General features: G+C 67.7%; 56 protein-coding genes and 2 tRNA genes (2 of these 58 running past the window's edge). 25 read left to right on the top strand and 33 right to left on the bottom strand.

Annotated elements, in window-relative coordinates; translation table 11 throughout:
* From E3U26_RS12405 to E3U26_RS12365, 9 genes are all read right to left on the bottom strand, one after another.
* Positions 1-1,459 carry the 5' portion of a phage tail protein gene (locus tag E3U26_RS12405; protein ID WP_499104992.1) on the bottom strand. Its footprint begins 581 nt before the window's first position, so only the first 1,459 of its 2,040 coding nucleotides appear in the window; its start codon is at positions 1,457-1,459; its stop codon lies beyond the left edge, outside the window.
* Complete coding sequence (locus tag E3U26_RS12400) at positions 1,459-2,067, bottom strand: phage connector family protein (protein WP_499104991.1); 609 nt, start codon at positions 2,065-2,067, stop codon at positions 1,459-1,461. Before E3U26_RS12400 ends, E3U26_RS12405 begins: the two co-directional genes overlap by 1 nt.
* 145 nt (positions 2,068-2,212) lie before the next feature.
* Positions 2,213-2,542: a hypothetical protein gene (locus E3U26_RS12395; RefSeq protein ID WP_499104989.1), complete on the bottom strand. Its 330-nt coding sequence runs from the start codon at positions 2,540-2,542 to the stop codon at positions 2,213-2,215.
* The gene (locus E3U26_RS12390) at positions 2,535-2,963 is read right to left on the bottom strand and encodes a Bbp16 family capsid cement protein (RefSeq protein WP_499104988.1); all 429 of its coding nucleotides are present in this window, start codon (positions 2,961-2,963) and stop codon (positions 2,535-2,537) included. Before E3U26_RS12390 ends, E3U26_RS12395 begins: the two co-directional genes overlap by 8 nt.
* A 57-nt stretch (positions 2,964-3,020) precedes the next feature.
* Positions 3,021-4,052 (bottom strand): major capsid protein, encoded by a 1,032-nt coding sequence (locus E3U26_RS12385; RefSeq protein ID WP_499104986.1) that lies wholly within the window; start codon positions 4,050-4,052, stop codon positions 3,021-3,023.
* Between the two features lie 3 nt (positions 4,053-4,055).
* Positions 4,056-4,712 carry a hypothetical protein gene (locus tag E3U26_RS12380; RefSeq protein WP_499104984.1) on the bottom strand — a complete coding sequence of 219 codons (657 nt, stop codon included), beginning with the start codon at positions 4,710-4,712 and terminating at the stop codon, positions 4,056-4,058.
* Entirely contained in the window at positions 4,705-5,034 is a 330-nt protein-coding gene (locus E3U26_RS12375; protein WP_499104982.1) for a Bbp19 family protein, read from the bottom strand. Before E3U26_RS12375 ends, E3U26_RS12380 begins: the two co-directional genes overlap by 8 nt.
* Entirely contained in the window at positions 5,031-6,707 is a 1,677-nt protein-coding gene (locus tag E3U26_RS12370) for a head-tail connector protein (RefSeq protein ID WP_499104981.1), read from the bottom strand. Before E3U26_RS12370 ends, E3U26_RS12375 begins: the two co-directional genes overlap by 4 nt.
* A gap of 6 nt (positions 6,708-6,713) precedes the next feature.
* Positions 6,714-6,887 (bottom strand): hypothetical protein, encoded by a 174-nt coding sequence (locus E3U26_RS12365; protein WP_166435549.1) that lies wholly within the window; start codon positions 6,885-6,887, stop codon positions 6,714-6,716.
* Between the two features lie 135 nt (positions 6,888-7,022).
* On the opposite strand from E3U26_RS12365, the gene E3U26_RS12360 reads away from it, so the two are divergent.
* Positions 7,023-7,991, top strand: coding sequence for an SGNH/GDSL hydrolase family protein (locus E3U26_RS12360; protein WP_499104980.1), 969 nt, complete (start codon positions 7,023-7,025; stop codon positions 7,989-7,991).
* 50 nt (positions 7,992-8,041) lie between these two features.
* Here E3U26_RS12360 and E3U26_RS12355 read toward each other — a convergent pair whose 3' ends face one another.
* On the bottom strand, positions 8,042-8,800 hold the full coding sequence (locus tag E3U26_RS12355; RefSeq protein ID WP_499104979.1) for a hypothetical protein: 759 nt from the start codon (positions 8,798-8,800) through the stop codon (positions 8,042-8,044).
* Between the two features lie 98 nt (positions 8,801-8,898).
* Between E3U26_RS12355 and E3U26_RS12350 the strand changes: the two genes are divergently transcribed.
* From E3U26_RS12350 to E3U26_RS12300, 11 genes are all read left to right on the top strand, one after another.
* Positions 8,899-10,052 (top strand): IS3-like element ISPfe1 family transposase gene (locus tag E3U26_RS12350; RefSeq protein ID WP_114537220.1). Its coding sequence is split into 2 segments (ribosomal slippage): positions 8,899-9,145 and positions 9,145-10,052, totalling 1,155 coding nucleotides; the frame shifts between segments, so codons are not numbered across the junction.
* A complete protein-coding gene (locus tag E3U26_RS12345) occupies positions 10,049-10,693 on the top strand; it encodes a hypothetical protein (RefSeq protein WP_499104978.1) in 645 nt (214 codons plus the stop codon). Before E3U26_RS12350 ends, E3U26_RS12345 begins: the two co-directional genes overlap by 4 nt.
* 96 nt (positions 10,694-10,789) lie before the next feature.
* Positions 10,790-11,038: a DUF2312 domain-containing protein gene (locus tag E3U26_RS12340; RefSeq protein ID WP_499104977.1), complete on the top strand. Its 249-nt coding sequence runs from the start codon at positions 10,790-10,792 to the stop codon at positions 11,036-11,038.
* Between the two features lie 2 nt (positions 11,039-11,040).
* Positions 11,041-11,412, top strand: coding sequence for a hypothetical protein (locus E3U26_RS12335; protein ID WP_499104976.1), 372 nt, complete (start codon positions 11,041-11,043; stop codon positions 11,410-11,412).
* Positions 11,405-11,761, top strand: coding sequence for a hypothetical protein (locus tag E3U26_RS12330; RefSeq protein ID WP_499104975.1), 357 nt, complete (start codon positions 11,405-11,407; stop codon positions 11,759-11,761). The genes E3U26_RS12335 and E3U26_RS12330 overlap by 8 nt, the downstream gene beginning before the upstream one ends.
* On the top strand, positions 11,758-12,045 hold the full coding sequence (locus E3U26_RS12325) for a hypothetical protein (protein ID WP_499104974.1): 288 nt from the start codon (positions 11,758-11,760) through the stop codon (positions 12,043-12,045). The genes E3U26_RS12330 and E3U26_RS12325 overlap by 4 nt, the downstream gene beginning before the upstream one ends.
* Positions 12,045-12,233: a hypothetical protein gene (locus E3U26_RS12320; protein WP_499104973.1), complete on the top strand. Its 189-nt coding sequence runs from the start codon at positions 12,045-12,047 to the stop codon at positions 12,231-12,233. The genes E3U26_RS12325 and E3U26_RS12320 overlap by 1 nt, the downstream gene beginning before the upstream one ends.
* Complete coding sequence (locus E3U26_RS12315; protein WP_499104972.1) at positions 12,233-12,478, top strand: hypothetical protein; 246 nt, start codon at positions 12,233-12,235, stop codon at positions 12,476-12,478. Before E3U26_RS12320 ends, E3U26_RS12315 begins: the two co-directional genes overlap by 1 nt.
* A complete protein-coding gene (locus E3U26_RS12310) occupies positions 12,471-12,776 on the top strand; it encodes a hypothetical protein (RefSeq protein ID WP_499104971.1) in 306 nt (101 codons plus the stop codon). The genes E3U26_RS12315 and E3U26_RS12310 overlap by 8 nt, the downstream gene beginning before the upstream one ends.
* Complete coding sequence (locus E3U26_RS12305; protein WP_499104969.1) at positions 12,777-13,058, top strand: helix-turn-helix domain-containing protein; 282 nt, start codon at positions 12,777-12,779, stop codon at positions 13,056-13,058. It begins immediately after the preceding gene.
* Positions 12,941-13,954 (top strand): tyrosine-type recombinase/integrase, encoded by a 1,014-nt coding sequence (locus E3U26_RS12300; protein ID WP_499105800.1) that lies wholly within the window; start codon positions 12,941-12,943, stop codon positions 13,952-13,954. Before E3U26_RS12305 ends, E3U26_RS12300 begins: the two co-directional genes overlap by 118 nt.
* Positions 13,955-13,994: 40 nt before the next feature.
* Here E3U26_RS12300 and E3U26_RS12295 read toward each other — a convergent pair.
* A tRNA-Arg gene (locus E3U26_RS12295) sits at positions 13,995-14,071 on the bottom strand.
* A gap of 98 nt (positions 14,072-14,169) precedes the next feature.
* Here E3U26_RS12295 and E3U26_RS12290 point away from each other — a divergent pair.
* Positions 14,170-15,189, top strand: a complete 1,020-nt coding sequence (locus E3U26_RS12290) for a LacI family DNA-binding transcriptional regulator (RefSeq protein ID WP_072461531.1) — start codon at positions 14,170-14,172, stop codon at positions 15,187-15,189.
* Positions 15,190-15,361: 172 nt separating this feature from the next.
* Here E3U26_RS12290 and map read toward each other — a convergent pair whose 3' ends face one another.
* The gene (map, locus tag E3U26_RS12285; RefSeq protein WP_036751661.1) at positions 15,362-16,165 is read right to left on the bottom strand and encodes a type I methionyl aminopeptidase; all 804 of its coding nucleotides are present in this window, start codon (positions 16,163-16,165) and stop codon (positions 15,362-15,364) included.
* A gap of 125 nt (positions 16,166-16,290) precedes the next feature.
* Here map and E3U26_RS12280 point away from each other — a divergent pair, with 125 nt between their 5' ends.
* Positions 16,291-17,031, top strand: a complete 741-nt coding sequence (locus E3U26_RS12280) for a competence/damage-inducible protein A (protein ID WP_036751663.1) — start codon at positions 16,291-16,293, stop codon at positions 17,029-17,031.
* Positions 17,028-17,747 carry a GNAT family N-acetyltransferase gene (locus E3U26_RS12275; protein WP_499104968.1) on the top strand — a complete coding sequence of 240 codons (720 nt, stop codon included), beginning with the start codon at positions 17,028-17,030 and terminating at the stop codon, positions 17,745-17,747. Before E3U26_RS12280 ends, E3U26_RS12275 begins: the two co-directional genes overlap by 4 nt.
* Positions 17,748-17,756: 9 nt before the next feature.
* Here the strand turns inward: E3U26_RS12275 and E3U26_RS12270 are convergent, their stop codons facing one another.
* The 5 genes from E3U26_RS12270 to cls all read right to left on the bottom strand — a co-directional run bounded on the left by E3U26_RS12270 (position 17,757) and on the right by cls (position 22,533).
* Positions 17,757-18,143, bottom strand: coding sequence for a hypothetical protein (locus E3U26_RS12270; protein WP_499104966.1), 387 nt, complete (start codon positions 18,141-18,143; stop codon positions 17,757-17,759).
* A 27-nt stretch (positions 18,144-18,170) separates the two neighbouring features.
* A complete protein-coding gene (locus E3U26_RS12265; RefSeq protein WP_499104965.1) occupies positions 18,171-18,956 on the bottom strand; it encodes a DUF6478 family protein in 786 nt (261 codons plus the stop codon).
* Between the two features lie 11 nt (positions 18,957-18,967).
* Positions 18,968-20,701, bottom strand: coding sequence for a dihydroxy-acid dehydratase (gene ilvD, locus E3U26_RS12260; protein ID WP_499104964.1), 1,734 nt, complete (start codon positions 20,699-20,701; stop codon positions 18,968-18,970).
* A gap of 69 nt (positions 20,702-20,770) precedes the next feature.
* Positions 20,771-21,094, bottom strand: coding sequence for a 4a-hydroxytetrahydrobiopterin dehydratase (locus E3U26_RS12255; protein ID WP_114537535.1), 324 nt, complete (start codon positions 21,092-21,094; stop codon positions 20,771-20,773).
* An 11-nt stretch (positions 21,095-21,105) separates the two neighbouring features.
* The gene (cls, locus tag E3U26_RS12250; protein WP_036751673.1) at positions 21,106-22,533 is read right to left on the bottom strand and encodes a cardiolipin synthase; all 1,428 of its coding nucleotides are present in this window, start codon (positions 22,531-22,533) and stop codon (positions 21,106-21,108) included.
* A gap of 87 nt (positions 22,534-22,620) precedes the next feature.
* On the opposite strand from cls, the gene accD reads away from it, so the two are divergent.
* Both accD and E3U26_RS12240 read left to right on the top strand, forming a co-directional pair.
* On the top strand, positions 22,621-23,553 hold the full coding sequence (accD, locus tag E3U26_RS12245) for an acetyl-CoA carboxylase, carboxyltransferase subunit beta (RefSeq protein ID WP_072461536.1): 933 nt from the start codon (positions 22,621-22,623) through the stop codon (positions 23,551-23,553).
* A 16-nt stretch (positions 23,554-23,569) separates the two neighbouring features.
* Positions 23,570-24,838: a bifunctional folylpolyglutamate synthase/dihydrofolate synthase gene (locus E3U26_RS12240; protein ID WP_499104963.1), complete on the top strand. Its 1,269-nt coding sequence runs from the start codon at positions 23,570-23,572 to the stop codon at positions 24,836-24,838.
* A gap of 310 nt (positions 24,839-25,148) precedes the next feature.
* Here E3U26_RS12240 and E3U26_RS12235 read toward each other — a convergent pair whose 3' ends face one another.
* The gene (locus E3U26_RS12235; RefSeq protein WP_499104962.1) at positions 25,149-28,088 is read right to left on the bottom strand and encodes a hypothetical protein; all 2,940 of its coding nucleotides are present in this window, start codon (positions 28,086-28,088) and stop codon (positions 25,149-25,151) included.
* 208 nt (positions 28,089-28,296) lie between these two features.
* Between E3U26_RS12235 and E3U26_RS12230 the strand changes: the two genes are divergently transcribed.
* The gene (locus tag E3U26_RS12230) at positions 28,297-29,160 is read left to right on the top strand and encodes an SIMPL domain-containing protein (protein ID WP_499104961.1); all 864 of its coding nucleotides are present in this window, start codon (positions 28,297-28,299) and stop codon (positions 29,158-29,160) included.
* 41 nt (positions 29,161-29,201) lie between these two features.
* Here E3U26_RS12230 and E3U26_RS12225 read toward each other — a convergent pair whose 3' ends face one another.
* The 4 genes from E3U26_RS12225 to metH form a co-directional block, all read right to left on the bottom strand.
* A complete protein-coding gene (locus tag E3U26_RS12225; RefSeq protein ID WP_499104960.1) occupies positions 29,202-30,488 on the bottom strand; it encodes an O-acetylhomoserine aminocarboxypropyltransferase/cysteine synthase family protein in 1,287 nt (428 codons plus the stop codon).
* Positions 30,489-30,734: 246 nt separating this feature from the next.
* Entirely contained in the window at positions 30,735-31,115 is a 381-nt protein-coding gene (locus tag E3U26_RS12220; protein ID WP_036751685.1) for a hypothetical protein, read from the bottom strand.
* Between the two features lie 406 nt (positions 31,116-31,521).
* Positions 31,522-31,608 (bottom strand) — tRNA-Leu (locus tag E3U26_RS12215).
* A 78-nt stretch (positions 31,609-31,686) separates the two neighbouring features.
* Entirely contained in the window at positions 31,687-35,448 is a 3,762-nt protein-coding gene (metH, locus tag E3U26_RS12210; RefSeq protein WP_499104958.1) for a methionine synthase, read from the bottom strand.
* A gap of 251 nt (positions 35,449-35,699) precedes the next feature.
* Here metH and lipB point away from each other — a divergent pair, with 251 nt between their 5' ends.
* From lipB to E3U26_RS12190, 4 genes are all read left to right on the top strand, one after another.
* The gene (gene lipB, locus E3U26_RS12205; protein ID WP_499104957.1) at positions 35,700-36,356 is read left to right on the top strand and encodes a lipoate-protein ligase B; all 657 of its coding nucleotides are present in this window, start codon (positions 35,700-35,702) and stop codon (positions 36,354-36,356) included.
* Between the two features lie 144 nt (positions 36,357-36,500).
* Positions 36,501-36,965, top strand: a complete 465-nt coding sequence (locus E3U26_RS12200) for a c-type cytochrome (RefSeq protein ID WP_072461543.1) — start codon at positions 36,501-36,503, stop codon at positions 36,963-36,965.
* A 162-nt stretch (positions 36,966-37,127) separates the two neighbouring features.
* A complete protein-coding gene (ctaD, locus tag E3U26_RS12195) occupies positions 37,128-38,804 on the top strand; it encodes a cytochrome c oxidase subunit I (RefSeq protein WP_036751695.1) in 1,677 nt (558 codons plus the stop codon).
* Between the two features lie 16 nt (positions 38,805-38,820).
* Positions 38,821-39,312 (top strand): DUF2244 domain-containing protein, encoded by a 492-nt coding sequence (locus tag E3U26_RS12190; RefSeq protein ID WP_499104956.1) that lies wholly within the window; start codon positions 38,821-38,823, stop codon positions 39,310-39,312.
* An 834-nt stretch (positions 39,313-40,146) separates the two neighbouring features.
* On the opposite strand, the gene E3U26_RS12185 is transcribed toward E3U26_RS12190, so the two are convergent.
* Entirely contained in the window at positions 40,147-41,157 is a 1,011-nt protein-coding gene (locus E3U26_RS12185; protein ID WP_036751699.1) for a 2-hydroxyacid dehydrogenase, read from the bottom strand.
* A 91-nt stretch (positions 41,158-41,248) separates the two neighbouring features.
* Here E3U26_RS12185 and E3U26_RS12180 point away from each other — a divergent pair, with 91 nt between their 5' ends.
* Positions 41,249-41,851, top strand: a complete 603-nt coding sequence (locus E3U26_RS12180) for an SH3 domain-containing protein (RefSeq protein ID WP_243786219.1) — start codon at positions 41,249-41,251, stop codon at positions 41,849-41,851.
* An 18-nt stretch (positions 41,852-41,869) separates the two neighbouring features.
* Here the strand turns inward: E3U26_RS12180 and E3U26_RS12175 are convergent, their stop codons facing one another.
* The 5 genes from E3U26_RS12175 to infC all read right to left on the bottom strand — a co-directional run bounded on the left by E3U26_RS12175 (position 41,870) and on the right by infC (position 46,947).
* On the bottom strand, positions 41,870-42,646 hold the full coding sequence (locus E3U26_RS12175) for a class I SAM-dependent methyltransferase (RefSeq protein ID WP_036751701.1): 777 nt from the start codon (positions 42,644-42,646) through the stop codon (positions 41,870-41,872).
* Positions 42,647-42,900: 254 nt separating this feature from the next.
* Entirely contained in the window at positions 42,901-44,937 is a 2,037-nt protein-coding gene (locus E3U26_RS12170; protein WP_499104955.1) for a M3 family metallopeptidase, read from the bottom strand.
* A gap of 29 nt (positions 44,938-44,966) precedes the next feature.
* Positions 44,967-46,016, bottom strand: coding sequence for a HesA/MoeB/ThiF family protein (locus tag E3U26_RS12165; RefSeq protein ID WP_499104954.1), 1,050 nt, complete (start codon positions 46,014-46,016; stop codon positions 44,967-44,969).
* 4 nt (positions 46,017-46,020) lie between these two features.
* A complete protein-coding gene (gene dut / locus E3U26_RS12160; protein WP_036751707.1) occupies positions 46,021-46,482 on the bottom strand; it encodes a dUTP diphosphatase in 462 nt (153 codons plus the stop codon).
* Between the two features lie 12 nt (positions 46,483-46,494).
* Entirely contained in the window at positions 46,495-46,947 is a 453-nt protein-coding gene (infC, locus tag E3U26_RS12155) for a translation initiation factor IF-3 (RefSeq protein WP_243700221.1), read from the bottom strand.
* A gap of 277 nt (positions 46,948-47,224) precedes the next feature.
* Here infC and E3U26_RS12150 point away from each other — a divergent pair, with 277 nt between their 5' ends.
* Positions 47,225-47,854, top strand: a complete 630-nt coding sequence (locus tag E3U26_RS12150) for a hypothetical protein (RefSeq protein ID WP_499104952.1) — start codon at positions 47,225-47,227, stop codon at positions 47,852-47,854.
* Positions 47,851-48,726, top strand: coding sequence for a glycosyltransferase family 2 protein (locus E3U26_RS12145; RefSeq protein ID WP_499104951.1), 876 nt, complete (start codon positions 47,851-47,853; stop codon positions 48,724-48,726). The genes E3U26_RS12150 and E3U26_RS12145 overlap by 4 nt, the downstream gene beginning before the upstream one ends.
* Before the next feature lie 15 nt (positions 48,727-48,741).
* Here the strand turns inward: E3U26_RS12145 and E3U26_RS12140 are convergent, their stop codons facing one another.
* The 5 genes from E3U26_RS12140 to E3U26_RS12120 all read right to left on the bottom strand — a co-directional run.
* Entirely contained in the window at positions 48,742-50,031 is a 1,290-nt protein-coding gene (locus E3U26_RS12140; protein ID WP_499104950.1) for a PQQ-dependent sugar dehydrogenase, read from the bottom strand.
* 138 nt (positions 50,032-50,169) lie between these two features.
* A complete protein-coding gene (gene pgi / locus E3U26_RS12135) occupies positions 50,170-51,771 on the bottom strand; it encodes a glucose-6-phosphate isomerase (RefSeq protein WP_499104948.1) in 1,602 nt (533 codons plus the stop codon).
* A gap of 1 nt (position 51,772) precedes the next feature.
* The gene (gene pgl / locus E3U26_RS12130; protein ID WP_036751719.1) at positions 51,773-52,447 is read right to left on the bottom strand and encodes a 6-phosphogluconolactonase; all 675 of its coding nucleotides are present in this window, start codon (positions 52,445-52,447) and stop codon (positions 51,773-51,775) included.
* Positions 52,444-53,895 carry a glucose-6-phosphate dehydrogenase gene (gene zwf / locus E3U26_RS12125; RefSeq protein ID WP_072461553.1) on the bottom strand — a complete coding sequence of 484 codons (1,452 nt, stop codon included), beginning with the start codon at positions 53,893-53,895 and terminating at the stop codon, positions 52,444-52,446. Before zwf ends, pgl begins: the two co-directional genes overlap by 4 nt.
* Positions 53,896-53,970: 75 nt before the next feature.
* A protein-coding gene (locus E3U26_RS12120) for a PIN domain-containing protein (RefSeq protein ID WP_499104946.1) crosses the window boundary here: on the bottom strand, positions 53,971-54,506 show its 3' portion. The gene runs 49 nt beyond the window's last position; the window shows 536 of its 585 coding nt (coding positions 50-585); its start codon lies off the right edge, out of view; it ends in the stop codon at positions 53,971-53,973.

Raw genomic sequence — 54,506 nt, 5'->3', positions numbered from 1 at the left:
GGCGGCGCACGATCAGATAGGTGGCGTCGTTGGCCCCCTCGGGAACGCAGGCCACACTCTCGACGGCACCGTCGATGTCCATGTCCGTCCAGCCCCAGACCTGATGTTCGCGCTTGTAGGTCAGCGCCAGCAGCCTGCCGTCGTCCAGAGCAACCCAGATGATGGACCAGGGGTTCTTAGCCATGGCCCAGCTGACGATGCGGCGACCCTTAAGGAAGTGAGAGGCGAAAATGGTCAGGTCATTGCCGGAATAGCCGTCGCTTTCATAGGTGTAGCGCAGATCGCGCACGCCCCGACCAGATCGGTCGATGAAAAGGACCGTGTCGTCGGCCACCAACGGCTTGACCGGCGCGCTGCCGACATAGCCGTGCTGGGTGACGATGGGGTTCAGCGCATCGAATCCACCGTCCGGGCCGGTCACCGAGAACTCGCCGGCACTGGTGAACACCAGCAGCTCACGGAGCTGGAGCATGGCTCGGATGCGGTTCAGTTGCTCTCCGGCCATGTCGAACTCTGCCCGGTCGGAGGAGGTCATGTTCTGCGACCGCGTGAAGTTCAGGTAATCTGCGACGCGCGACATCCAGATCGTCTCGGGCTGATTGTCTGACGCCCCAAATGCGAGCCGTTGCTGATAGATCGAGACGATGGACGGGTATTTTCCAGGCCCGTCGAACAGGGTCACGGGCCGGGGAGGCGTGACGGTGCTGTCAGGCGAGATATTGTCATCCCGAAACTCGGTGTTCTCGGTGAAGCCGATATATCCGGCAACGCCATTTTGCATCCTGTAGACCCGGTATTCGCTCGCACCCGTGACGGCCGTGAAAAAGATGCGGTTCTGCGCTCCTTGCTCCGCCAGGTCTTGGGCGTTTTCAACAATGCCAACGCCAGAGGTGAAACTCTCGACGCCATCGACGATGGCAGTGACCCTATAGCGATAGGTCATACCGCCCGATCCGCCGCTGGTGACAGACGTGATGCTCGGACTCGGCACCGTGGGATTGATCGGCACGGTTGCGATGGTCCAGTCGGTATCGCTGTTGCGCATGATGCGGCGCGGGGCCACCTCTCGGTGCGCGGCAAAGATCACATCCACCGATTGCACCGCATCCAGCGCCTGGGCCTGATCTGCGGTCCAGGGCGTCGCGATGGTGTAATCCACACCGCCGGACTGGAGCCGCGCGCCGTTCTTCACGAACCCCATCTCGTTCTGGCCCATGATCAGGATCGACGCGTCATCCGTCTCTCGCACGAAGGGCAGCAGCCGGTGGCGATATGCGCTGTCCATGACCTCGCAGATGAAGCGCAGGCCGGGGCGATTGCTGATGCCCCCATGGGCGTGGACGAAGCAGTTGCGGCCCTTGCGCAGCGCTGTGTCGTAGCGCGCCAGATCGATTCGGCCCCAGAGCGCCGGACCAAGGACGCCCGAGGCAAATGACGGTTGGATGCGAGCGGCGGGCATCAGAGGCCCCTCACGGTCAGTTGCATGGGATAGAAGGTCTGCTCGGTGGACGGCCGGCTGTTGAAGTCCATCGTCATCGCCTGGTTCAGCAACTCCTCGGCCTCGCGCTTGGCGCCCGTGACCTTGGCGGCGTCACGGGTGATCGGCATCGCTATGGCGGCGGCCAGATGCGCGGCAAGGGCATCGGCGAAGCCAGCGGAAAATATGGTCGGATCGGTCACATCGCGGGTGTATTCGATCACGGCGTCGGGAACATCGGAATAGATCGAATCCGCCGTCGACTCGCGCAGCGTGTCGGGCGATTGTCCCATCTGCATCGCCATGCGCGCCGCGGTGACATCGTTGACCCAGCGTATCGCCGCCATGTGTCCGGGCCGGGAATAGCGATATGACCACGCGCCGGCCCGGTCGTTCAGCGTCTCCTCGACCAGCTTTTCGCGGCGCGAGGCAAAGACCCAGGGCCAGCGTTCCAGCAACGACCGGCGGATGCGGTCATAGTGCAGCTTGCACTGCACCGCCTCGGGTGAGGTTTCCTCGAATGCCGTGATGGTACTGGACCCCAGGTATGTGGTCAGCGCGACATTGCAAATGGCGATGGCAGATTGCATCGGGGGCTCCGGTTATCGCGGGTCGATCCACAGCCCCGCCGCCTGGAGGGCGATCACGGCGGCGGCATAGTTCATGGCGAGGATGATGAGCATGGGAAGGTTCCTCATGGCGGCGCCCAGCCCCATTACAGGACCGGGCGGACGATCAGTCGGCGTTCAGTCTCTCGGTGACGCGCTCGATCATCGTCTCGCGCTTCATCGCGTGGTGGGGCTTCTCGCCCAGCACCGTCTCGTAATGCGCGCGCAACTCGTCGTCGGTCATGGCGTCCATGCCTTTCGCCGTGGGCGCCAGCTCCGGCTCGGGGCCGCCGCCCGTCGCCTCGCGGACCTCGGCCGGGGTCGCCTCGCGCATCCAGCGTTCGGAGAACAGGCCCGCCTCGATGCGAAACGGGCCCTCCTCGGGGGCGTGCCAAAGCCGGTCGGGCGACTGCCCCCGCGACTTGGCCACGACCCACATCTTGCGCTCATCAGCCATTGGTCTGGAGCCCCGCAGCGATGCCAGCCGTGATCTTGCCCGCAGTGGGCGTGCCGACCACGACGTAGTTCAGCCGCATGTAGCGCTGATCCGCGCCGAACGGGATGACCGGCACGGGGAACTTGTAGCCCGCCTTGAGATCGGCGACCGGGATGGCGGGCGAGGACGCGACGACCTTCGAGCTGGCGAAACTGTTGGCCGCCGCGACCTGCACCTGCACCGTGACGCTGGTGCCGTCGGCGAAGTCCTCGACCACCTGGACCAGCAGCGGGATGTCGTAGTTGCCGCCGATGTCGCGGGTCAACTTGACCGGGGACAGCACGGGCTGCGCCGTATCGCCCAGGTCGATGTGATTCGTCGAAACGGCCGTGGCGGTCAGGGCCTGCGCGTCCGAGAACAGGTTCTGTGCGTCGAGATGCATGGCATCCTCCATTCGAGATGATGGTGATGCCCGGCCCCAGGGGAGCCGGGCCTGTTCTTACGGGAAGGTGATCGCAGCTTCGGCGTTGCTGATCGCGTCCAGTCGGCGCACCGGCATGTCGCCCCACATGGTGACGCGCTCGCCGGCGACTTCCTCGACGCGCAGCTGGACGTTCTTCTTGTTCAGGGCCTGCTTGCGCAGGAACTTCGCCACGGTGCGGCCGACATAGATGACGGTCTTGCCCTCGACCAGGTTGCCCTTGCTGTCGATGCCGACGCGGCTCGCCGTGTCGATCATCTCCTCGGCGTCGATCATCAGGTCGAGCAGGTCGGCGCCGGTCGCAGCGTCCTTGGTCAGCGCCGACACGTCGATGTTGCAGATCCGCGCGTTGCCGCGCCAGTCGCCCACCGACAGGCCCATGTCCCATTTCAGGTGGTCGACCAGGGCGCGGAACTTGCCGCTGCCATCCTGCGCATCCCAGAGCTGGGCGCCCATGTCCTTGTGAGACAGGCCGGCCGCCGAGCCTTTGGGATAGAGCAGCGTGGTAGCGCGAGGCCCCCAGGTCACGAACCAGATCGAAGTGTTGTCGGAACCCGTGCCGCCGGCATTGATCAGCTGGCGGCCCGAAGCCACGGCGGGATCGTCGTAACGCACGTCCAGACCCATGAACCCGTCGGGAGTCACGGCGGTCGAGCCATAGATCATGTTGCGGGCCATGAACTGGTTGAAGCCTTCGATATGGCCCGACATCTCGGAGGCACGGAAAGCCGCCTCGTTGCCGTTCAGCCTGGCCAGCGCCTCGTCCACGACCGAGAACTCCTCGACCATGCCGGTGGTGTCCACGACCTTGGCGGTGGTGGTCTTGCCCTGCTTGACGCCCGCGTTATAGCGGCGGAACGCCGGTTCGGGGATGCCCGTGCGGATGACGTGCTGGTGCTTGGTGCCGTCGTTGCACTCGGTGAACACCGCATCCTTGAGGATAGGGTTCGATTTCTCGGCAAGCTCGATGATGTTGGCGATCTTGCCGTCCGGGTCGGTGCGCGACAGAATATCGACAAGGCCCGGATTCTTCACGTTCAGCTCGGCCATGGGTTAGTCCTTTCCGTTGCCGTTGCCATAGAGTGCGTCGGCGAAACTGCGACGCGTCGAAGTGCCTGTCTGTCCGGTGACGACGGCGGTATCCGCCACCATCTGCCCCACCTTCCAGAAGGCGCGCACAACGTCCGGGTGGCTTCCCAGCCCCGTTTCGTCGAGCATCTTGCGGAGTTCGAGCGATCCGACCGCCTCCAGGCCCTTCACGGCCGTGGCGACATTGGCGTCGTATTTCTCGCCTCCGAACTCAGCATCCTTGCGCAGGTCGCCGGCCCAGGCATCCAGCTGGGCATTTCGCTGCTCCAGCATCTGTTTCTGGGCATCTCCCGCGACACGCGCCTGCCGCATCGCCGCTTCGGTCAGTGCCTCGCGCGCCGTGGCGTTCGGATTGGCCTTGAGCCAGGCGTCCATGTCGCCGGCGAAGGCGTCGAAATCGGCCTGGAACGCCTCGGCTCCTTCCGGCGCGGCAAGCGAGAAGGCTTCTTCGCCCGCCTCTGCGTCGCCGGCCTTTTCGGCATCCTTGCCCTCGGCGGCCTCTTGCTCGGCGGCCGCATCCGCAGTCGCGGCGGCATCCGTCACATTGGCGTCGGCCCCTTCGGTGGCGGCCGCCGCGGTGGCTTCGGCGGATTCGGTCGAGGCATTGGCTTCCTCACTCATCAGCTGTTTCCTTCTCGGCTTGCTGTTCTGCGGCGAGCTGGATGCGATCCATCAGCTCGGCGTGTTCGATCTGCATGGCGGCGAAGGTGCGCACGTCATGCGGGAAGATGCGCTCGTTCAGGATCATCAGGCCGACCTCGCGCTGACCGGCGCGCAGGCCGTCCAGGTCGGTCCCGAGGTGCGTCTGCGCGAACAGGTGGCAGCGTTCGAGGATCGACCACATGACCAGACGGCCCTCGCGGGTGCGCAGCACGGCGTCCCACGCCTGCCGGACCTCCAGCGCCCTGCGCTCGGTCATGATTTCCGCGATCCTCTCGGTCATAGCGCCGCCCCCCGTTGCAGGGCGTCGATACCGTTCAGGTTGGCCTCGCTGAGCAGCTTGGCCGCGCCCGCCATCGGCTCGGCCGCCGCCACCGCCTGGGCTTGCGCCGCGGCGCGCGCCTTGGCCTCGCGGACCTCGCGCAGCTCGTCGGGCGACAGCAGGATGCCGGGCGGGCCGCCGACCTGATCCGCGAATTCGCGCATCATCTGCTCGCCGTCGATCATGTCGATCACGTCGGGCTGGATCTGCGCCAGCGTGCCGGCGAAACCGATGGTCCGTTCGATCGCACCGATCCCGATGGCTTTCTGCGCCTGGGCGAGCAGAGAAATGTATTCGACCTTGATGGGCTGACCCACGATGCCCTCGGGCGCCTCGGGCAGAATGTCGGCGTCCTGCATGTAGGCGAAGGTCGCCTCGATCAGCGGTTGCAGCAGCTCATGGTCCAGGCTTTCCAGAACCGGGCCCAGGGCCATCAGCTTTTCCTCGTGCCGCTCGGCAATCTCGCGCGCGGTGATCTGGCTGCGCCCGTCCAGCGCCAGCGCGGTCATCTGGAACAGATCCTTGTAGAACGCGACCTCGACCCGGCGTTGCGTTTCCTGGATGTCGAGCAGCAAGCCCTGTATGTCCGGCCTGACCTCATAGGCCGGCTTGATGCCGCCGGTGGAAAGATCGGTCGTCGCCATGGCCGTGAATCCGCCGGGCACGTTTTTGAAAAACATGGCGCCCTGCGTCGGCCCGCCGATCAGCGGCGGGTTGTGCATCTTCTGGATCGCGATGGCCTTCTGTTCCTGCGACACTTGCAGCGAGCGAGCGTCGCCGAGGGCGACCATGCCGGGAGACGACGCCGACCAAGCCTCGCCCTCGACCTGTTCCCAGCGCGGCGCCAGAAGCGGCTTGACGCGGTGCCCGCCGATCTGGAGGAACTGCCCGCTGGGGGCATCCTTCTCCCAATAGATCGAGGCCCAAGCCCTGCCGCTGGCCTGCATGGCCTTCGGATCGCCGTCGGCGCGCTTGTCGATCATGTGGCAGATGGTGAAGGTCTGGTAGTATTCGCCCGTGTCCCAGGCGCGCCTGACAGGCTGCGACACGGCGTCCAGCCCCCAGGTTTCGACGATGCCGCGCACCGGCATCTTGATTTCTCGGAAAAGCGCGACGACGCGTCCGTTGCCGTCCTCGCCCAGCCGGAATCGCCCGACCTGGAGGTTATGCCCGCGCACCACATCCTCGAAATCCGGCACGATCAGGTTTGCAGCGGTGCCGTAAAGACCGAGGTCGCCATAGGTCGTGTCGAGCATCCGGTAGATGTTCGACCCGCGCATGACCTCATACATCCGGCGCTGGACCTCGTGCAGCCAGTCCTTGACCTCGAACTCGGCTTCGTCGGCGGTCGAGCCGCGCAGGCCCAGCCGGAACCAGGGCCGCGAGGGCGAGGTGACGCCCGACATCAGCCCGGCGCGCAGCGTGCGCAGGGCCATCTGGGCGGTGTTGTCGAGGATGCGCTTGTTGATCGAGGAATCGCTGCGCCGCTCCGTCGCCTCGAACCGCCCGCGCGTCGGCTGGATCGCATCCCGCAACTCGCGGAAATGCGCCCGCCAATAGTCGAACTCCTGGTCCATCGCCCCCAGGCGATAGTCCAGAGTCTTACGCAGTTGCTGGTTGACGACGGCGGGCATGAACTATCAGCCCCCCAAGATCGATTTCTTGCCGTCGGGCGCATAGCTCTGCCCGGCGGTATTGGTCAGGATCGTGCCCTGTCGCCCGGACTTCGACCGCGGCCGCGACGCGGTGTTGAACACCGGCGCCTTGCTGGCCTGGTATTGCGTCGGTTCAGGAACGTCCGGTGCGGTGCACATGATGACCTCTCGATTTCTTCGATGGCATCATGCGAGGCGGGCGGCAGGTGATATATGTTGACCTGCGTCGTAGCGTGACTGAGCTTTTCTTCGTCGAATGCTGTGCTATGTGGGCGATAGGGCGGAGGTCGCGGCATGGCGCTATTCATCGTTGGCGGATCGAACTCGATTTTCAGGGACGGATGGGTGGCGAAGCTCCCCGGCGCACGCAACCTGTCCGTGGGGGCGAACACCACCCTCTGCGGCATCTTCCGCTGCCTGCTGGATGATGGACCAAAGGGTGGCGATACAATCATTTGGGAGTATGGCGTCAACGAAATTGTCCACGGCAGGGCGCTCTACGCTGCGGAAACGATCCTCCGAAATCTAGAGCATTTTCTTCGGTTGGCTCACTGCCGGGATTGGAAAGTCCTACCGCTGATGCTCATACCTAGGGATGAGGAACGCGACGGACTTCCCGCCTATTATCATTCTGCCTTGCAGTTATTTAGGCACTATGGATTGACCGTTGTAGACGCCAATGCCGCTTTCCGTCAGAAGTTGGGGCGTATTCCGGCTGCATTCTACAAGGACCCGGTCCACTATCGCCTTGATCCCGAAGTCACGGGTCGGATCGGCCGCATGGCATTAGATCATCTGGATCTTGCTACCTGCCCGGTTGACGCTTCACCCATACAGGCCGAAGGGACTATTGAGCTTGTTAAGCTTCGCTACTCGTCCATCTTCATGAACTCAATCATGTCGGTTCCCATGATCTCCATGCCGATCCGCTTGCGGATGGACGGAAGGGGCGTAATCCGATCCATCGTGGCCTTATGCAGGCCCGGAATTTCATCTGGCATCCGCGTCCGCCTCCTTCGGAATGGGAAAGCCTTAGCCGATGCAAGAATATCGACCACCTGCCGAGTAGATAAGACTTTGCTCAAAGCGTTGAGCATGGACAGCCTTGGCGACTGGTCATTTCAGACCGGCGACACCCTATCGCTCCGCTATATCAACACAGGCGGCCTGATGTATGCGGAACAGGGGCTTAGAAAGCGGGTTCAGGACGCCATCATCCCTGATCTTGACACCCTTGCGGGAGTGCTTGTCGAGCGTCGCTAAATCCCTTGTCTAGCCTTGCGCCGCGCAAGCATGCCGCCTCCTGTCAGGGGTTATACCGTGTTTCCGGCGAAGTCGGTCCAGGCCGTGCCGTTCCAGACGATCATCAGGCCGAGGGTCGCGTCGAAATATACCTCGGCCACAGTTGGGCTGATCGGTCGCTCCGCTGTGGTTCCGCTCTTGATGATCAGCGCCTCCGCTTTCACCCGCCCCAGAGCCGTGTCGAACATATATTTCCCGCTCTGCCCCGAGCGGCGCTCAGAGCCATAGGACAGGAGCATATCGGACCGGCCATTCGCGCCGAGACGCACAGGCACCTGCTGGGCGGTCGGAAATGCGGTGGAGGTGGAAGACATCCCCCAATAGAGGGCAACGTTCGCACTTTCAGGAGGGAGTATCGGGTCCAGATAAGCCAGGGCGCTGCGGTTGTTCTCGGGATAGACCGTGTGCTTTCCCCTCAAGTCTCCGACCATAGTTCCACCGACGCCGATAATTGCCCCGTATCGCGGCGAGCGAGTAGCCTGTGACAAGAACCCGTCGAACGTCACGCCATTGACGAACCCGAGAACTGCGGCGCAGGCCGTGCCTCCGAAGTTGTTATGCGCAACGGCAGATCCATGCAGCTTGGCGTTGTTGAAGCGGACGGTCGATGCGTTCCCTAAGATCAGCGGAATGCTGGAATTGAAATGGTTGCCGGTGCTTTCGAGGCGGAGATTGCTGAAGCCGACATTGTCGGTGCGCGCCGCTCCGCTGGTTTCAGGGTATTTGTCGATAAGCATCAGCGGAGAGAACGCCAGCAGCGCGTCCGTCACATCCGTTTCGGGGGCATGAGCTACCTCAATTGACCTGCCCCCCGGAAGTTCCCTCGCTGTGATGTAGAGTCTGCCCAACCTGAGAAGGAGCAGACGACATGAGGAAAAGCCGGTTCACCGAGGCGCAGATTATCGGGATGATCAAGGAGCAGGAGGCGGGTTTGCCGACTTCCGAGCTTTGCCGGAAGCACGGGTTGAGCCCCGCGACGTTCTACAAGCTCAAGGCGAAGTATGGCGGGATGGACCTGTCGGACGCCAAGCGGCTGAAGCAGCTCGAGGACGAGAACGCGAAGCTGAAGCGCCTTCTGGCCGATGCCATGCTGGACAACGTGGTTCTGAAGGATCTCTTGGGAAAGCCCTGACGACACCGGTGCAACGGCGGGACGCGGTGCTGCGGGCGATGAAGGATCATCCGATCTCTCAGCGTCGGGCCTGTGTCCTGATCGGTGTCGATCCGAAGACGGTGCGGCGTGACAGGCCACCCGACAACCCGGAAATCCGTGAGGAGATGCACAAGATTGCCGAGAAGCGCCGGCGGTTCGGCTACCGGCGCGTGGGCATCCTGCTGGAGCGCAAGGGCATGATCATGAACGAGAAGAAGCTCTATCGCATCTACCGGGAAGAGGGCCTGTCGGTGCGCCGCAGGCGTGGCCGCAAGAGGGCACGAGGTAGCCGGACGCCAATACCAGCGCCGTTGAGGCCAAACCAGCGGTGGTCGTTAGACTTCCTGTCCGACACGTTCGGGGCCTGCCGCAAGTTCCGCATTCTGGCTGTGAACGACGATTGCTGCCGCGAGAACCTGGCGTTGATCGCTGACACGAGCATCTCTGGGGCTCGGGTGGCACGGGAACTGGATGCGCTGGTCAGGATTTACGGCAAGCCCGCTTGCATCGTCAGCGACAACGGAACCGAGTTCACCAGCAAGGCCATCCTGAAATGGGCCAACGCGAACGGCGTCGAATGGCACTACATCGACCCGGGCAAGCCGCAGCAGAATGGCTACATCGAAAGCTTCAACGGCAGCCTGCGCGACGAATGCCTGAACGAGGAAATCTTCGACAGCCTGGCTGATGCCCGCCGCAAACTGGCCCTCTGGCGCTACGACTACAACAACGTCAGGCCCCATTCCTCGCTGGGCAACAAGACCCCGTCCGACGCGCGCCGAGCGCTTGAGCAATCTGAGGGCTCCGCGCCCGGCGCGCTTGCCACACCCGAAACCAACCAATATCAACCCCAAGGACTCTCGTTATGAACGAGGGACGACCGGGGGGCAGGTCAGATCGCATCGTGCGCGCCAAGACGAACATCATCATCTGCACCCGAGCCAAGCCGGTCATGCAGAGCGGATTCGGCAGCAAGACCAAGAATGCCCGCAAGACCAAGACCCGCCGCGAGGACGTGCCGTGGGACCCGGCCAGCGACGGCGATCTGATGTTCGAGATGACGACGATGGTCATTCTCGACCCGTCGGCGCCCGGCTGCCCGGTCCACCAGATCAAGGTCGCGGACCAGTTCAAGACGCTGCTGGACCCGCGGCGCCCCATGGGCGTGGATACCGGGCGGTCCATGGCCGAGTGGGCCAAGGGCCAGGGCGACGCGCAGCGGCAGAAAGAGATCCTCGATCACGCCCGCGAGAAGGCGCGCGAAGGAACGGCCCGCTTTACGGACTGGTGGCGCTCAGAAGAAGGCATTGCCGCCCGGTCGGTAGCGCGAACGATCATCGACGAGTTGAAGGCGCTGGCCGAGACTGCGGATCGCGATGCCACCGCCTCCGAGGACGATCCGTTCGGCGGCGCTGTCCATGGCGACGATGACGGTCTGACCGCTGACCAGCGCGCCGAGATGGAGGCCGCAGAGGCCGCGTTCCGCGCAGCGCAATCCGAAACCGCCTGAACCCTGCCGCCGCGTCTCTGATCGCCGGGCGCGGTCCACTCCCCGGCTGGCCTGTTCGCCATCGCCAGCCGGGGCTTTTCCAGAGAGGAAACCGACATGACCGATGACACCCCATACACCATCGCAGCCGGAGAGCTTCGCCAGTTCATCGAGCAATACGAGCAGCTTGAGGCGGAAAAGAAGGACGTGGCCGAGCAGCAGAAAGAGCTGATGGCCGAGGCGAAGGGGCGCGGCTACGACACCGCCGCCATGCGCAAGATCATCGCCCTTCGCAAGCGCGACAAGGACGATATCGCGGAAGAAGAGGCGATCCTTGAAATGTACAAATCTGCGCTGGGGATGTGACCATGACCCATGACAGAACCGTAGGGGCGGCCATCGACACGGCAGAACTGGAACGGCTTGACGGCATCCTGCGCGACCCGCTTTCCGGGTTGACCTGGGACAACCGCATCATGGCGGCTGACGCGATCCGCGAAGTCCTCGCCCACCGCAAGGCAGAGGCGTGGCGGCCTATAGAGACGGCGCCCCATGAAATGCTGGTGGTCCTCGGCTGGTATGAGGGCGACGTTTGGAAGCAGGAAATCGCCCTTGCGTCTGCTGGAAACCGCTACCCGAACGGATATAGCGACCGCTGGCAGCATGGCCGGGCATCCCACTGGCGCCCCTTGCCCGCGCCTCCCACCACCCCCGAAGCCGAAGGAGGCTGCGATGATTGACGCACCCGACCGTATCTGGGCTATGCCGGACAAGCGGCTCATGTGGACCGAGGAAGATAAAGGGCATGAGTCCGCTACGCCCTACATCCGCGCCGACCTCTGCGCCTCGGGCCAGCAGGTGCGGGCGCTGAACCGCGCTGTTGGTGAAGACCGCAAGGCCTGGTGGACGCTGCCGGTTGGCGATCCCGCGACCGTTTCGGGATGGAAGGCCCGCGCCGAGGAAGCAGAAGCCGCCCTTGAAGCCCGTGACCGCGAGAAGGTGCGGGAGGGGATGCAAAGGGCGGTCGACCTATATCCGCAAGGCATCGCTGCCATACTCGCCGCCATGGAGAAGGAGGGCGGGGAATGACCCATCACGACAAAGCGCGGGAACTGGTGACGAAGCTGCGCGGCATCTGTGTCAGCGCCATCCGAGCGAATTATGCGGTCCTCGGAGCGTCCCCGCTGATCACCGCCAACGAGGCCATTCATGAAGCCGCCGACATCATCACCGCGCAGGCCGAGGAAAACCGGAGGCTGCGGGATGCGCTGCGCGGCATGGTCGGCCTTTATGAAAGCGACGGGGGAACGCGCAGCCTGCCGGAAGTTGTCGCCGCTCGCTCCGCCCTGTCCAGCACGGGGGAGAAGGGGTGATGTGGGGCGCCATGACAATCAGGATGGTCGAGGCCGGGACAGAGATTGAGAACCCGGACGGATCGCGACACATCGTCACCGACAACAACGCAGTCTCCAATGGGCGCACGCTATATATCACGGAGCGGCTTTTCGATGAAATAAAGGCGCGTTCCGCCCGCCGCACCGATCAAGGGGAGAAGGGGTGATGGCGCATCCAGACGACTACCAATACTATCTGAACTGCGGCTGCGAGGACGTGTCTCATTGCCTCGGCTTCCAGTCTATGCCTGATGGCTACGCCCTGATGCTGGACGCCGATCAGATGTATTTCTTCTGGATGGAAAAGGCGACGGGTCGAGAAAGCTCCATCCACCACGACAGATGGGCGGTTCGCAGAGGCGCAATTTCAGACGCCGCCCGCCGCGCCGGACAGGGAGGCGGGGATGAGTGACCTTCCTGCGGTCCCGATGACCGATGATGTTGTAGACCGGATCGCCGCAGAAATCGGCATCCAAGTGGCCTATCACATTGAGACGATGTATCCGGCTGCGGCAAAGGCCGTCGCTTGGAACAGTTGCAAGCGGTCCATTCAGGGCGTGGTTCGCAATGCCGTGGCGAGCGCGGGCAGGGCTGCCGAAGAAGGCCGGGCAGATCAATGGATCAAGGATAGCAGAGCGCACCGTCGCCGCCTGAATGAACTGCGGCGGATAGGTGATGCTGTTGCCCGCACAGAACAGAGGGAGGCGTAGATGGGGAGGCCATACACCCCCGACATGCTGGCCGAGCGCTGGGGCGTCTCGGGTGAGACGGTGCGCCATCTGATCCGAACGGGCAAGTTGCCGGCTTTCCGCGTCGGTCGCATGCTGCGGATCACGCATGATACTGTGGAGGCTTACGAATGCGGGATTATCGGATCGGCCGTCTCAAAGGACGATTCGTCGTCATCTGGAACGACGATGATGGAGGCAGACGGCGTTATCGCCTTGAGGCACACACGGCAAAGGAAGCCGAGCGTGAAGCGCGTGACCTGATTCTAAAAGCCAATGCGCCCAAGGCCGGGGTGCTGGTTTCGGAGATATGGGAAGCCTACACCCGCGAGGTTGAGGGCCGGCGGCAAGCCGCGAAGATGCGGCAGGTCGGCAAGAACGTCCTGCCAGACTTCGGCCACCTGTCGGCCAGCCAGATCACCGCCGAGGACTGCCGCAGTTTCATCGCCAAGCGCCGCCGGGCAGGCCGCAAGGATGGCACGATCAGGACCGACCTTGGTTGCCTGCGCACCAGCCTGTCATGGGCAGCGAAAAGCCGCCTGATCGAGGCCGCCCCGCGCATCGAATTGCCGCACACCCCGCAGCCTCGGGACCGCTACCTGACGCGCGATGAGGTTGAGAGGCTATTGGCCGCAGCGTCCGCGCCGCACATTCGTCTGGCGATTCTGCTGATGGTCACCACCGCCGGCCGGATCGGCGCGCTTCTGGATCTGACATGGGATCGGGTGGACCTCGCGCGCCGGGTGATCAAGCTGGCGCCGAACGACCTGGGGCCACGGAAGGGCCGGGCCACGGTGCCGATCAACGATAGCCTGATGGCGGCCCTGCAAACCGCGAAGCTATCGGGCGTCTCGGACTATGTCATTGAATGGGGCGGGCGAAAGGTCGGATCGATCAAGACCGGATTCAACGCCGCCGTGGCGCGGGCCGGGATCGCCCATTGCACCCGCCACGACCTGCGCAGGACTGCGGGCCGGTTCATGGCCGAGGCGGGGGTTCCTATCGAGGAAATCGCGGAATACCTGGGGCACTCGAACCCGAACATCACGCGGGCAACCTATGCCCGATTCAGCCCCCAGCACCTGCGGAAAGCGGCTGGCGCCCTTGAGATTCGACCTGTCGTTTCGGTTCGACAAACCAAAGGGCATACCCCTAATTGAAATGGAACCGTCAGTATGGCTGTGATATTATTTGATAAAATGGTGACCCCGACAGGATTTGAACCTGTAACCTGCCCCTTAGGAGGGGGCTGCTCTATCCAGTTGAGCCACGGGGCCGCCTGGGGCCTCTTTTGCCCTCTGGCCGCGAAAATGGCAAGCTTGCCGCGGCCGGGCGGAAAAGATAACGGTAACATGATTGCGTCCCGGTAGTTGCGATGAACACGAAAAGACCCCGCCGCCCACTGACCCTGCGCGATGTGTCCGAAGCATCAGGCGTGTCCGAGATGACCGTCAGCCGCGTGCTGCGCAACCGGGGCGACGTCTCGGCCGCCACGCGCGAGAAGGTGCTGACCGCCGCCCGTACCCTGGGCTATGTCCCCAACAAGATCGCAGGCGGGCTCGCCAGCCAGCGCGTGAACCTGGTCGCGGTGGTCATCCCGTCGCTGTCGAACATGGTGTTTCCCGACGTGCTGGGCGGGATCTCGGCCGAACTGGACGATACCGGCCTGCAGCCGGTGGTGGGCGTGACGAATTACAGCCCCTCGCGCGAGGATGCGGTACTTTACGACATGCTGAGCTGGCGGCCCTCGGGGGTGATCCTGGCCGGGCTGGAACACAGCCGGGCGGCGCGGGCCATGCTGGACAACGCCGGCCTGCCGGTGGTCGAGATCATGGATGTGGACGGCACGCCGATCGACACCGCCGTCGGCATCTCGCACCGCCGGGCCGGGGCCGAGATGGCCGACGAGATCCTGGCCGCCGGCTATCGCCGCATCGGCTTCATCGGCACGCACATGCCCGAGGACCATCGCGCCCGCAAGCGGCTCGCCGGCTTCGAGGAACGGCTGGGCGAGCGCGGCGTGCAGTTGGCGGCGCGGGAATATTACCAGGGCGGCTCGTCGCTGCTGAAGGGACGCGAGATGACCGAGCGCATCCTGACGCGCGAGCCGGAGCTGGACTTCCTGTATTTCTCCAACGACATGATCGGGGCCGGCGGGCTCTTGTGGTGCATGGAGAATGGCTACGACATTCCCGGCAGGCTGGGGCTTGCGGGCTTCAACGGCGTCGAGCTGCTGGACGGGCTGCCGATGCGGCTGACCACCACCGACGCGCGGCGCATCGACATCGGCCGGCGCGCGGCCCGCATCGTCGCCGGCAAGGAGCCGCGGCCCGAGAACGGCATCATCGCGCTGGCCCCGACCATCTTGCCGGGAGAGACCATCCGCAAGCATTGACGCCGCGCCGGCGGGCGGCGCTGCAGGAGTATTTGGCAGACGGTGAAACGGGCGCAGGCCTGGCCCTTGCGCACCGGCCTGCGTTTTTCTCCGTTTCACAAATACCCATGCGGCAGCGACGGTTGCGCGGTCGCATGGGTATTTTCGGAACGAAGAAGCCGGATCCGGGAAGTCAGCCCAGCTCGGGGAAGAACAGGCCCTTTGGCGAAGGCGTGAAGATCTCGCAGCCATCCGCGGTCACGCCGATCGAATGCTCGAACTGGGCCGAGAGCGACTTGTCGCGCGTCACCGCCGTCCAGTCGTCGGCAAGGATCTTGGTTTCGGGCCGGCCGAGGTTCACCATGGGCTCGATGGTGAAGAACATGCCTTCCTCCAGCACCGGGCCCTTGCCGGGACGGCCGAAATGCAGCACGTTCGGCGGCGCGTGAAAGCTGCGGCCAAGGCCGTGGCCGCAGAAGTCGCGCACCACCGACATGCGGTTCGATTCCACATAGGACTGGATCGCCCAGCCGATGTCGCCGAAGGTGGCGCCGGGACGGACGGCCTCGATGCCGCACATCAGCGCGTCATGCGTGACCTGGATCAGCCGGCGCGCCTTGACGCTGGGCCTGCCCGCCACATACATGCGCGAGCTGTCGCCATACCAGCCGTCCACGATCACCGTCACGTCGATGTTCAGGATGTCGCCCTCGGCCAGGATCTTGTCGCCGGGGATGCCGTGGCAGACGACGTGGTTCACGCTGATGCAGCTGGCGTGCTGGTAGCCGCGATAGCCGATGGTGGCGCTGGTGGCGCCCAGTTCCTCGACCCGGCCCCGGATGAAATCGTCCAGGCCGCCGGTGGTGGCGCCGGGCTGCACCAAGGGACCGACCTCGTCCAGGATCTGCGCCGCGATCAGCCCGGCCGCCCGCATGCCCTGGAAGTCCTGCGGGTCGTGGATGCGGATTCCCTCGCGGGTCTGGCGTGCGTCGTTCATGGCGTCCCCTTGGCGTCGTCCTGCTGGTCCGTCCCACAGATAGTCCCATGCCGCCACTTGTTCCAGCCCCTCGGGCGGACCTATACATTTGCGCAAGGAGCCAGATCGCCAGGAGGAGCGCGCCGATGCAATCCGACAATCCCACCGCCGCCATCCTCGTCATCGGGGACGAGATCCTTTCGGGCCGCACGCGCGAGGGCAATGCCCATTACCTGTCGCAGGTCCTCAATAGCATCGGCGTCGACCTGCGCGAAGTGCGCATCGTCGGCGACGACCACGACCAGATCACCGCCGCGATCAGGGCGCTGGATTGCTCGCTGGGCGGCGCCTGGGACATGCTGTTCACCTCGGGCGGCATCGGGCCGACGCATGACGACATCACCGCCGATGCCGTCGCCGCCGCCTTCGGCGTGGGCATCGAGATCAACGAGGAGGCGCGGCGCGTCATGGTCGAGCGCTGGCAGGCGCGCGGCGTCGAAGTGACCGGCAACCGCCTGCGCATGGCCCGCATCCCGCTGGGCGCGGCGCTGATCCCCAACGCGCATTCCGCCGCGCCGGGTTTCCATATCGGCAACACCTATGTCATGGCCGGCGTGCCCGAGGTGTTCCGCGCCATGGTCGAGGCGGTGGTGCCGGGCCTGCCGACCGGACGCCCCTCGGTCAGCGAGGCGCTGGAGGTGCTGCGCCCGGAATCCGACGTGGCCGACGAGCTGCGCGCCGTGGCCGATGCCTTCCCGGACCTGTCGCTCGGCTCCTATCCCTTCCAGAGCGGGCAGCGCTACGGCACCAGCCTGGTGATCCGCGGGCTGGACGACAAGCGCGTCACCGACGCCATGACCCTGCTGCGCGAAAGGCTGGCCCTGTGATCGGCGATCCCGACATCGCCCGCGCCTTCGAGACCACCTGGCCCGCCGCCGAATATGCGCCGGCCGGCGGTTTCCTGGTCGGCCGCGGCCGGGGCGGCGGCGGCCGCGTCAGCTCGGCCCGCGCCGCCCGGCCCGACTGGACCGAGGCCGACATCGCCCGCGCCGAAGCCATCCAGCGCGGCTGCAACGAGCGGCCGATGTTCCGCGTCGCCGATGACGATGCCGCGTTGGCGCAGGCGCTGGCGGCGCAGGGCTTTCGCCATGGCACGCCCACCGCGATCCTGGCCGCCGATTGCGCCCGGCTGACCGCCCTGCCCGTCCCGCCGCTGGCCACCTTCGAGATCTGGCCGCCGCTGGCCATGCAGCGCGACATCTGGAACGACGGCAATGTCTCGGCCGCCCGCCAGGCGGTGATGGAGCGCGTGGCCCTGCCCAAGACCGCGCTGCTGGGGCGGATGCAGGATCGCGCGGCCGGCGCGGCCTTCGTAGCGCTGGACGGGCCGGTCGCCATGATCCACGCCATCGAGGTGGTGCCCGCCCTGCGCCGGCAGGGCGTGGCGGGCTGGCTGATCCGCATGGCGGCGACCTGGGCCGAGGCGCAGGGCGCAACCCGGCTGGCGCTGGCGGTCGGCCGCGCCAATACCGGCGCCCGCGCGGCCTATGACCGGCTGGGCTTTGCGGAACTCGGCGGCTACGGCTATTGGAGCAAGGACTGAAGCCGGCGCTCAGGCCGGCGCGGCCGCCAGGCGGCGCAATTCCTTCTTGAGCAGCTCCAGCTCGCCGCGCATCAGGCTCAGCTCGGCATGCAGGTCGCCGTCCAGGATCTCGCCCGCGACCAGGGTCAGGCTGGCCAGGCGGCGGGCGCCGGGCCGGGGCGGCTCGCCCTCGGCGCCCCCGTCCTCGACCAGAAGGAAGCTTTGCGCGCCCTCCGACAGCCGCTCGGCCGGGATGGCGGCGGCGACGCGCCAGCGGCCGGGTGCTTCGACGGTCAGCCGGGCCTCGGCCACGCGGCTGCCCATATGCACCAGCACCAGCCGGCCCGGCTGGGCGTCGCGGTGGATCACCCCCTGCCAGATCCCGCTTTTCAGCCCCAGGGATTCAAATTCACTCATTAAAACATTCCTTGGTCAGAACCAGGGTCAGAACTGCGCCCGCAGATGGCGCGAGAAGAACAGCTCGCGGATCTCGACCGCATTCATGCGGGGCGCCTCGAAAATCAGGTCCAGCCAGATCTTTTCCAGCCGCTTCTCGTTCATCGGGGTATAGGCAAGGTCGAACTCGGTCACCTGCCGGCTGTAATGGCCCGGCTCGAAGCGGCGCAGTTGCAGCGTGGCCTGGTCGGTGTTCGGGCCATGGCAGATGTTCAGCCGGGCATAGACCTCCAGCGCGCGCTCGGCGATGATGCCGGTCTCCAGCCGCAGGACATGGCTGCGGGTCAGGCCCTGCAACGCGCTTTCGGGCAGGTCGATGGACAGCGACAGGAAGCTGCCGGCAAAGCCGAACACCTCGAGCCGCATGCCAAAGGGCGACAGGTCGGTCGCGCCGCCATTGGGCAGTTGCTCCAGGATCAGCGCGCGTTCGGAGCAGTCGTGCCAGACCGCCGCCCCCTCGCCCAGCCGGTCGCCGGTCTCGGGCCCGGCCAGCCCGCGCGGCGTGACCTGCCCAGCCATGAAGCCGGGGCGCCAGCGCCAGTCGGTGCCGCCGGGCAGGTGCAGCGCATCCAGCGCCGCACGCGAACGCGCCGCGCGGCGGTCGGCGCCGATCAGGAAGCGGTCGAGGCTGCCGCGCAGCGCGCGCGCCTCCTCGCGCAGGTGGCGCAGGCGGGCGGAGGGCAGCGTCTCGACGCCTCCGGCCAGCGCCGTCCATTGCCGTGCAGCCCGCTCTCGGGTCTTGCGTTCAAGCCATTTACCAGGGCGTATTGCCATGCGTCCGCCTGTCACTGATCCATGTAGACGTGGGTTTCGGCGGCCGCACCCGGATGGGTCACGGCGCCGTAGCGAGCCTTGCCGACCAGCTGGGCGTATTTCCACAGCGCGCCCGAGGCATAATCCGTCTTGCGCGGCCCGGCCCATGCGGCGCGGCGCTGCGCCAGTTCCTCGTCGCTCAGCGCCACGGAAATCTCGCCCCCGATCGCGTCGATGGTGATCATGTCGCCGTCGCGCAGCAGCGCAATGGGGCCGCCATGCGCCGCTTCGGGGCCGACATGGCCGACGCAGAAGCCGCGCGTCGCGCCGGAAAACCGCCCGTCGGTGATCAGCGCCACCTTCTTGCCCATGCCCTGCCCCGACAGCGCCGCGGTGGTCGCCAGCATCTCGCGCATGCCGGGGCCGCCGGCCGGGCCTTCGTTGCGGATGACGATCACGCAGCCCTCGGCATAGTCGCGGCGGGTGACGGCATCGAAGGCCTCTTCCTCGGATTCGAAGACGCGGGCGGGGCCGGTAAAGACCTGATGCTCGGGCGCCATGCCCGCGACCTTCACGATGGCGCCGTCGGGTGCCAGGTTGCCGCGCAGCCCGACCACGCCGCCGGTCCGCGACAGCGGCGCCGTCACCGGATGGATGACCTTGCCGTCGATCTCGCGCGCGACAAGGTCCAGTTCCTCGCCCATGCTGCGCCCCGAGGCGGTCAGGCAATCCTCGTGGATCAGCCCGGCACGGCGCAGCTCGCGCATGACCACCGGCACGCCGCCGGCCTCGAACAGATCCTTTGCGACGTAATCGCCGCCAGGGCGCAGGTTCACGAAATAGGGCGTGTCGCGAAAGATGTCGCAGACGTCGAACAGGTCGAAGGGGATGCCCGCCTCATGCGCGATGGCGGGCAGGTGCAGCCCGGCATTGGTCGAGCCGCCGGTGCAGGCCACCACCCGCGCCGCGTTTTCCAGCGACTTGCGCGTCACCACGTCGCGGGCGCGAATGTTCTTCTCGATCAGCGCCATCACCGCCTCGCCCGAGGCGAGCCCGTATTGATCGCGCGATTCGTAGGGCGCCGGCGCGCCCGAACTGTTCATCAGCGCCAGCCCGATGGCCTCGCTGACGCAAGCCATGGTGTTGGCGGTATATTGCCCGCCGCAGGCCCCGGCCGAGGGACAGGCCACGCGCTCCAGGATCTCCAGCTCGGCATCGGTCATCTTGCCGGCGGCGTGCTGGCCCACGGCCTCGAACACGTCCTGGACCACCACGTCGCGCCCGTCCAGCTTGCCCGGCAGGATCGAACCGCCATAGATGAAGACGCTGGGCACGTTCAGCCGCACCATGGCCATCATCATGCCCGGCAGCGACTTGTCGCAGCCCGCCAGCCCGACCAGCGCGTCATAGCAATGCCCGCGCATGGTCAGTTCGACCGTGTCGGCGATGGCATCGCGCGAGGCAAGGCTCGAGCGCATCCCCTCGTGCCCCATGGCGATGCCGTCGGTGACGGTGATGGTGGTGAACTCGCGCGGGCAGCCGCCGCCCTTCTTGACGCCCTGCTTGACCGACTGGGCCTGGCGGGCCAGCGCGATATTGCAGGGTGCGGCCTCGTTCCAGCAGGTCGCCACCCCCACCCAGGGGGAATGGATCTCTTCGTCCGAGATGCCCATGGCATAGAAATAGCTGCGATGCGGCGCGCGGGCCGGCCCCTCGGTGACATGGCGACTGGGCAGGGTCGACTTGTCGAAACGGCTGTTCTTCATGGCTGCATCCTCCGGCTGGATTCTGGATAGGCCCAGCCCGCCCGCGGAGCAAGGGGCTGCCGCCTGCCCTCAGCCCAGGGCCGCGTCCAGCCGGGCGGCCATGATCAGGTCGTTCATGGTCACGCCCCCGGCCGAATGGGTGGCATAGGTGACGCGGGCATGGCCCCAGCCAAAGGCGATGTCGGGATGGTGCCCGGCGGCCTCGGCCTGCCAGGCGGCCAGGTTGGCCAGCTGCGCCGCCTGCCTGAAGTTCTTGAAGCGCCATTCGCGCTGGATCGACTTGCCGTCCTCGGCCATGCGCCACTCGGGCAGGTCGGCCAGCGCCTTGCGCAATTCCTCCGGCGACAGCGCGGCGGCGCCGTCCACGATCTTGTCCTTGCTGCGGTCCGTCATCGCGTCCTCCGTCACAGGATCGGCGCCGCCAGCGCCAGAAGATTGTTGCGCAGCCGGCGCCGGACCGACCAGCCGCGGATGTCCTCCAGCGCGATCGGCCGGGCGCGGTCGATATAGCCCTGCTGGCGTTCGTCCAGCCGCTCGGTGATGTCGCCGCCCAGGAACAGCATGTTCATCTCGTAGTTCAGCTCGAAGCTGCGGCGGTCCATGTTGGCGCTGCCCAGCATGGCCATGCGCCCGTCGGCGGTGATGATCTTGGAATGCAAGAGCCCGCCCTGGAACAGCATCAGCCTGACCCCGGCCGAAACCAGCCCGTAATAGAACCCTTCGGACGTGGCCTGCACCACCAGCGAATCGTTGCGCTCGGGCAGGATCACGGTCACGTCCACGCCCCGCCGCGCCGCCGTGCGGATCGCCGAATCGAGCGAGGCGTCGGGCACGTAATAGGGCGTCGTGATCACCAGCCGCTCGCGGGCGGCATGGATCATCGTCACCATGCAGTCCGACAGCGAGCCCTGGCGCTCGTCCGGCCCGGTGGCGACGACCTGCGCCACCTCGCCCGGCGCGGTGACGGGGCGGGTCATGCGCAGCATCTCGCCCAGGTCCTCGCCGGTATAGCTCATCCAGTCCTGCAGGAAGACCGCCTGCATCTGCCGCACCACCGGCCCCTCGATGGCTAGGAAGACGTCGATCCAGGGCGCATAGCGCGGCTTGATGGCAAAGGCCCGGTCCGAGCAGTTGCGGCTGCCGGTAAAGCCCAGAACATGGTCGATCACCACGATCTTGCGGTGGTTGCGCAAGTCCATGCGCTGGAACAGCCCGCCGATCACCGGGATGCTCAGCGGCAGCGCCTCGACGCATTCGACCCCCGCCGCCTTCATCCGCGACCAGGATTCGGACCGGCCGAAGGCGCGCGAGCCGAAGGCGTCGATGATCGCCCGCACCTTGACGCCGCGCCCGGCGGCGCGGATCGCCGCCTCGGCCACCGACCGCCCCGAAGGATCGTCGAGCCAGATATAGAACAGCATGTGGACATGCTCGGTCGCGCCGTCGATCGCCTCGACCAGCGCGGCGATGGCGCTGTCGTCCTCGGGCAGCAGCGCGGCGCGGTTGCCGGCCACCGCGGCAAAGCCGGTGGTGGCGCGATTCGCCTTGATGACCGGCTCGGCGAAATCGGGCAGCACCTTCAGCTCTTCGGGGCTGGACTGCCACAGGCCGGACAGGCGCGAGCGGACATTGGCCATGGTCTCGACCTCGGCGCCGCGCATGCGGATCTCGCCGAACAGCACATAGGCCAGGATGCCGACCAGCGGCACCAGCTCGATCACCAGGATCCAGGACAGGCGGACCGTCGGCTCAAGCCGCGGACGCAGCAGCACGCGCACCGAAACGGCCAGCGCGGCTGCGTAATGCATGAACACAAGGGCTTCGGTCCACATGCCGCCATGAAAGCCCGGACAGCGCGGAATTGCAATTCGGCACCGCTTTGCATATCTGAGCCCAGAACGCAGCGCAGGGGGCCGCCGATGAACTGGATCACCAATTATGTCCGTCCGCGCATCAATTCGCTGTTCTCGCGCCGCGAGGTGCCCGAGAACCTGTGGACCAAATGCCCGGAATGCGGGACCATGCTGTTCCACCGCGAATTGTCGGACAACCTGAACGTCTGCACGAATTGCGACCATCACCTGGCGATCAGCCCGCGCGGCCGCTTTGCCGCGCTGTTCGACGGCGGCGTCTTCGTCGAGGTCAAGGTGCCCGAGCCGGTCGCCGACCCGCTGGGCTTCCGCGACCAGAAGAAATACCCCGACCGCATGAAGGCCGCGCAGAAGTCCACCGGCGAGAAAGAGGCGATGCTGGTCGCCGAGGGCGAGATCGGCCGCACCCCCATCGTCGCCGCCGCGCAGGACTTTTCCTTCATGGGCGGCTCGATGGGCATGTATGTCGGCAATGCCATCATCGCCGCGGCCGAACGCGCGGTAAAGCTCAAGCGGCCCCTGGTGCTGTTCTCGGCCGCCGGCGGCGCGCGCATGCAGGAAGGCATCCTGTCGCTGATGCAGATGCCCCGCACCACCGTCGCCGTCGAGATGCTGAAAGAGGCGCGGCTGCCCTATATCGTCGTGCTGACCCATCCGACCACCGGCGGCGTGACCGCCAGCTATGCCATGCTGGGCGACATCCAGATCTCGGAACCGAACGCGCTGATCTGCTTTGCCGGCCCGCGCGTGATCGAGCAGACCATCCGCGAAAAGCTGCCCGAGGGCTTTCAGCGCGCCGAATACCTGCTGGAACACGGCATGCTGGACCGGGTGACGCATCGCAAGAAGCTGCGCGAAGAGCTGATCTCGATCCTGCGCATGCTGGGCGGCCTGCCCGCGCCGGTGGTGGGCGACCTGCCCGCGCCCGGCACCATCGCCGCACCGCGGCCCGAAAACGCCGCCGACAACGCCTCCGCCTAGGCCGGACGACATCGCGATGACCTCCTCCGACGCCATTCTCGCGCGGCTCATGCAGCTGCATCCCAAGGTCATCGACCTGTCGCTGGACCGGATGCACCGCATCCTTGCCGCCCTGGGCAACCCGGAGCGCAGCATCCCGCCCGCGATCCACATCGCCGGGACCAACGGCAAGGGCTCGACCCAGGCGATGATCCGCGCCGGGCTGGAATCGGCCGGCAAGCGCGTCCATGCCTATACCTCGCCGCATCTGGCGCAGTTCCACGAACGCATCCGGCTGGCCGGGGAGCTGATCTCGGAGGCCGACCTGGCCGCGGCGCTCGAGGAATGCGAGGCCGCGAACGCCGGCGCGCCGATCACCTTCTTCGAGATCACCACCGCGGCGGCCTTCCTGGCCTTCTCGCGCACGCCGGCGGATTACACGCTGCTGGAAGTGGGCCTGGGCGGCCGGCTGGACGCGACCAACGTGATCGAGGCGCCGGCCCTGACCGTCATCACCCCCATCAGCATCGACCATACGCAATACCTGGGCGAGACGCTGGCCGAGATCGCCGGCGAAAAGGCCGGGATCATGAAGCGCCGCGTGCCCTGCATCGTCGCCCCGCAGGAGGCCGTCGCCCGCGAGGTGATCGAGCAGAAGGCCGAGCGGCTGTTCGCGCCGCTGCGCATCGGCCGGCAGGACTGGGACAGCCGGCGCGAAGGCGACAGCCTGGTCTACCAGGACGAACACGGGCTGATGGACCTGCCCCTGCCCGTCCTGCCCGGCCCGCATCAGATCGTGAACGCCGGCACCGCCATCGCCGCGCTGCGCGAACTGGGATTCGGCCGCATCGAGGCTCGCGCCGCCGTGACCGAGGCCGAATGGCCCGCGCGCATGCAGCGCCTGGGCCATGGCCCGCTGGTCGAGGCGGCGGGGGCCTGCGAGCTTTGGCTCGACGGCGGCCACAACCCGGCCGGGGGCGAGGCGGTGGCGGCGACGCTGGCCGCCCTGCCGCGCCGGCCGACGCATCTGGTCTGCGGCATGCTGAACACCAAGGACGTGGCGGGCTACATGCGGCCGCTGGCCGGGGTGGCGTACAGCCTGACCGCCGTGGCCATCCCCGGCGAGCCGAACACCCTGCCGGCCGAGGACACCGCCGCAGCCGCAACCTCGGTGGGGCTTGCGGCCAGCACCGCCCCGGATGCGCTGGCGGCGGTCGGCCGCATCGCCGCGGATCACCCCGGCGCGCGCATCCTGATCTGCGGCTCGCTTTATCTCGCCGGGCAGGTGCTGCGCCGGAACGGCTAGACCGGCAGGCGATTCGCGCCGGCCCCGGCACGGATTGGCCGCGTCCGGCACCGCCTCGGCGGGAATGCCCGGCCGCGTTGCCGGTGATGATTGCGATAGGCGCGGGGCGAACGGGCCCCATGTCGGATACGACTCCAGCAGAGGCTGGGCATTCCGGCAACCGCCATCGGGGCGACCCGCGCAGGATGCAACCCCAGGTCACGAAGGCTTCCCACAGGCAGATGCGCCGGCCTCTCGCAGGGCGGCGGGCCCGCGGGGGGGATCGTCCCGCCGCTCGGGCAATGGCCAGGCGACCGGCAGGAAACCTTGGTCAGCGCCCGTCCAGCATCCGCAATTCATGGGTGCGGCCCGCCTTGACATAGGTCAGCCGTCCGTCACCGATGGAATTGATCGTGCCGCCGTCGATGCGGTCGCCCAGCCGGACCGTCACCACCTTGCCGCTGCGCAGCCGGATCAGCGCGCGGCTGGCCTTGCCGGCGCCGATGATGCCGATGACCGTGGTGCGGCCCATGTCGATGCCGCGGGCCTGGGTCGCGGCCTTGGCCACCGAGGCCGAAGTCGCGCCCTTGGGCAGGGCGTTGGCGGCGATCTCGGGCTCGTTGTCGATCTCGGGCGGCTTGTAGTCCTGGCGTTGGGCGCGGGCGGCCCGTTCCTCGGCTGCGGCCTGGGCGCGGGCGCGGGCCTCGGCCTGGGCGCGGGCCTCGGCCTCGGCCTTGGCGTCGGCGGCGGCGCGGGCGCGGATGCGCGCCTCGGCCTGGGCCTGCAATTGCTCGTCAAGCTTGCGGCGGGCGGCCAGTTCGGCCTCGCTGGGTCCGGGCGCCGCCGCGGGCGCAGCGGCCGGGGCCTCGGCCGTCGGTGCCGCATCGGGGGCCGCGCGCTCGCCGCGCCGGGGCGGCAGGGGCGAGGAAGCCAGCGCCGAAAGCCGCACCCCGCCCGGCGTGGCGGGCGAAGCCGCGACCGCGGCCGAGATGGCGGCCTCGACCGCCCCGTCCGAAACCCCGCCGCCGGCCGAGGCGACGGCCGACGCGCCAGGACGGGCGCGGGGACGGGCCGAGCCACGCAAAAGCCCGCCCGAATCCTGGGCGGGCGCGGCGGCGCTTTCGACATGGTCGGGCTTGTCTGGTGGCGGCGTGGTCGCCGATCTCACCGCGGCGTCGATGGCCGATGGGCTGGCGGCATCGCTGGCCGAACCGGGCTTGCGCTGCGGCCGCGCCTGCGCCAGCCGCTCGCCGCGGGGCGGGGATTGCTGCACGACCAGCCCATCGCGGCCGATATCGCGGATAAGGTCGCGCAGATGCCCCTGTTCGGCCGGGGTCAGGTCGTCGGCAGACAGGCCCGCGCCCGGAACCTCGGGGGTCGAGCCCTCGGGGCGCGACGGCGGCCGGGCCGAGCCGCGCAGCATCGCATTGCCGGTCGCGGCGACGGGCTGGACGGCGGGCTCCTGCACCGGGGCCGGTGTCGGCGTCGACGTCGGGGCGGCGGCGGGCGGCGCGGCGCGGCTGCGTCCGGGCGGCCGCGCGCTGCCAACGGGCTGGGCACGGGACTGGCTGGCCTCATAGGGCAGCGGGTTCGAGGGCACGCGAGGCGCGGTATCGGCCCGCGGCGCCGAGGTCTGCGGCGTGCTGCGGCGCGGCGCAAGCTGCGGCCGGGCCGAACTGGTCAGACCGACGGCGACCGGCGCGGGCCGGGGCTGCGCGGCAGCGGGGGCCGAGGTCGCGGCAGGCAGCGTGGCGGCTTGGGCGGCGCTGGCCGTGGCGTCGTCCGGCGCGGGTGCGGCGGGCTCCGGCGCCGCTGCTGGCGCGGCGTTCTGCGCCGCGGGCGGCACCACGGCCGCTGCGACCGCCGCAGCGGCGACCATGACCCGGCGCCGTTCCTCCTCGGTCAGGGCCGAAGGCGGCGCGGCTGCAGGCTCGGCCGCCGCGCGCTGCTCCGGCGCCGGGGCCGGCGCGGGCTGGGACGCTGGCTCAGGCGCAGCCTCTGCCGGGGCGGGCTCGGTCGCGGCCGACGGAGAAGCGGTCGGTGCGGGCGTGGGTTCCAGTGCGGGTTCGGCTTCGGCCGGGGCGGCGGCCGCCGGCACCTGCTCGGCCGGGGCGGCTGCGGCAAGCTGCGCCTCCTGCCGGTCCGGCACCAGGAAGGCCCAGATCAGGATCAGCCCGACGACCAGCGCGCCCAGCATGGCGATCAGCCCGGCAAGCCCGCCCCGTTCGCCGGGACGGCGGGGCTGGGCCGGGGCGGCGCCCGCCGGTCGGGGGGCACGACGGGCATCGGCCGCGCGTTCATGCACGGCGCGGGCCCGCGGGTTCAGCGCGGCGCCGGCCTGCGGCACGGCTTCGGGCCGCGAGCCGGGTCCGGCCTCCGGCGCAGCCGCGTCAGGCTGGTCCGGCTCTGCCGCTTCGAGCGTCTCCGAAGCATCGCTTTCCGCTGGGGCGGCCTCCTCAGGGGTCGAGGCCGGGTCAGCCCTCTCAGCTTCCTCAGATTTTTCGATGTTATTTCTGATAAATACCGCAGCTTCCTCGGAAAACCCGACCCTCTCGCCCGGCTCCGCCTGCGGGGCCGGATCTTCGCCGGCCTCCCCGTCAGCCACCGGCTCGGGCGCATTTTCCGCCGCATCCTCCGGGGCCTCGGAACCGTCGCCGTCGAGATCCAGCGCGTCCTGGGTTTCGGCCGGCTCTTCCTCGATCAGCAGCGCCGAGGCCGTCACGCCGGCCTGCGCCGGATCGACCTGCGGGCGGCTGCGCGGCGCCGCCTCCAGCACGAAGACCGGCTCGCCCGGATAAAGTCCCGCGGCCGGCACGGCGCAGTATCCCCGCCCATCGAACCCGTATTGCCGGGCGAAATCGCGGGCCTCGCGCAGGGTCTGGCGGGCCACGGCGGCGACGCGGACGCTGTCGCCCTCGCCCTGCCAGTCGAAGGCCAGATCCTCGATCGCATAGGGGGTCAGCCCGTCCAGCGCGCGGCCCACCGCATGGTCGCGATCCGCGCCCGGCGCGACCGTCAGCGTCGTGTAGAGGATCTGGTCGTCGGGAATGATCAGCACGACGGGCAGCACCGCCTCGTCCCCGGTCGCCATGGCGCGCAGCCGCGCCAGCGCGTCGTGAAAGTCGGGCGAGGCGAAATCGACCGAGCCCAGATGCCGCCAAGCCCCCGGCGCGACGCCGTCCTGCCCCAGCGGGCCCCGCTCGCGACGTTCCAGATGCACGGCATCCTCGCTGAAGGAGAGTGCGTATTCGGTGACGGAATCAAGCGACATCGACAGGCTTTGCTTTCGGTTCCGGGCGCCCTGGGCTGTCCCGGACGCATCTTCGTGATTGATGGTTCTGAACTAGCCCAGAACGCGATCCGTGAAAAGCCGAACACCGGATTGTGACGCATCCCGGAACGCATTTGCGGCGTTATGGGGGCTCGTGAAGACAACCGCGCAAGGGCAAAGCACCCGATGCGCCAAGGAGTAAGACCCGATGCCCCGATTCCGACCCCTGCTGGCCGCCACGACGCTGATCGTTCTGGGCGCCGGCCCGCTGCTGGCCCAGACCGCCCCGGCCGACGCGCCGCCGCCGCCCGCGCAGATGGGACATCACATGATGAAACATGCAGCCCCCTTCGCCAAGCTGACCGTGACCGGCACCGGCCAGGCCACGATCCAGCCCGACATGGCCACGATCACCCTGGGCGTCAGCACCCGCGCCGCCACCGCGGCCGAGGCGATGACGCAGAACGCCGAGCAGCAGGCCAAGGTCATCGAGACGCTGAAGGCCGAGGGGATCGAGGCGCGCGACATCCAGACCTCGGGGCTGAACCTGTCGCCGGTCATGGATTACTCGGACCAGGGCCAGCCGCCGAAGCTGACCGGCTATGGCGCGCAGAACAGCGTGACCGTGCGGGTGCGCGACATCGCCGGGCTGGGCGCGGTGCTGGACAAGCTGGTCGCCTCGGGCGCCAACGAGATCAGCGGCATCGCGTTTTCGCGCGAGGACATGGCCGAGGCCGAGGACCAGGCCCGCACCGAGGCCGTGGCCGAGGCGCGCCGCCGCGCCGAGGTGATGGCCGAGGCGGCGGGGATGCGGCTTGGCCGGCTGATCTCGCTTTCCGAGGCCCCGGCGGGCGGCGGGCCGCGCCCGATGATGGCCATGCGCGCCCAGGCGGCCGGCTCGGCCGATACGCCCATCGAGGCGGGCGAGCTGGCCGTCAGCGCCGATGTCACCGCGGTCTTCGCCATGCGCCCGGCCGATGCCCCGCAAGGCGGCGAGCCGCCCGAAGGTGAAATCACACCCGAGGGCGAAATCGCACCCGAGGAGCCCCCGGTCGAGGCTCCGGCGAACTGATCCCCCGACGGGCGGCGCAACGATGCGCCGCCCTTTCCGGTTCAGGCCGTGGCAGCCGCCAGCGCCTGGTCCAGGTCGGCGATGATGTCGGCCGCGTCCTCGATCCCGATCGAGAGCCGCACCACGTCCGGCCCGGCGCCGGCCGCGATCTTCTGCTCGTCGGTCAGCTGGCTGTGCGTGGTCGAGGCGGAATGGATCACCAGCGAGCGGGCATCGCCCAGGTTCGCCACATGGCTGAAGAGCTTGAGGTTATCCACCAGCTTCACCGCCGCGTCGTAGCCCCCCTTGATCGCAAAGGTGAACAGCGCCCCCGCCCCCTTGGGATAGACCCGCCGCGCCGTCTCGTTCCAGGGCGACGAGGCAAGGCCGGCATAGGTGACCGAGGTCACGCGCGGATCGTTTTCCAGCCATTCCGCGACCTCGAGCGCGTTCTCGACATGGCGGGCCATGCGCAGGCCCAGGGTCTCGATCCCCATCAGCGTGTAATGCGCGGCCTGCGGGTTCATGGTCATGCCCAGGTCGCGCAGCCCGATGGCGATGCCGTGGAAGGTATAGGCCAGCGCGCCGAAGGTTTCGTGGAACTTCAGCCCGTGATAGGCGGGCTCGGGCTGGGACAGGCTGGGGAACTTGTCCGAGGCCGACCAGTCGAACCGGCCCGAATCGACGATGGCCCCGCCCGTCACCGTGCCGTTGCCGGTCATGTATTTGGTCAGGCTGTGGACCACCAGCGTCGCGCCCAGTTCGATGGGCTTGCACAGCCAGGGCGTGGCCAGGGTGTTGTCGACGATCAGCGGCAGGCCGGCCTGCTCCGCGACCTTCGCCACCGCCGGGATGTCGGTGACATAGCCGCCCGGATTGCTGATCGATTCGCAGAAGATGGCGCGGGTGTCGTCGTCGATGGCGGCGCGCAGCGCGTCCAGGTCGTCCAGGTCCACGAATTTGCACGACCAGCCGAAACGCTTGATGGTCTGGCTGAACTGGGTGATGGTGCCGCCGTAAAGCCGGGTCGAGGCGATCAGGTTCCGGCCCGGCCCCATCAGCGGGAACAGCGCCATGATCTGCGCCGCATGCCCCGAGGAACAGCAGACCGTGCCGGCCCCGCCCTCCAGCTCGGCCACCCGCGCCTGCAGCGCGGCCACGGTGGGGTTGGTCAGGCGGGAATAGATATAGCCGACCTCTTGCAGGCCAAAGAGCCGCGCGGCATGGGCGGCGTCCTGAAAGACATAGGCCGTGGTCTGATAGATCGGCACCTGCCGCGCCCCGGTCGCCGGGTCGGGCGCGCTGCCTGCATGGATGGCGGTGGTGTCGAAACCCCAATTCTCGGACATGGAAACTCTCCCCTTCTTCGGGCAGAGACTAGGCGCAAGCGGGCGGCGAAGGGAACAGCAAACCCGCCGCGAAACGCCGGAAAAGCCGGCCGTCCCGCTGGGCAGGCCCCTGGGGCGCGTGATTTCCCCCGCCGTTTCGCGAAAGGACCGGCTGCGACGACAAGCCCGCCCTTGCGGGTCCGCGCACGGCGCATGAAAAAGCCCGCCGATGTCCGGCGGGCCTCGCGCATCGGCCGGGCCGAGGGCTCAGCGGCATTCAAGCTGCACGTTGACCGGGTTCGGCACCAGTTCCAGCATCGCCCCCGAGGAGGCGTCGACGCCCGCGCCGATGATCCCGCCGACCAGCACGTTGCCGGCCATCGCCGCGCCGCCGCCGCCGGCCACGCGGTTGGTCACGCGGACCTGCTGCGGCTTGCAGCGGTCCTTCGTCACCGCGACGTTCAGTTCCGACTTGCGCGGAACCTTGAAGCTGCAGGGGGTATTCTCGCAGGTCTGCCCGTCGCTGAGCCTGACCTGGGCCCCGCCGGGGGTCGAATTGACGACAAGCACGTCCTTCGTCCCGCGGGTGATGGTGGCGCAGCCTGCCAGAGAAAAGGCTGCGCAAAGCGCAAAAACACGTCCGATCATGGGAAACCTCTCAACAAAGTGAGAAGGCTTTATTGTCTATTTTGTCTGACTACAAGGTATTCCTTGGTAGCCGAGCGTTTCGACAGTATTTCATGGCGACCCTGCCCCCACCCGGCTTTTCAAGGCAAGACTTTTCAAGGCAGGAGAGGGAATCCGGCCGATGGAAATGCCCGAAGGGCGCAGGAATATCCCAGGACATGAGGCGCTTTCCGACAGACAGAAAGCGGCATTATTGTCGATTTTGTGTGAGTGCAAATCTCGATAGATGGCTGGCCTTTCACCCCGGCTGGCGCCGCTTGGCGGATCAGGGCGGCCTTGAGCCAAGGCCAGGCGGTGACGCGCCAGCCGCAACCATGAATCGCCAAGATGCCGCGACGGTTTCTTCCAGATTTTCAGGGGATGAAAATGGTGCGGTCGAGAAGACTCGAACTTCCACTCCGGTTAAGGAACAGCGACCTCAACGCTGCGCGTCTACCAATTCCGCCACGACCGCACTTTCGTAGGCTCGCGTCTCATAGACGCTTGCGCGGCGGATGAAAAGGGCATTTTTTCGCCCGCCGCGCGTTTCTTTTCACTCGGCCGCGACCGCCGCCTGCGGGGTGTAGTTCAGGATCGGCGCCAGCCAACGCTCGACCTCGGGCACCGCCATCCCCTTGCGGTCGGCATAGTCCAGGACCTGGTCATGCTCGACCTTGGCGACGCCGAAGTAATAGGCCTCGGGATGGCCGATATAGAGGCCCGAGACCGAGGCGCCGGGCCACATCGCCATCGACTCGGTCAGCTCGACCCCGGTCGCCGCAGTCGCGTCCAGCAGCCTGAACAGCGTGACCTTTTCCGTGTGGTCGGGCTGGGCGGGATAGCCTGGCGCCGGGCGGATGCCCTTGTAGGGCTCGGCGATCAGCTCCTCGGGGGCGAAGCTTTCGTCGGAATAGCCCCAGTATTGCCGGCGCACCCGCTCGTGCATCATCTCGGCCAGCGCCTCGGCGAAACGGTCGGCCAAGGCCTGCACCAGGATGGCCGAGAAATCGTCATGCGCGGCCTTGAAGCGCTCGGCGATCTGCTGCTCTTCGCCGCCCGCCGTCACCACGAAGCCGCCGACATAGTCGCGATGCCCCTCGGGGGCGACGAAATCGGCCAGCGCCACGTTCGGGCGGCCGTCGCGCTTGCTGACCTGCTGGCGCAGCGTGTGCAGCGTCGCCAGTTCCGCCGCCCGGTCCTCGCCGGTGAAAAGCCGGATGTCGTCGCCAACCCGGTTCGCCGGCCAGAAGCCGACGACCGCCCGCGGCCGGAACCATTGCTCGTCGATGATCCGCTTCAGCATGGCCTGCGCATCGGCGAAAAGCTGGCGCGCCACCTCGCCCTGCTTTGCGTCCTCCAGGATGCGCGGATAGACGCCCTTCAGCTCCCAGGTCTGGAAGAACGGGGTCCAGTCGATATAGCGCGCGATCTCGGCAAGGTCGAAATCCTCGATCACGCGCGGGCCCAGGAACTCGGGCGCCTTGGCCTCGAACCCCGACCAGTCGACCCGCAGCGCATTGTCGCGGGCCGAGGCCAGCGGCAGGCGCTTCTTTTCCGCCTCGGCGCGGGCGTGCTTGTTGGCCACGTCCATGTATTCGGCACGGATAGTCTCGACATAGGCGTTCTTCTGGCCCGAGAGCAGGCTGCCCACCACCCCCACCGCGCGGCTGGCATCGGTGACATAGACCGCCTGCCCCTTCGCATAGCGCGGATGGATCTTGACCGCCGTATGCACGCGGCTCGTGGTCGCCCCGCCGATCAGCAGCGGAATGTCGAAACCCTCGCGCTCCATCTCGCTCGCGACATGCACCATCTCGTCCAGGGACGGGGTGATGAGGCCGGACAGGCCGATGATGTCCACCTTCTCGGCCTTGGCGGTTTCCAGGATCTTGGTCGCGGGCACCATCACGCCCAGGTCGATGATCTCGTAATTGTTGCAGGCCAGCACGACGCCGACGATGTTCTTGCCGATGTCGTGGACATCGCCCTTGACCGTCGCCATCAGCACCTTGCCGGCGCTGGAGGAACCGCCCGCGCCGCCCGCCGCGGCCTTCTCGGCCTCCATATAGGGCAGCAGATGCGCCACCGCCTGCTTCATCACCCGGGCCGATTTCACCACCTGCGGCAGGAACATCTTGCCGGCGCCGAACAGGTCGCCGACGACGTTCATCCCGGCCATCAGCGGGCCTTCGATCACATGCAGCGGGCGTTCGGCATTCAGTCGCGCCTGCTCGGTGTCCTCGTCGATATATTCGGTGATGCCGTTGACCAGGGCGTGCTCCAGCCGCTTCTCGACCGGCCATGTGCGCCAGGTCAGATCCTTTTCGCGCGCCTTGGCCCCGCCTTCGCCGCGGAAGCGCTCGGCGATCTCCAGCATGTTCTCGGTCGCCGTGCCGCCGGCCTTGGGCTTGCGGTTCAGCACCACGTCCTCGCAGGCCTCGCGCAGGCCCTCGTCGATCTGGTCATAGACCGCAAGCTGGCCCGCGTTGACGATGCCCATGTCCATGCCCGCCTGGATGGCGTGATACAGGAACACGGCATGCATCGCCTCGCGCACCGGCTCGTTGCCGCGGAAGCTGAAGGAAAGGTTCGAGACCCCGCCCGAGACATGCACATGCGGCAGGGCCTGGGTGATGCGCCGGGTCGCGCCGATGAAATCGACGCCGTAATTGTCATGCTCCTCGATCCCGGTCGCCACGGCAAAGATGTTCGGGTCGAAGATGATGTCCTGGGGCGGAAAGCCGACCTTGTTGACCAACAGGTCATAGGCGCGCGAGCAGATCTCGACCTTGCGGTTCTCGGTATCGGCCTGGCCGGTCTCGTCGAAGGCCATCACCACCACGGCCGCGCCATAGCGGCGGCAAAGCCGGGCCTGGGTCAGGAAGCTCTCCTCGCCCTCTTTCAGCGAGATCGAGTTCACGATCGCCTTGCCCTGGACGCATTTCAGCCCGGCCTCGATCACCTCCCATTTGGAGCTGTCGATCATCACCGGCACGCGGGCGATGTCGGGCTCGGCGGCGATCAGGTTCAGGTAGTCGATCATCGCCTGCTTCGAATCGATCAGCCCCTCGTCCATGTTGACGTCGATGATCTGGGCGCCGTTTTCCACCTGGTCGCGGGCCACGTCCAGCGCGGCGGCATAGTCGCCATTGGTGATGAGCTTGCGGAACCGGGCCGAGCCGGTGACGTTCGTCCGCTCGCCCACGTTCATGAAGGGGATGTCGTCGGTCTTGACGAAGGGCTCCAGCCCCGACAGGCGCAGGCGCGGCTCGATCTCGGGGATCTCGCGCGGCGGCAGCTCGGCCACGGCGCGGGCGATGGCGGCGATATGCTCGGGGGTCGAGCCGCAGCAGCCGCCCACCACGTTCACCAGCCCCTCGCGGGCGAACTCGGCGACCTGCGCCGCCATCTCCTCGGGCGATTCGTCATACTGGCCCATCTCGTTGGGCAGGCCGGCGTTGGGATAGGCGCAGATCAGCGTGTCGGCGACGGCGGAAAGCTCGGCCAGGTGCGGGCGCATGGCGGCGGCGCCAAGCGCGCAGTTCAGGCCCACGGTGATCGGCGCGGCATGGGACATGGAATGCCAGAAGGCGGTCGGCGTCTGGCCCGACAGCGTGCGGCCGGAAAGGTCGGTGATGGTGCCCGAGATCATCACCGGCAGGCGCTGGCCCTTTTCCTCGAACACCTCCTCGCAGGCGAAGATCGCGGCCTTGGCGTTCAGCGTGTCGAAGATGGTCTCGATCAGGATCAGGTCGGCGCCGCCGTCGATCAGCCCGCGGATCTGCTCGGCATAGGCGATGCGCAGCTCGTCGAAGGTGACGGCGCGGTAGCCGGGATTGTTCACGTCCGGGCTGATCGAGGCGGTGCGGTTGGTCGGCCCCAGCGCGCCGGCGACCCAGCGCACCCGCCCGTCCTCGGCCGTGGCGCGGTCGAGCGCCTGCCGCGCGATGCGGGCGCCGTGCAGGTTCAGGTCATAGACCGCCGCCTGCATGCCATAGTCGGCCTGCGCGATGGTGGTCGAGGAAAAGGTGTTGGTCTCGACGATATCCGCGCCCGCCTTGGCATAGCGATAGTGGATCTCCTCGATCGCCTTGGGCTGGGTCAGGTTCAGCAGGTCGTTGTTGCCCTGCTGCGGATGCTCGCCCGGCGCCGGCGGATGGCAGCCGCAGGCGCAGCCCGTGCCATGGCCGGCGAAATCCGCCTCCTTCAGGCCAAGCTGCTGGATCTGCGTCCCCATCGCGCCGTCGAGGATCAGGATGCGTTCGCGCGCAGCCGCGCGCAGGGCGTCGAAGACGGGGGAAAGGGGCAAGGTCATGGTCCAGGGTCCGCGCGTTTCATCAAATGTGCTGTATAGCCGCAGACAGGCATTTAGTGAAATTCAACATCCGCACAATGATCTTGCATCGGATTCATGATCCGGCCCCGCGGATTCGTCATCTGCCCCGCTTCTTCGTTGCGGAAATACCCTCGGGGGCGTGGGGGCAGACAGCCCCCACCGCGAACCGATCCGCCGGAACCGCCCCCGCCCCCTTGCGACGGCCCGCGGCCGGGAATATCTCACCGCCCATGACCGAATGGATCACCGCCCCCGGCCTTACCGATTATCTTGAAGCCGTCGCCTTCATGGAGGCGCGCGCCGCCGCCGTCGCCGAGGGCCGGGCGGACGAGCTGGTCTGGCTGGTCGAGCACCCGCCGCTCTACACCGCCGGCACCTCGGCGCGCGCGGCCGACCTGCTCGAGGCGCGCTTTCCGGTGCATGCCGTCGGCCGCGGCGGGCAATACACCTATCACGGGCCGGGCCAGCGCGTGGTCTATGTCATGCTGGACCTGAACCGCCGCGGCCGCGACGTGCGCGCCTTCGTCAAGGCCCTGGAATCCTGGGTCATCGACGCGCTGGCCGAGTTCAACCTCAAGGGCGAGATCCGCGACGGCCGCGTCGGCGTCTGGATCGCGCGCCCCGACAAGGCGTCGCTGCCTGACGGCTCGATGCGCGAGGACAAGATCGCCGCCATCGGCGTCAAGCTGCGCCGCTGGGTCAGCTTCCACGGCATTTCGATCAACGTCGAGCCGGACCTGGGCCATTACGCCGGCATCGTGCCCTGCGGCATCCAGGGCCATGGCGTGACCAGCCTGGTGGACATGGGCCTGCCCGTCGGCATGGGCGACCTGGACCTGGCGCTGCGCCGCAGCTTCGCGCGCAATTTCCCCCCGCTCGGCGGCTGATTTTCGCCCTGCGACATATTCACCCTTCACCGTCCTGCGACCTTTTTCCGGTGTTCGGACGGCTTGACGCATGATAGCCCTGTCAAGGCGGGAGGCGGAGAGGTCCGCTCCCCCGGAAAAAGCGATTACCCAAGAGGAAACGCGATGAAGATCAGCATCTATGCCACTCTCGCCGCCCTGTCCCTCGCCCTGCCCGCCGTGGCCCAGGAAGGCGACGCCGCCAAAGGCGAGAAGGAATTCAACAAGTGCAAGGCCTGCCACATGGTCCAGGCACCGGACGGCACCGACATCGTCAAGGGCGGCAAGACCGGGCCGAACCTCTACGGCGTCGTCGGCCGCAAGATCGCCTCGGTCGAAGGCTTCAAATACGGCGACGGCATCCTTGAAGTGGCGGAAAAGAACCCCGACATGGTCTGGTCCGAGGCCGACCTGATCGAATACGTCACCGATCCCAAGCCCTGGCTGGTCGAGAAGACCGGCGATTCGGCCGCCAAGACCAAGATGACCTTCAAGCTCGGCAAGAACCAGGCCGACGTGGTCGCCTTCCTGGCCCAGCACTCGCCCGATGCGGGTGCCGAGACGGCCCCTGCCGAAGGCGCCGCGAACTGACCAGCGACCCCCGGAACGGCGCGCCCCTGCCTGCGGCAAAACCGCGCAGGGGCGCGACTTTTAGTCCCTTCTTCGCATTGCGAGGGGTAGGAATGTGGGCTAGAAACTTAGCGAGTCCGCTGGCCCTTGGGCCGGCCAGCCGCATGTCTAGGGAGTCCACGCATGGCAGACGCAGCCGTTCACGGCCACGGTGACCATCATGACACCCGCGGGTTCTTCACCCGCTGGTTCATGTCAACAAACCACAAGGATATCGGTATCCTTTACCTGTTCACGGCCGGCATCGTCGGTCTGATCTCGGTCTGCTTCACCGTCTATATGCGGATGGAATTGCAGCATCCCGGCGTGCAATACATGTGCGTCGAGGGCGCGCGCCTCATCGCCGACGCCTCGGCGGAATGCACGCCGAACGGGCATCTTTGGAACGTCATGATCACCTATCACGGGGTGCTGATGATGTTCTTCGTGGTCATCCCGGCCCTGTTTGGCGGTTTCGGCAACTATTTCATGCCGCTGCATCTCGGCGCCCCGGACATGGCCTTCCCGCGGCTGAACAACCTCAGCTACTGGATGTATGTCTGCGGCGTGGCCCTGGGCGTGGCCTCGCTGCTGGCGCCGGGCGGCAACGACCAGATGGGCTCGGGCGTGGGCTGGGTGCTCTATCCGCCGCTCTCGACCACCGAGGCCGGCTATTCCATGGACCTGGCGATCTTTGCCGTCCATGTCTCGGGCGCCAGCTCGATCCTGGGCGCGATCAACATCATCACCACCTTCCTCAACATGCGCGCGCCGGGGATGACGCTGTTCAAGGTGCCGCTGTTCGCCTGGTCGGTCTTCATCACCGCCTGGCTGATCCTGCTGTCGCTGCCGGTGCTGGCGGGCGCCATCACCATGCTGCTGATGGACCGCAACTTCGGCACCCAGTTCTTCGACCCGGCCGGCGGCGGCGACCCGGTGCTCTACCAGCATATCCTGTGGTTCTTCGGCCACCCCGAGGTCTATATCATCATCCTGCCCGGCTTCGGCATCATCAGCCACGTCATCTCGACCTTCGCGCGCAAGCCGATCTTCGGCTACCTGCCGATGGTGCTGGCCATGGCGGCCATCGGCATCCTGGGCTTCGTGGTCTGGGCGCATCACATGTATACCGCCGGCATGTCCTTGACCCAGCAGGCCTATTTCATGCTGGCCACCATGACCATCGCGGTGCCGACAGGCATCAAGGTGTTCTCGTGGATCGCCACCATGTGGGGCGGCTCGATCGAGTTCAAGACGCCGATGCTCTGGGCCTTCGGCTTCCTGTTCCTGTTCACCGTCGGCGGCGTGACCGGCGTGGTGCTGAGCCAGGCGCCGCTGGACCGGGTCTATCACGACACCTATTACGTCGTCGCCCACTTCCACTATGTGATGTCGCTGGGCGCGGTCTTCGCGATCTTCGCCGGGGTCTATTACTGGATCGGCAAGATGTCGGGCCGGCAATACCCGGAATGGGCCGGCAAGCTGCATTTCTGGATGATGTTCATCGGCTCGAACCTGATCTTCTTCCCGCAGCACTTCCTGGGCCGCCAGGGCATGCCGCGCCGCTACATCGACTATCCGGTCGAGTTCGCCTACTGGAACAACATCTCCTCGATCGGCGCCTATATCAGCTTCGCGTCCTTCCTGTTCTTCATCGGCATCGTGTTCTACACGCTCTTCGCCGGCAAGCGCGTGAACGTGCCGAACTACTGGAACGAGCATGCCGACACGCTGGAATGGACCCTGCCCTCGCCGCCGCCGGAGCATACCTTCGAGACCCTGCCCAAGCGCGAGGACTGGGATCGCGCCCAGGCGCATTGATCCCGCGCATTGAACGATGCCCTACGCATGGCATGACGCGGCCCCGGAGCAATCCGGGGCCGTCTGCTTTCGGCTCGAGATCTGGCCGCACCGCTCGCTGTCCCGGCGGGGCTTCGTCTGGGTCATCTCGCTGACCGCCGCGGGACTGGCGCTGCCCCTGCTGGCAGTGGTCGGATCGAAGGTGCTTTGGGGGCTCCTGCCCTTTGCCGCCCTGGCGGTCTGGGGGCTATGGCAGGGCATCGCGCGCAGCTATGGCGCGGCGCATGAGGTGATGCTGGTCGGACGCGACCGCCTGATCCTGACCCGCAGCGATCCCGGACGGCCGGACCGCATCTGGCAGACCAACCCCTATTGGGTGCGCACCGCCCTGCGCCAGAACGGCCCGGTCGAGGATTACCTGGTGCTGACCGACGGCCAGCGCGAGGTCGAGTTGGGCGCCTTCCTTTCGCCCGAGGAGCGGGTGGCGCTGCGGGACGATCTGGAGCGGCGGCTGGCCGGGCTGCGCTAGATGGGCCGGCCTGGCCGTCGCAGGCCATGGCTGCAGAACAGGTCAGCCGTCGACGCGAATCGCCTTGTTTTCCGGGCCATAGGAGCGGTCCCCGATCACGACCGCCTTCCACAGCGCGCGGCATGCGCAGCTTCAGCCTCGTGCCCGGCTGGGCCAGGTCCGGGCGAACATAGCCCAGGCCGAGGGACTTGCCAAAGGCCCGCGACCCGCCGCCCGACCCTTTCGCCGGCCGCATAAGGCGCCTGGCGCCCCAGCGTTAGGCGTCAGGCGGCCGCTCAGCCGGATCACCTCTTTGCGGCGGATAGCCCCTGCAGGCATCGCCTGCTCAGTTGAACGCCTTCTCCAGATCGACGAAGCGGTCCAGCCCGGAGCGGCACCGCATCGCGGCCGAGGCGCGATAGCCCCTTTCCTCCCGCGGCCAGTTCTGCACCCGCCGACCCCCTCCAGCCCATGCCTTTCGCGACCCGCCGCTCCCGGAGACGGCCGCCGAACGCGACCAGATCCCAGTTCGCCCATACAGGCGACGCAGATGGCGCGGACAGGGCACATGCCCGGCCCGGTATTGCGCATCGGCCGTCAACACGTCGCGCTCGACCGGCAGCGTCACCCCGCGCGGGCCAGGTGCAGCGCGATGCTGCAGCCCACGGCACCGCCTCCGATCCCAAGGGCCAGCACGGGGGTTTTCACGGCGAGCCCCTGCCCCGCTTCCCCGCCGATCAAATGCCGGAACGACGCGCGGCACTGCCGTTCCCCCCGACACGATCCTGGCAAAGAAACGACATGAGACATCCGGGCCGTCAGGCCAAAACGCCCCGGAAAACCGGGGCGCCAGGGTCACAGCATCGAGGGCACCACCAGGTCCGGTGGCCGGTGGCCATCGGCGAAGGTCTTGATATTGATGATGACTTTTTCGCCCATCTCAACCCGCCCCTCGATCGTGGCCGAGCCCATATGCGGCAGCAGCACGACATTGGGCAATTCGCGCAGGCGGGGGTTGATCTCGTGCCCATGCTCGAAGACGTCAAGGCCGGCGCCGGCGATCTCGCCCGCGCGCAGCATCCGGGTCAAGGCATTCTCGTCGATCACCTCGCCGCGCGAGGTGTTGATGATCACGGCCGAAGGCTTCATCAGCTTCAGCCGCCGCGCGTTCAGCAGGTGGAAGGTCGAGGGGGTATGCGGCGCGTTCACCGAGACGATGTCCATGCGCGCCAGCATCTGGTCCAGGCTTTCCCAATAGGTCGCCTGCAACTCGGCCTCGATCTCGGGGCGCAGGCGGCGGCGGTTGTGGTAATGCACCTGCATGCCGAAGACATTCGCCCGCCGCGCCACCGCCTGGCCGATGCGGCCCATGCCCAGGATGCCAAGGCGCCGCCCGCCCAGCCGCCCGCCCAGATGCGCGGTCGGCGACCAGCCGTGCCAGCGGCCGGCCTGCATCTCGGCCATGCCCTCGGGCAGGCGGCGGGTGACGCCCAGGATCAGCGCCATGACCACGTCCGCGGTGTCCTCGGTCACCACGCCCGGCGTGTTGCTGACCAGGATGCCGCGCTGGCGGGCGGAATGCACGTCGACATGGTCCACGCCCGCGCCGTAATTGGCGATCAGCTTCAGCTTGTCGCCGGCCTGGGCCAGCATGGCCGCGTCGATCTGATCGGTGATCGTCGGCACCAGCACGTCCGAGACGCGCATGGCGGCCACCAGTTCCTCGCGACTCATCCGGTGGTCGTCGGCATTCAGCGAAACGTCGAAAAGCTCGGACATCCGGGTCTCGACCGCCTCGGGCAGCCGCCGGGTCACGGTAACTTTAAGGCGCGAGCGGGTCGGATCGGTCGCATGAACGGCGGGCATGGTCGCTCCTCTCTTCCAAAGCCGGGCGGCTTTTGGCAAAGTGCCCGCGATGCGGGGCAGGCACAAGACCCCGAAAAAGCAGGACGGGCAGATGAAGCAAGGACAGGTCTGGCTTGGCGCCGCGATACTGGCGACGGTGGCGTGCTTGGGATCGGCGGCGCTGGCGCAAACCACCGATCCGGGCGAAACGCTGGACGCTAAGCAGATCCCCGGCCTGTCCGCCGATGCGACGATCAGCCGCCACCAGGACGGCCGGCGTGACCCGAATCGCGGCTCTGTCACCAACCTGCCGCTGCCGCGCTATGTCAGCCTGAAGGGGGGCGAGGGCAACGCCCGGCGCGGCCCCAGCCTGTCGCATCGCATCGACTGGGTGTTCCGCCATGCCGGCATGCCCCTGCGCGTGGTGGCCGAGTTCGGCCATTGGCGCCGGGTCGAGGACCAGGACGGCGCCGGCGGCTGGGTGCATTATTCGCTGCTGTCGGGCGTGCGCACCGCCATCGTGACCAAGGACATGCTGGACCTGCTCGCCCGCCCCGAGCCGCGCGCCGAGGTGGTGGCGCGGGCCGAGGCCGGCGCCATCGTCCGGCTGCACGAATGCAGCATCGACTGGTGCCGGGTCTCGGGCGGCGGGGAAAAGGGCTGGGTGCCCAAGACGACGATCTGGGGCGTCGACCCGGACGAGATCCGCGACTGAGACCCGCGCGCCGGCGGGTCAGCCGGCCTTGCGGATCACCACATGGCCCAGCGAGACGCGCATCCAGGCAAAGCGCGAGGCGCGCGGCGTGCCGGCACCGAAATCGGGATGGGTCATGTCCTCGGCCCCGCATTCGTCGATCAGTTCCTTGACGAAGCCGACCATGCCGCGGTCATGGCCGTGAAACCGCCGCCGCACCAGGTTCCAGCGCATCCAGCCGGTCAGCTTGCCCAGCGGGGAAACCGCCTGCGCCAGCCCCGAACGATGCAGCCTGTCGAGCAGCCTTTCACGGGGAGAAAGCCGGGGCGGCCGGGGGTGATAGGATTTGCCGTCGGGATATTGCCGCCAGTATCCGGTGCCCCAATCCTCGATAAAGTAATATCCGCCCGGCTTGAGATGGTTTTCGAAAAGATGCCAGAAACTGATGCGGGACAATTGCCCCACATGCGAGGCATCGTCGATGATGACGTCGAAACCCCGCGGCGCCCGTTCCGCCGCCATCCGGTCCAGAACCGCCCTGTCCTGCTGTTCGCCGACATAGCAGCGCACCCGGCCGCTTTCGAAACGTGCCTCGCAGGGCTTGATGTCCAGCCCGGTGATCTTGGCATTCGGCAGCCAGGATTCCCAGTGTCTTAGCGAATCGCCGCGCGCTATTCCCAATTCCAGCAATCGCAGCGGCTGCATGCGAAGAGGGCCGATATATTTCTCGTAATTGACGAAATAATGTCGAAGCCCCATCTTGTCGATCGGCACTTCATCGACGCTTTTCATCGAGGCCGCATTGGAAACCCGCATGCCTTCCTCCCGGACAGATCACCGCCTACTTTCTAAAAACTGCCTGGAAAGGATAGGCCGGGGCTGCCGGGCCATCAAGGAATTGGCACCCCGCCTGCCGGAATAGACGGGTTGATATCAACCTGGCAGCGACCGACCCTCAGTTCATATTTCCTGTGGTTGTGCAATCCGCCATGGAAGCCGCCGAACCGCGACGAAGCGGCGGATTCGCGCAAGCCCTTGCCCGGCGAATCGCGCCTTTGCGAAAGCGGCGGTCAGCGGGCCTCGGGCAGAAGCCCACGCCCCTTCAGCAGCGCCTCGACGCCGGGGGTCCGGCCGCGGAACTTCAGCCACAGTTCGTCGGCCGGCAGGGAATCGCCCTTGGAGAGGATCCATTCCTCCAGCCGCCGCGCGGTTTCCGCGTCGAAGGGATCGCCCTTTTCCAGGAAGGCCGCGAAAGCGTCGGCATCCATCACCTCTGACCACATGTAGCTGTAATAGCCCGAGGAATAGCCGTCGCCGGAAAACACATGCGCGAAATGCGGCGTGGCATGGCGCATGGGGATCGCGGCGGGCGCGCCCAGTTCCGCCAGCACCTCGGCCTGCCGCGCCATCGGATCGGCGGGCGGCGCGCCGCGGTGAAAGGCCAGGTCCACCAGCGCGCTTTCCAGGTATTCGGTGGTGGCAAAGCCCTGGTCGGCATTGCCGGCCGCCAGCATGCGGTCGCGCAGCGCGGCGGGCAGCGGCGCCCCGGTCTCGGCATGGCGGGCGTGGCGGTCCAGCACCTCGGGCCGTTCCAGCCAATGCTCGAAAAGCTGGCTCGGCAATTCGACGAAATCCCGCGCCACCGAGGTGCCCGAGATCGAGGGCCAGGACACGTCCGACAGGATGTGATGCAGCGCATGGCCGAATTCGTGGAACAGCGTATGCGCATCGTCCCAGGACAGATAGGCCGGCGCGCCCGCGGCCTCGGGCGGGGTAAAGTTGCAGACATTGGTGACGATCGGCCGCTGTCCCTCGCCGATCTTGTGCTGCTGTTGCAGCGACGAACACCAGGCCCCCGACCGCTTGCCGGGCCGGGCGAAGTAATCGCCGACGAAGACCGCCATGCGCCGGCCGTCCCGCGTCACCTCCCAGGCACGGGCATCGGGCGACCAGAGCGGCGCGTCGAATGCCCGCATCTCGATGCCGAACAGGCGCTGCGCGGTGTCGAAGACCGCGCCCAGCATCGCCTCCAGTGTCAGGTAGGGCTTGACCTCGGCCTCGTCGAGATCGTGTTCGGCCTTGCGCCGGCGCTCGGCATAGAAGCGCCAGTCCCAGGGCTCCAGCGCGCCGTTCACGCCGTCCTCGCGCAGCATGGTGGTCAGGCGCTTGGCATCGGCCTCGGCCCGCGTCTTGGCGGCCGCCCAGACCTGGGTCAGCAGCGCCTCGACATTCTCGGCGCTGCGGGCCATCTCGGGCTCCAGCTTGTAGCTGGCGAAATCCTCGTAGCCCAGAAGCCGGGCGCGCTCGTGCCGCAATTGCAGGATCTCGGCGGCGATGGGGCGGTTGTCGGTCGCAGCCCCGCCGGCCCCTGCGCCCGAGCCGCGCGCGCCCCAGGCCCGCCAGGCCGCCTCGCGCAGGGCGCGATCTTCGGCATATTCCAGGAAGGGCACGATCAGCGAGCGGTTCAGCGTCACCACCTGCCCCGGCATCCCGCGTTCGCGCGCCGCCGCCCGCATGGCGCGGACCAGCCAGTCGGGCAGGCCGGCCAGCTGGTCGTCGGCCACGCCCATGGCAAAGTCGCGCTCATCCGCCAGCACGTTCTGGGCGAAATCGGTCGACAGCACCGCCAGCCGCTCGCGGATTGCCGCCATGCGCTCGCGCGCCGCGCCGGTCAGGCCGGCGCCCGCCCGGCGCAGCCCGCGCAGGGTCAGCTCGGTCAGGCGGCGGTCCTCGGGGGCAAGCTCGACGGCGTCCTGCATCACCGCCTCGACCCGGTCGAACAGCCTCGGGTCCATGCTGACCTTGCTGCCATGCGCGGCCAGGCGCGGGGCGATGCGGCGCTGCAGATCCTCGCGCACGGGGTTGGAATCGACGCCGGCCAGGGTGAAGAAGATGGCACAGAGCCGGTTCAGCGGCTCCTCGGCCGTCTCGAGCGCGGCGACGGTGTTGGCAAAGCTCGGCGGCGCGGGATTGGCGGCGATGGTCTCGACCGCCTCCTCGGCCATGTTCAGGCAGGCGTCGAAGGCCGGGTCGAAATCCTCGTCGCGGATCAGGTCGAAACGCGGCAGGCCCAGCGGGCCGGTCCAATGCGTCAGTTCGGGGTTCATGCGAGCCTCCTTTTCCGGCCGGGAGTGTTTCAGCCTGCGCGGAAATGTCCAGAGCCGCAGGCGGGGCAATCGGCGCGTCGCGCGATTTTCATCAGCCGGTTTTCGCCATAAAGCCCGTCGAAGATCAGCATCCGGCCGCGCAGGGGCTCGCCGGCCCGCGCGATCAGCTTGATCGCCTCCAGCGCCATCAGGCTGCCGACGACGCCGGGCAGTGGGCCGACGACGCCCGCCTCGGCGCAGGCGGGCGCAAGGCCGGCGGCCGGGGCATCGGGAAAGATGCAGGCCATGCAGGGCGCGCCGTGGCGCGGATCCCAGATCGTCACCTGCCCTTCCCATTGCGCGATGGCGCCGGCGACCAAGGGCACGCCGGCGGCGATGCAGGCCGCGTTCACCGCGCTGCGGGCGGCGAAGCTGTCGGTGCCGTCCAGCACCAGGTCATGTTCGGCAACCAGCGCGGCATCCTCGGCCCCGATGCGGCGGTTCAGCGCCGTGACCTCGACATGCGGGTTCAGCGCCAGCATGGCATCGCGCGCGGCCTCGGCCTTGGGGCGGCCGTCGTCGGCGCTGCGAAAGATCACCTGGCGCTGCAGGTTCGACAGCCCGACCCGGTCGTCGTCGGCAACGGTGATCCGGCCCACGCCGGCGGCGGCAAGGTAAAGGCAGACCGGCGCGCCCAGCCCGCCTGCGCCCACGACCAGCACGCGGGCGCGCCGCAGCGCCGCCTGCCCCGGCCCGCCCAGCTCGCGCAGCACGATATGGCGGGCATAACGATCCAGTTCCGGGTCCGAAAGCGGGCCGGCCGGCTCGGGCACGGGCGGGTCAGGCAAGGGGATGGCGCGGCGATGCAGCTGCCGCAGCAGTAGGCGATAGCCCAGCCCCAGCGCCACCACGCCGCCGGCCAGCCCCCAGACCCGAGGATCGCCGCCGACCAGTCGCGCCAGGGCGCTGCCGGGCCCCAGCACCAGCGCGGCGATGGCGGCCAGCCACAGGGCCGCGACCCCCGCCCAGCCGCGCCATTCCGGCCAGCCAAGCAGGCGCGCCGCGACCAGCACGGCAAGCATGAGAAGAAGGATCAGCACGGGCTCAGCCCCGCCCGGTCGAGCCGAAGCCGCCTTCGCCGCGCGCGGTCTGCTCCAGCGCCTCGGCCATGACATAGGCGGCGCGGGTCACGGGGGCGATCACCGCCTGGGCGATGCGCTCGCCATGCTGGATCGCATAGGGCTGCGGGCCCAGGTTGATCATGATGACCCCCAGCGGCCCGCGATAGTCGCTGTCGATGGTGCCGGGCGTGTTGGGCAGCGTCACCCCATGCTTCAGCGCCAGGCTGGAGCGGGGGCGGATCTGCATCTCGTAGCCCTCGGGGATCTGCACGCGCAGCCCGGTAGGCACCAGGCGGATCTGGCCGGGTTCAAGCAGCAGCTCGGCCCCGCCCAGATCGGCCCGCAGGTCGGCGCCGGCCGAGCCCTGGGTCTGGTATTCGGGCAGGGGCAGCGCCGGGTCAGCGCCCGGTTCGCGCAGAACCAGAATCGTCACCTCGGCCGCCATCCCCAAAGCCCCTTATTTCGGCGAGATCATCATGACCATCTGGCGCCCTTCCAGCTTGGGCATGGATTCGACCTTGCCCGCCTCGCCGACATCGGCGGCGACGCGGTTCAGAAGCTCGACCCCAAGCTGCTGGTGCGCCATCTCGCGGCCGCGGAAGCGCAGGGTGATCTTGACCTTGTCGCCCTCGGCCAGGAACTTCATGACCGAGCGCATCTTGACGTCGTAATCATGGGTATCGGTTCCAGGACGGAACTTGATCTCCTTGATTTCGATGATCTTTTGCTTCTTGCGGGCCTCGGCCTCGCGCTTTTGCTGTTCATACTTGAACTTGCCCAGGTCCATGATCTTGCAGACCGGGGGCGTGGCATTCGGTGAGATCTCGACAAGATCCAGCCCGGCTTCCTGTGCAAGCTCCAGACCGCGGGCGGGTGTCACGACGCCGACATTCTCGCCTTCGGGACCGATCAGGCGGATTTCGGCGACTCGGATGCGCTCGTTGACGCGGGGGCCGGTGTCACGGGTGGGCGGAGCGTTATGCGGTCTGCGGGCTATGGCTGTCTTCCTTGTGTTGCCAGGGGTTCCGGGCGGTTAAATAGTCCTGCGCAGGCAGATTTTCAACCGGATTCGATGGCTCGGCCCCAGGTTCCGCCGCCGTTTTGCACGGTTTTGCGGGGCCGCTTCCCCCCCTTGGCGCGGCATGGCATAGAAGGGGCGACCCGCCGCAGCCCTGACGGAGAGACCGATGAAGAAATTCCTGGCCGTGATCGTGATTCTTGCCCTTGCGCTTGGCGGATTGTGGCTGTGGAGCGGCGGCGATCCGATGGGCCGGCTGGCCGGCGACGCGCCGCCCCCGCCGGCGCAGGCACCGGCCGAGCCCCCGCCCCCGGCGCAGCAGGGCGCCAATGCCGCAGCCGACGCCGCGGCCGATGCGGCGGCCATCGCGGCGGATGCGGCGGCCGAAGCCTCGGCCTCGGCCGGGCAGGCGGCGGTCGGCGCGGCGGGCGCTGCCGCCGACCAGGCCGAGGCGGCGGCCGAGGCCGCCATCGCCGCCGCCGACCGCGCCGCGGATGCCGCGGCCCAGGCCAACGCCACCCCCGAACAGGCCGAGGCCGCCGCCATCGCCGCAAGCACCGCCGCCCGCGAGGCGGCCAGCCCCACGCGCGAAGCCGGCGCCGCGGCCGGCGAGGCGGTCGGGATCGATGCCGCCCTGACCCCGCAGGGCTTCGATGCCGCCAAGGTGCGCGCCATGATCGACGGCTCGTCCCTTGCGCCCGAACGCAAGGCCGAGCTTCTGGCCCTGCTGGATCGCGCGGCTCTGGACCCGGCGGCGCTGGCGCAGGCGCTGGAACAGATCAAGGCCGCCCTACCATGAGCTTTCCCAGCCTGGGGGATTTCCTGAAGGCACCGGGCGGCCGGCTGGACAAGGGGCCGGTCGCGGTTTTGCTGATCGAGGACGAGGCGGCGGTGCAAAGGACGCTGGCGCACCACCTTGCAGCCGGTTTCCGGCTGATCCTGGCGCTGTCGCCCGAGCCGCTGCCCGCCCATGTCCTGCCCGGCGAGGGCGCGGACCGGATCCTCAACCTGCGCCACGATTCCCGCCGCGGCCGGGCCCAGGTCGAGGCGGTCAATGCGGTGATCGAGGCCGCGCCCGCCGATACCTGGCTCTACTACGGCTATAATGCCGAGTTCCTGTTCTATCCCTTCTCGGAAAGCCGCAGCGTGGGCGAGATGCTGGCCTTTCACGCCGAGGAACGCCGGCGGGCGATGCTGACCTATGTCATCGACCTCTATGCCCCGGACCTGGAGCGTTTCCCCGATGCGGTCAGCCTGGACGAGGCGATGTTCGACCGCACCGGCTATTACGCACTTGGCCGCGTGGACCGCGACGGCCGCCACAAGGACCGGCAGCTGGATTTCCACGGCGGGCTGCGCTGGCGATTCGAGGAACACCTGCCCCAGGATCGCCGCCGCATCGACCGCATCGCGCTGTTTCGCAGCCAGCCGGGGCTGCGGCTGCTGCCCGACCTGCGCTTCAACGTCGAGGAATACAACACCTATGCCTGCCCCTGGCACAACAACCTGACCGCCGCCGTCGCCTCGTTCCGGGTGGCCAAGGCGCTGGCCAAGAACCCCGGCTCGCGCGGGCATATCCGCAGCTTCCGCTGGCGCAACTCGCATCCCTTCCGCTGGAACGCCCAGCAACTGATGGACCTGGGGCTGATGGAGCCGGGCCAGTGGTTCTGACGCAAGCGGGCCGGTTCAGGCCGCGCTGACCCGCCAGATCACGTCGCCCACGTCATCGGCCATCAGAAGCGACTTGCCGTCCGGGCCGATGGCAACGCCGACCGGGCGACCATGGGAATATTTCTCGTCCTCGGAAAGAAAGCCAGACAGGATGTCGCGCGGCGGCCCGGCGGGCCGGCCGTCCCGGAAGGGCACGAAGATCAGCTTGTAGCCCGACAGCGTCGAGCGGTTCCAGGAGCCGTGCTGGCCGATCGCCATGCCGTCGGGGAATCCGGGCAGCGTGCCCTCGGGCATCCAGCACAGGCCAAGCGAGGCGGTGTGGCCGCCCAGAGCGTAATCGGGGGTGATGGCGCGGGCGACCTCGGCCGCGTCCTGGGGCACGCGGTCGTCCACCACCTGTCCCCAATAGGACCAGGGCCAGCCGTAGAAGCCGCCCTCCTGCACCGAGGTCAGGTAGTCCGGCGGCGTCTCGTCGCCCAAGCCATCGCGTTCGTTCACCACGGTCCAGAGCGCGCCGGTCGCGGGCTCCCACGCGAGGCCGACCGGGTTGCGCAGGCCCGAGGCGAAGATGCGGGCCTGGCCGGTCTCCAGTTCCAGTTCCCAGATCGCGGCGCGGCCTTCCTCGGCCTCCATGCCCTCGTCGGCGATATTGGTCAGCGAGCCGACGCCGCAATAAAGCCGCTTGCGGTCGGGCGAGACGATCAGGCTGCGCGTCCAATGCCCGCCCGGCTTGAAATCGACCAGCCGGCGGCCCGGCCCGTCCAGCCGCGTGGCACCGGGCGCATAGGGAAAGGCGACGATGCCGTCGGTATTGCCGACATAGAAGGTGTCGCCGACCAGGGCCATGCCGAAGGGCTGGCGCTGGCCTGCCAGGAAAACCTCGCGCGTCTCGGCGACGCCATCGCCATCGCCGTCGCGCAGCAGCGTGATGCGGTTGGCGCTGGTGCCCAGCGCGCGGGCGCGGCGCATGGTGGCCTGGGCGGCGCGGTCGAGCAGGGATTGCGGCGGGCTGGCCTCTTGCAGGGCCTCGGCCACAAGCACGTCGCCATTGGGCAGCACCTCGATCCAGCGCGGATGTTGCAGGTCGCGGGCGAAGGCATCGACGCGCAGGCCCGGCGCGGCCTTGGGCCGCAGGCCCGGCGCCCAGCCGCGGGCGGTGGGCATCTTCAGCGTCATGATGCCCTGTTTCTTCGCCTCGGGGATGGCGGGGCTTGGCCCGAACGCCGCCGTCCGCGGCGCGCCCATCCGCCGCATCAGCACCATCGCGCCGCCGATGGCGGCTGTCGCCCTGGCCAGAAGATCCATCGCTTTCCTTCCCGTCTGCGCAGGCCAAGGCTAGCCGGGATGCGCCGGGGGTCAATCCCGGAATGCGCAAGGGGATCGAATCGGCGAGGGCGGCGCCGGTGGCGCCGTCCCTGGAGTATTTGGGGAACAGAGAAGCGTTCAGCCGCGCGCGTCGCGGATCAGCGCCGCGAGATGCTCGGTCGAGGGGTCGTGGCCGGGCGCGGGCTTGCCCTGAAGCAGCGGCGCCAGCTTCAGCGCCAGTTCCTTGCCAAGCTCGACGCCCCATTGGTCGAAGCTGTTGATGCCCAGGATCGCCCCCTCGGCAAAGACGCGGTGCTCGTAGAGCGCGACGATCTGGCCCAGCGTGTAGGGGTCGAGTTCGGGGATCAGCAGCGTGGTCGACGGGCGGTTGCCGGGAAAGACGCGGTGGCGGGCCTGGCGTTCCAGTTCGGCGCCGGTCAGGCCCTTGGCCTGCATCAGCGCGCGCGCCTCGTCCAGCGAGCGGCCACGCATCAGCGCCTCGGATTGCGCCAGGCAATTGGCGATCAGCAGCAGGTGGTGATGCGCAAGCTCGGGCTCGTGGCCGCGGGCGGCGAGGATGAATTCGCAGGGCACCACCGCGGTGCCCTGGTGGATCAGCTGGTAGAAAGCATGCTGGCCGTTGGTGCCCGGCTCGCCCCAGACCACCGGGCCCGAGGGCAGCACCAGGTCGCTGCCGTCCATGGCCACGCGCTTGCCGTTCGATTCCATTTCCAGCTGCTGCAGATAGGCCGGCAGCCGGGCCAGGCGGTTGTCATAGGGCAAGACGGCACGGGTGCCGTAGCCGCAGACCTGGTGGTGCCAGATGCCGACCAGCGCCAGGATCACCGGCAGGTTCTGGGCCAGCGGCGCCTCGCGGAAATGGCGGTCCATGGCCGCGCCGCCGGCAAGGAAGCGGTCGAAGTTCTCGGGCCCGATGGCGATCATCAGCGAAAGGCCGATGGGCCCCCACATGGAATAGCGCCCGCCGACCCAATCCTCGAAGCCGAAGACGCGCGAGGGCTCGATCCCCCATTCGGCGGTGCGGTCGGTCGCCGAGGAGAGCGCGGCGAATTGCGCCGCCGGCTGCGTCACGGCCTTCGCCATCCAGTCCAGCGCCGTCCTGGCATTGGTCATGGTCTCGATGGTGGTGAAGGTCTTGGAGGCGACGATGACCAGCGTGGTCGCCGGATCGAGCCCCCTGAGCGTATCGGCGATGTCCGCCCCGTCCACGTTCGAGACGAAATGCACCCGCGGCCCGTCATGCCAGGGCGCCAGCGCCCGCGTGGCCATGGCCGGGCCGAGGTCCGAGCCGCCGATGCCGATGTTGATGACATCGGTGATGCGGCCGCCCTGCCCGGCGAAGCTGCCGTCGCGGATGGCGCGGGCGAAATCGCACATCCGCCGATGGGTGCGGCGCAGCTCGGGCATCACGTCCCGGCCGTCCACCGCGACGCTGCCTTGGAGGTTGCGCAGCGCGGTGTGCAGCACGGCGCGGTCCTCGGTCTCGTTGATGCGCTGGCCGGCGAACATGGCCTCGCGGCGCTCGGGCACCGGCGCGGCCAGTTCCAGCAGCAGCTCGCGCGCGCCGGCGTCGATGCTGGTCTTGGACCAGTCCAGCACCAGCCCCTCGGCCTGGGTCGAGAAGGTGGCGGCGCGGGTCGGATCGGCGTCGAACAGCGCCTCGATCCGCAGCGCGCCCTGGGATTTGCGGTGGTCTTGCAACCGGCTCCAGATGGTCATGTCACTCTGCCCAATGCACGGTAATGTCGCCAAGAAAGGCGCGGATCGGCGCCTCGGTGGGATCGAGGCCCTGCGCGCGCTCGAATGCCTCGCGCTTGTCGGCCCCGGCGATCAGCAGATGGGTGTTGATCGCGCCCTTCAGCGCCGAGGCGGTCAGGGTGATCCGCGGCTCGTCCTTGACGCTGTTGATCGCCATCACCACCGGCGCGTCCGGCGCCAGCGCCAGGACGGTTTCGGAAGCCGCGGGGAACAGGCTTGCCGTATGCATGTCGGTGCCCATGCCCAGAAGCAGCACGGTCAGCGGCAGGTGCGGCGCGATCGCCTCGGCCAGCGCCGGCACCGCATCCTCGGGGCGCTCGTCGCCGGTATAGAGGTCGATGTAATGCGCCCCCGCCGCCTTGTCCTTGAGCAGGTGGCGGCGCAGCAGCCGGCCGTTCGAGCGCAGATGCTCGCCATCCACCCAGCGCTCGTCGTTCAGCAGCACGGTGACGCGCGGCCAGTCGATCTCGCTGCCCGAGAGATAGTCGTAAAGCGGCGCCGGCGTGGTGCCGCCCGGCACGCAGAGGCTGGCGCTGTCGTTCACCCGCAAATGCTGCGACAGCTGCCCCGCCACGCGGTCCGCCAGCGACAGGAACAGCATCTCGCGGTCGGGATATTCGATGAACTCGAGCGTCATGGCCGGATCTCCCTCCAGCGGCGGTTGTCGCGATGCAGCAGGCGCAGCGCCTCTTCGGGGCCGCTGGAGCCGGCATCATAGGGCTCGGGCCGCTTCGAGCCGGATTCCCAGGCGGCGATGATCGGGTCGGTCCAGGCCCAGGCGGCCTCGACCTCGTCCCCGCGCATGAACAGGGTCTGGTTGCCGCGGATCACGTCCATGATCAGCCGCTCATAGGCATCGGGCATGTCAGAGCCCTCGGCCCCCAGCGCATCGGCAAAGCTCATGTCCAGCGGCACCTGCACCAGGCGCATGCCGCCCGGCCCCGGCTCCTTGATCATCACGGTCAGGTGCATGCCTTCGTTCGGTTGCAGCTTGATGACAAGCTGGTTGGCCTTGTGCGTGCCGCCGTCGTCGAAAATCGAATGCGGCGGCTCCTTGAAGGTCACGACGATCTCGCTGGTGCGCGCGCGCAGCCGCTTGCCGGTGCGCAGGTAGAAGGGCGTGCCGGTCCAGCGCCAGTTGGCGATCCGCACCTTCAGCGCCACGAAGCTTTCGGTGCGGGACTGCGGGTTCTCGGAATCCTCCAGATAGCCGGGGCCGTCGGGGCCGGCCAGATACTGGCCGCGCACGATGTCCTGGGGCGCAAGCGGCTCCAGCGCCCGGATCACCTTGAGCTTTTCGTCGCGCACCGCATCGGGGTCGAAATGATAGGGCGGCTCCATCGCGATCAGGCACAGAAGCTGCATCAGGTGGTTCTGCACCATGTCCCGCATGGCGCCGGAATGGTCGTAATATTCGCCGCGCCCGCCGACGCCCACCGTCTCGGCCACGGTGATCTGAACATGGTCCACGTATTGCGCGTTCCACAGCGGCTCGAACAGGATGTTGGCGAAGCGCACCGCCATCAGGTTCTGGACGGTTTCCTTGCCTAGGTAATGGTCGATGCGATAGATCTGGTTCTCGTCGAAATGCCGGGCCAGCGTGGCGTTCAGCGCGCGAGCAGTGGCAAGGTCGCGGCCGAAGGGCTTTTCGACAACGATGCGGCTGTCGGCATCGGCGATGCCGTTGCCGGCCAGCCGCTCGGCGATGTCGCCGAACAGCGCCGGCGCCACCGAGAAATAGAAGGCATGGACCACGCCGGGACGCACCCGCGCCTTGAGTTCGGCCCAGCCATCGGTGCCGCGCGCGTCGATGGCGACATAGCCCAGCATGTCGAGAAAGGCCGAAAGCTGCGCCTGGTCCTGGCCGGGGCCGATGAATTCCTCGATCGCCTCGCGCATCTCGGCGCGGAAGGCTTCGTCGTCCTGGCGGGTGCGGGCGGCGCCGATGATGCGCGCGCTGGCCGGAACCTGCCCGGCCACAAAGCGGCGATACAGCCCCGGCACGATCTTGCGCCGGGCCAGGTCGCCGGTTGCACCAAAGATCACCAGGTCGAAATCCTCAACCGGAATGACGCGTGAAACCATCGCTGCCTCCTCATCGCTGCTCTGCCGATTAGCGGATGTTAGCGATAACATCAAGTCCTTCAAATCCGTCCCCTTTCAATCCTGTTCCCGCGGGGTCGCGCCATGCAACGGGAAGGGCGCGGTTTCGGTTGCATCAAGCCGCGCCATCGCCTTGGCCAGGCGCGGCAGGCGGGCGCGGCGCATCAGTTCCTTGCGGGTCATGTCGCCGCCGGCGGCACGGGCGCGCGCCTCGGTCGCCTGCACGGCCGCGAGCACGGTTTCGGGGGCCCGCAGGCAAAGGTCGCGCAGAAATTCGTCGGGATGAATCGCCCGCAGCCCGACCGGGGCCAGCGCCCTGCGCGGAAAGTCGCGCAAATTGGCGGTGACGATCGCCTGTGCCCCGGCTGCCAGCGCACATTCCACCACATGCCGGTCGGCCGGATCGGGCAGGTCCAGCCCGAAGACCTCCTGCCCCGGCTCGACCAGCGCCTGCGGAAAGCGCGCTTGCAGCAGCGCGATCTCGACCCCGGCCTCGACGCCCTGGCGGGTTGCGGCATGGCGCCATTCGTCCAGGATGCGGCGCGACCAGAGCGGCTGGAACAGCCCCGCCGCCGCCGTGTCGGCCAGGATCT

Source organism: Paracoccus ferrooxidans, from assembly GCF_029909815.1.
Taxonomy (GTDB): domain Bacteria; phylum Pseudomonadota; class Alphaproteobacteria; order Rhodobacterales; family Rhodobacteraceae; genus Paracoccus; species Paracoccus versutus.
The sequence above is the reverse complement of the archived record's forward strand: the minus strand, read 5'-3'. Positions and strand labels throughout refer to the sequence as shown.

What these genes read in the sequence shown, in the direction of transcription:
- E3U26_RS12330 (WP_499104975.1), top strand. Translation starts at nt 11,405, where the DNA reads ATGATTGACGCACCCGACCGTATCTGGGCTATGCCGGACAAGCGGCTC.
- E3U26_RS12255 (WP_114537535.1), bottom strand. Translation starts at nt 21,094, where the DNA reads ATGACGGACCGCAGCAAGGACAAGATCGTGGACGGCGCCGCCGCGCTG.
- E3U26_RS12240 (WP_499104963.1), top strand. Translation starts at nt 23,570, where the DNA reads ATGACCTCCTCCGACGCCATTCTCGCGCGGCTCATGCAGCTGCATCCC.
- E3U26_RS12175 (WP_036751701.1), bottom strand. Translation starts at nt 42,646, where the DNA reads ATGCGGGTTTCCAATGCGGCCTCGATGAAAAGCGTCGATGAAGTGCCG.
- metH (WP_499104958.1), bottom strand. Translation starts at nt 35,448, where the DNA reads ATGACCTTGCCCCTTTCCCCCGTCTTCGACGCCCTGCGCGCGGCTGCG.
- E3U26_RS12395 (WP_499104989.1), bottom strand. Translation starts at nt 2,542, where the DNA reads ATGGCTGATGAGCGCAAGATGTGGGTCGTGGCCAAGTCGCGGGGGCAG.
- accD (WP_072461536.1), top strand. Translation starts at nt 22,621, where the DNA reads ATGAACTGGATCACCAATTATGTCCGTCCGCGCATCAATTCGCTGTTC.
- E3U26_RS12145 (WP_499104951.1), top strand. Translation starts at nt 47,851, where the DNA reads ATGAGCTTTCCCAGCCTGGGGGATTTCCTGAAGGCACCGGGCGGCCGG.
- E3U26_RS12170 (WP_499104955.1), bottom strand. Translation starts at nt 44,937, where the DNA reads ATGAACCCCGAACTGACGCATTGGACCGGCCCGCTGGGCCTGCCGCGT.
- ilvD (WP_499104964.1), bottom strand. Translation starts at nt 20,701, where the DNA reads ATGAAGAACAGCCGTTTCGACAAGTCGACCCTGCCCAGTCGCCATGTC.
- E3U26_RS12265 (WP_499104965.1), bottom strand. Translation starts at nt 18,956, where the DNA reads ATGGCAATACGCCCTGGTAAATGGCTTGAACGCAAGACCCGAGAGCGG.
- E3U26_RS12325 (WP_499104974.1), top strand. Translation starts at nt 11,758, where the DNA reads ATGACCCATCACGACAAAGCGCGGGAACTGGTGACGAAGCTGCGCGGC.
- cls (WP_036751673.1), bottom strand. Translation starts at nt 22,533, where the DNA reads ATGTGGACCGAAGCCCTTGTGTTCATGCATTACGCAGCCGCGCTGGCC.
- E3U26_RS12200 (WP_072461543.1), top strand. Translation starts at nt 36,501, where the DNA reads ATGAAGATCAGCATCTATGCCACTCTCGCCGCCCTGTCCCTCGCCCTG.
- E3U26_RS12365 (WP_166435549.1), bottom strand. Translation starts at nt 6,887, where the DNA reads ATGTGCACCGCACCGGACGTTCCTGAACCGACGCAATACCAGGCCAGC.
- E3U26_RS12385 (WP_499104986.1), bottom strand. Translation starts at nt 4,052, where the DNA reads ATGGCCGAGCTGAACGTGAAGAATCCGGGCCTTGTCGATATTCTGTCG.
- E3U26_RS12230 (WP_499104961.1), top strand. Translation starts at nt 28,297, where the DNA reads ATGCCCCGATTCCGACCCCTGCTGGCCGCCACGACGCTGATCGTTCTG.
- E3U26_RS12220 (WP_036751685.1), bottom strand. Translation starts at nt 31,115, where the DNA reads ATGATCGGACGTGTTTTTGCGCTTTGCGCAGCCTTTTCTCTGGCAGGC.
- E3U26_RS12290 (WP_072461531.1), top strand. Translation starts at nt 14,170, where the DNA reads ATGAACACGAAAAGACCCCGCCGCCCACTGACCCTGCGCGATGTGTCC.
- E3U26_RS12310 (WP_499104971.1), top strand. Translation starts at nt 12,471, where the DNA reads ATGAGTGACCTTCCTGCGGTCCCGATGACCGATGATGTTGTAGACCGG.
- dut (WP_036751707.1), bottom strand. Translation starts at nt 46,482, where the DNA reads ATGGCGGCCGAGGTGACGATTCTGGTTCTGCGCGAACCGGGCGCTGAC.
- E3U26_RS12345 (WP_499104978.1), top strand. Translation starts at nt 10,049, where the DNA reads ATGAACGAGGGACGACCGGGGGGCAGGTCAGATCGCATCGTGCGCGCC.
- map (WP_036751661.1), bottom strand. Translation starts at nt 16,165, where the DNA reads ATGAACGACGCACGCCAGACCCGCGAGGGAATCCGCATCCACGACCCG.
- E3U26_RS12180 (WP_243786219.1), top strand. Translation starts at nt 41,249, where the DNA reads ATGAAGCAAGGACAGGTCTGGCTTGGCGCCGCGATACTGGCGACGGTG.
- lipB (WP_499104957.1), top strand. Translation starts at nt 35,700, where the DNA reads ATGACCGAATGGATCACCGCCCCCGGCCTTACCGATTATCTTGAAGCC.
- pgl (WP_036751719.1), bottom strand. Translation starts at nt 52,447, where the DNA reads ATGACGCTCGAGTTCATCGAATATCCCGACCGCGAGATGCTGTTCCTG.
- E3U26_RS12370 (WP_499104981.1), bottom strand. Translation starts at nt 6,707, where the DNA reads ATGCCCGCCGTCGTCAACCAGCAACTGCGTAAGACTCTGGACTATCGC.
- E3U26_RS12360 (WP_499104980.1), top strand. Translation starts at nt 7,023, where the DNA reads ATGGCGCTATTCATCGTTGGCGGATCGAACTCGATTTTCAGGGACGGA.
- E3U26_RS12320 (WP_499104973.1), top strand. Translation starts at nt 12,045, where the DNA reads ATGTGGGGCGCCATGACAATCAGGATGGTCGAGGCCGGGACAGAGATT.
- E3U26_RS12150 (WP_499104952.1), top strand. Translation starts at nt 47,225, where the DNA reads ATGAAGAAATTCCTGGCCGTGATCGTGATTCTTGCCCTTGCGCTTGGC.
- E3U26_RS12140 (WP_499104950.1), bottom strand. Translation starts at nt 50,031, where the DNA reads ATGGATCTTCTGGCCAGGGCGACAGCCGCCATCGGCGGCGCGATGGTG.
- ctaD (WP_036751695.1), top strand. Translation starts at nt 37,128, where the DNA reads ATGGCAGACGCAGCCGTTCACGGCCACGGTGACCATCATGACACCCGC.
- E3U26_RS12225 (WP_499104960.1), bottom strand. Translation starts at nt 30,488, where the DNA reads ATGTCCGAGAATTGGGGTTTCGACACCACCGCCATCCATGCAGGCAGC.
- E3U26_RS12235 (WP_499104962.1), bottom strand. Translation starts at nt 28,088, where the DNA reads ATGTCGCTTGATTCCGTCACCGAATACGCACTCTCCTTCAGCGAGGAT.
- E3U26_RS12305 (WP_499104969.1), top strand. Translation starts at nt 12,777, where the DNA reads ATGGGGAGGCCATACACCCCCGACATGCTGGCCGAGCGCTGGGGCGTC.
- E3U26_RS12190 (WP_499104956.1), top strand. Translation starts at nt 38,821, where the DNA reads ATGCCCTACGCATGGCATGACGCGGCCCCGGAGCAATCCGGGGCCGTC.
- pgi (WP_499104948.1), bottom strand. Translation starts at nt 51,771, where the DNA reads ATGACCATCTGGAGCCGGTTGCAAGACCACCGCAAATCCCAGGGCGCG.
- E3U26_RS12340 (WP_499104977.1), top strand. Translation starts at nt 10,790, where the DNA reads ATGACCGATGACACCCCATACACCATCGCAGCCGGAGAGCTTCGCCAG.
- E3U26_RS12375 (WP_499104982.1), bottom strand. Translation starts at nt 5,034, where the DNA reads ATGACCGAGAGGATCGCGGAAATCATGACCGAGCGCAGGGCGCTGGAG.
- E3U26_RS12315 (WP_499104972.1), top strand. Translation starts at nt 12,233, where the DNA reads ATGGCGCATCCAGACGACTACCAATACTATCTGAACTGCGGCTGCGAG.
- E3U26_RS12335 (WP_499104976.1), top strand. Translation starts at nt 11,041, where the DNA reads ATGACCCATGACAGAACCGTAGGGGCGGCCATCGACACGGCAGAACTG.
- zwf (WP_072461553.1), bottom strand. Translation starts at nt 53,895, where the DNA reads ATGGTTTCACGCGTCATTCCGGTTGAGGATTTCGACCTGGTGATCTTT.
- E3U26_RS12380 (WP_499104984.1), bottom strand. Translation starts at nt 4,712, where the DNA reads ATGAGTGAGGAAGCCAATGCCTCGACCGAATCCGCCGAAGCCACCGCG.
- E3U26_RS12185 (WP_036751699.1), bottom strand. Translation starts at nt 41,157, where the DNA reads ATGCCCGCCGTTCATGCGACCGATCCGACCCGCTCGCGCCTTAAAGTT.
- E3U26_RS12400 (WP_499104991.1), bottom strand. Translation starts at nt 2,067, where the DNA reads ATGCAATCTGCCATCGCCATTTGCAATGTCGCGCTGACCACATACCTG.
- E3U26_RS12390 (WP_499104988.1), bottom strand. Translation starts at nt 2,963, where the DNA reads ATGCATCTCGACGCACAGAACCTGTTCTCGGACGCGCAGGCCCTGACC.
- E3U26_RS12270 (WP_499104966.1), bottom strand. Translation starts at nt 18,143, where the DNA reads ATGAGTGAATTTGAATCCCTGGGGCTGAAAAGCGGGATCTGGCAGGGG.
- E3U26_RS12280 (WP_036751663.1), top strand. Translation starts at nt 16,291, where the DNA reads ATGCAATCCGACAATCCCACCGCCGCCATCCTCGTCATCGGGGACGAG.